This is a genomic window from Mesorhizobium sp. M0292, assembly GCF_040321695.1.
Lineage (GTDB): Bacteria > Pseudomonadota > Alphaproteobacteria > Rhizobiales > Rhizobiaceae > Mesorhizobium.
Window position 1 is genome coordinate 1 of record NZ_JAMYSB010000022.1, and the last position, 54,808, is coordinate 54,808.

56 protein-coding genes and 1 riboswitch (1 of these 57 cut by a window edge) are annotated in these 54,808 nt (G+C 64.5%); of the genes, 30 read left to right on the forward strand and 26 right to left on the reverse strand.

Annotated elements, in window-relative coordinates; genetic code table 11:
* Positions 1–160 precede the first annotated feature (160 nt).
* The 3 genes from NKI96_RS25670 to NKI96_RS25680 all read left to right on the forward strand — a co-directional run bounded on the left by NKI96_RS25670 (position 161) and on the right by NKI96_RS25680 (position 1,437).
* Entirely contained in the window at positions 161–397 is a 237-nt protein-coding gene (locus tag NKI96_RS25670; RefSeq protein ID WP_023689015.1) for a hypothetical protein, read from the forward strand.
* A gap of 152 nt (positions 398–549) precedes the next feature.
* Complete coding sequence (locus NKI96_RS25675; protein WP_023684822.1) at positions 550–957, forward strand: heme-copper oxidase family protein; 408 nt, start codon at positions 550–552, stop codon at positions 955–957.
* A 258-nt stretch (positions 958–1,215) separates the two neighbouring features.
* On the forward strand, positions 1,216–1,437 hold the full coding sequence (locus NKI96_RS25680) for a hypothetical protein (protein ID WP_023670355.1): 222 nt from the start codon (positions 1,216–1,218) through the stop codon (positions 1,435–1,437).
* 401 nt (positions 1,438–1,838) lie between these two features.
* On the opposite strand, the gene NKI96_RS25685 is transcribed toward NKI96_RS25680, so the two are convergent.
* Positions 1,839–2,168 (reverse strand): hypothetical protein, encoded by a 330-nt coding sequence (locus NKI96_RS25685; RefSeq protein ID WP_352806843.1) that lies wholly within the window; start codon positions 2,166–2,168, stop codon positions 1,839–1,841.
* A 160-nt stretch (positions 2,169–2,328) separates the two neighbouring features.
* Between NKI96_RS25685 and NKI96_RS25690 the strand changes: the two genes are divergently transcribed.
* The 4 genes from NKI96_RS25690 (at position 2,329) to NKI96_RS25705 (ending at position 3,948) form a co-directional block, all read left to right on the forward strand.
* A complete protein-coding gene (locus NKI96_RS25690; RefSeq protein ID WP_352806845.1) occupies positions 2,329–2,631 on the forward strand; it encodes a hypothetical protein in 303 nt (100 codons plus the stop codon).
* Positions 2,632–2,972: 341 nt separating this feature from the next.
* Complete coding sequence (locus NKI96_RS25695) at positions 2,973–3,302, forward strand: DUF1236 domain-containing protein (protein ID WP_023670359.1); 330 nt, start codon at positions 2,973–2,975, stop codon at positions 3,300–3,302.
* A 98-nt stretch (positions 3,303–3,400) separates the two neighbouring features.
* Positions 3,401–3,616 carry a hypothetical protein gene (locus NKI96_RS25700; RefSeq protein ID WP_023670360.1) on the forward strand — a complete coding sequence of 72 codons (216 nt, stop codon included), beginning with the start codon at positions 3,401–3,403 and terminating at the stop codon, positions 3,614–3,616.
* A gap of 92 nt (positions 3,617–3,708) precedes the next feature.
* Entirely contained in the window at positions 3,709–3,948 is a 240-nt protein-coding gene (locus NKI96_RS25705; protein ID WP_352806847.1) for a DUF2934 domain-containing protein, read from the forward strand.
* A 165-nt stretch (positions 3,949–4,113) separates the two neighbouring features.
* Here the strand turns inward: NKI96_RS25705 and NKI96_RS25710 are convergent, their stop codons facing one another.
* Complete coding sequence (locus NKI96_RS25710) at positions 4,114–4,356, reverse strand: hypothetical protein (RefSeq protein WP_023821267.1); 243 nt, start codon at positions 4,354–4,356, stop codon at positions 4,114–4,116.
* A 358-nt stretch (positions 4,357–4,714) separates the two neighbouring features.
* Positions 4,715–4,827: riboswitch (TPP riboswitch) on the forward strand.
* Here NKI96_RS25710 and NKI96_RS25715 point away from each other — a divergent pair.
* From NKI96_RS25715 to NKI96_RS25730, 4 genes are all read left to right on the forward strand, one after another.
* Complete coding sequence (locus tag NKI96_RS25715; RefSeq protein WP_023670364.1) at positions 4,818–5,426, forward strand: YkoF family thiamine/hydroxymethylpyrimidine-binding protein; 609 nt, start codon at positions 4,818–4,820, stop codon at positions 5,424–5,426. It overlaps the preceding riboswitch by 10 nt.
* 255 nt (positions 5,427–5,681) lie before the next feature.
* Positions 5,682–6,524, forward strand: a complete 843-nt coding sequence (locus tag NKI96_RS25720) for an ABC transporter permease (protein ID WP_023689011.1) — start codon at positions 5,682–5,684, stop codon at positions 6,522–6,524.
* Entirely contained in the window at positions 6,521–7,303 is a 783-nt protein-coding gene (locus NKI96_RS25725; RefSeq protein ID WP_352710042.1) for an ABC transporter ATP-binding protein, read from the forward strand. Before NKI96_RS25720 ends, NKI96_RS25725 begins: the two co-directional genes overlap by 4 nt.
* Positions 7,300–8,307 (forward strand): ABC transporter substrate-binding protein, encoded by a 1,008-nt coding sequence (locus NKI96_RS25730; protein ID WP_352710043.1) that lies wholly within the window; start codon positions 7,300–7,302, stop codon positions 8,305–8,307. The genes NKI96_RS25725 and NKI96_RS25730 overlap by 4 nt, the downstream gene beginning before the upstream one ends.
* Before the next feature lie 172 nt (positions 8,308–8,479).
* On the opposite strand, the gene NKI96_RS25735 is transcribed toward NKI96_RS25730, so the two are convergent.
* Entirely contained in the window at positions 8,480–9,142 is a 663-nt protein-coding gene (locus tag NKI96_RS25735) for a LexA family transcriptional regulator (RefSeq protein WP_023727016.1), read from the reverse strand.
* Positions 9,143–9,222: 80 nt separating this feature from the next.
* On the opposite strand from NKI96_RS25735, the gene NKI96_RS25740 reads away from it, so the two are divergent.
* From NKI96_RS25740 to NKI96_RS25750, 3 genes are all read left to right on the forward strand, one after another.
* The gene (locus NKI96_RS25740) at positions 9,223–9,597 is read left to right on the forward strand and encodes a hypothetical protein (RefSeq protein WP_023831085.1); all 375 of its coding nucleotides are present in this window, start codon (positions 9,223–9,225) and stop codon (positions 9,595–9,597) included.
* Between the two features lie 85 nt (positions 9,598–9,682).
* Positions 9,683–10,372: a GcrA cell cycle regulator gene (locus tag NKI96_RS25745; RefSeq protein ID WP_352806851.1), complete on the forward strand. Its 690-nt coding sequence runs from the start codon at positions 9,683–9,685 to the stop codon at positions 10,370–10,372.
* A 327-nt stretch (positions 10,373–10,699) separates the two neighbouring features.
* Positions 10,700–11,296 (forward strand): DUF6456 domain-containing protein, encoded by a 597-nt coding sequence (locus NKI96_RS25750; protein ID WP_352806853.1) that lies wholly within the window; start codon positions 10,700–10,702, stop codon positions 11,294–11,296.
* A gap of 67 nt (positions 11,297–11,363) precedes the next feature.
* Here NKI96_RS25750 and NKI96_RS25755 read toward each other — a convergent pair whose 3' ends face one another.
* Complete coding sequence (locus NKI96_RS25755) at positions 11,364–11,672, reverse strand: hypothetical protein (RefSeq protein WP_023672486.1); 309 nt, start codon at positions 11,670–11,672, stop codon at positions 11,364–11,366.
* A 203-nt stretch (positions 11,673–11,875) separates the two neighbouring features.
* Between NKI96_RS25755 and NKI96_RS25760 the strand changes: the two genes are divergently transcribed.
* A complete protein-coding gene (locus tag NKI96_RS25760; protein WP_023814870.1) occupies positions 11,876–12,760 on the forward strand; it encodes an NmrA family NAD(P)-binding protein in 885 nt (294 codons plus the stop codon).
* Positions 12,761–12,817: 57 nt separating this feature from the next.
* On the opposite strand, the gene NKI96_RS25765 is transcribed toward NKI96_RS25760, so the two are convergent.
* Together NKI96_RS25765 and NKI96_RS25770 are read right to left on the reverse strand one after the other, a co-directional pair.
* Positions 12,818–13,585, reverse strand: coding sequence for a COG3904 family protein (locus tag NKI96_RS25765; protein WP_155923295.1), 768 nt, complete (start codon positions 13,583–13,585; stop codon positions 12,818–12,820).
* 147 nt (positions 13,586–13,732) lie between these two features.
* Positions 13,733–15,007 carry a DUF763 domain-containing protein gene (locus NKI96_RS25770; RefSeq protein WP_023689001.1) on the reverse strand — a complete coding sequence of 425 codons (1,275 nt, stop codon included), beginning with the start codon at positions 15,005–15,007 and terminating at the stop codon, positions 13,733–13,735.
* A gap of 243 nt (positions 15,008–15,250) precedes the next feature.
* On the opposite strand from NKI96_RS25770, the gene NKI96_RS25775 reads away from it, so the two are divergent.
* Entirely contained in the window at positions 15,251–16,243 is a 993-nt protein-coding gene (locus tag NKI96_RS25775) for an HNH endonuclease (protein ID WP_023727021.1), read from the forward strand.
* Between the two features lie 50 nt (positions 16,244–16,293).
* On the opposite strand, the gene NKI96_RS25780 is transcribed toward NKI96_RS25775, so the two are convergent.
* On the reverse strand, positions 16,294–18,249 hold the full coding sequence (locus tag NKI96_RS25780; protein ID WP_352806856.1) for an acyltransferase family protein: 1,956 nt from the start codon (positions 18,247–18,249) through the stop codon (positions 16,294–16,296).
* Positions 18,250–18,657: 408 nt separating this feature from the next.
* On the opposite strand from NKI96_RS25780, the gene NKI96_RS25785 reads away from it, so the two are divergent.
* The gene (locus NKI96_RS25785; RefSeq protein WP_023821253.1) at positions 18,658–19,011 is read left to right on the forward strand and encodes a cupin domain-containing protein; all 354 of its coding nucleotides are present in this window, start codon (positions 18,658–18,660) and stop codon (positions 19,009–19,011) included.
* A 740-nt stretch (positions 19,012–19,751) separates the two neighbouring features.
* Here NKI96_RS25785 and NKI96_RS25790 read toward each other — a convergent pair.
* The 4 genes from NKI96_RS25790 to NKI96_RS25805 all read right to left on the reverse strand — a co-directional run bounded on the left by NKI96_RS25790 (position 19,752) and on the right by NKI96_RS25805 (position 23,560).
* Positions 19,752–20,579: a metal ABC transporter permease gene (locus NKI96_RS25790; RefSeq protein ID WP_023685454.1), complete on the reverse strand. Its 828-nt coding sequence runs from the start codon at positions 20,577–20,579 to the stop codon at positions 19,752–19,754.
* Positions 20,563–21,357 carry a metal ABC transporter ATP-binding protein gene (locus NKI96_RS25795; protein WP_023754637.1) on the reverse strand — a complete coding sequence of 265 codons (795 nt, stop codon included), beginning with the start codon at positions 21,355–21,357 and terminating at the stop codon, positions 20,563–20,565. The genes NKI96_RS25790 and NKI96_RS25795 overlap by 17 nt, the downstream gene beginning before the upstream one ends.
* Before the next feature lie 26 nt (positions 21,358–21,383).
* Positions 21,384–22,265 carry a metal ABC transporter solute-binding protein, Zn/Mn family gene (locus NKI96_RS25800; protein ID WP_023754636.1) on the reverse strand — a complete coding sequence of 294 codons (882 nt, stop codon included), beginning with the start codon at positions 22,263–22,265 and terminating at the stop codon, positions 21,384–21,386.
* Between the two features lie 233 nt (positions 22,266–22,498).
* Entirely contained in the window at positions 22,499–23,560 is a 1,062-nt protein-coding gene (locus tag NKI96_RS25805; RefSeq protein WP_352463173.1) for a maleylacetate reductase, read from the reverse strand.
* Positions 23,561–23,869: 309 nt separating this feature from the next.
* Between NKI96_RS25805 and NKI96_RS25810 the strand changes: the two genes are divergently transcribed.
* From NKI96_RS25810 to NKI96_RS25835, 6 genes are all read left to right on the forward strand, one after another.
* A complete protein-coding gene (locus tag NKI96_RS25810) occupies positions 23,870–24,754 on the forward strand; it encodes an AraC family transcriptional regulator (RefSeq protein WP_023672497.1) in 885 nt (294 codons plus the stop codon).
* Positions 24,755–24,983: 229 nt separating this feature from the next.
* Complete coding sequence (locus NKI96_RS25815) at positions 24,984–26,048, forward strand: ABC transporter substrate-binding protein (RefSeq protein ID WP_352762961.1); 1,065 nt, start codon at positions 24,984–24,986, stop codon at positions 26,046–26,048.
* A 151-nt stretch (positions 26,049–26,199) separates the two neighbouring features.
* The gene (locus NKI96_RS25820) at positions 26,200–27,024 is read left to right on the forward strand and encodes an ATP-binding cassette domain-containing protein (protein ID WP_352806860.1); all 825 of its coding nucleotides are present in this window, start codon (positions 26,200–26,202) and stop codon (positions 27,022–27,024) included.
* Positions 27,021–28,280: a sugar ABC transporter permease gene (locus NKI96_RS25825; RefSeq protein ID WP_023672500.1), complete on the forward strand. Its 1,260-nt coding sequence runs from the start codon at positions 27,021–27,023 to the stop codon at positions 28,278–28,280. Before NKI96_RS25820 ends, NKI96_RS25825 begins: the two co-directional genes overlap by 4 nt.
* Positions 28,281–28,308: 28 nt before the next feature.
* Entirely contained in the window at positions 28,309–29,037 is a 729-nt protein-coding gene (locus tag NKI96_RS25830; protein ID WP_023685460.1) for an SDR family oxidoreductase, read from the forward strand.
* 126 nt (positions 29,038–29,163) lie between these two features.
* Positions 29,164–30,771, forward strand: coding sequence for an FGGY-family carbohydrate kinase (locus NKI96_RS25835; RefSeq protein WP_023705149.1), 1,608 nt, complete (start codon positions 29,164–29,166; stop codon positions 30,769–30,771).
* 10 nt (positions 30,772–30,781) lie between these two features.
* Here the strand turns inward: NKI96_RS25835 and NKI96_RS25840 are convergent, their stop codons facing one another.
* From NKI96_RS25840 to NKI96_RS25865, 6 genes are read right to left on the reverse strand one after another with little or no spacing between them, the layout of a single operon-like run.
* Positions 30,782–31,711, reverse strand: coding sequence for a phosphatidate cytidylyltransferase (locus NKI96_RS25840; RefSeq protein WP_031201228.1), 930 nt, complete (start codon positions 31,709–31,711; stop codon positions 30,782–30,784).
* Between the two features lie 39 nt (positions 31,712–31,750).
* The gene (locus NKI96_RS25845; RefSeq protein WP_352806862.1) at positions 31,751–32,419 is read right to left on the reverse strand and encodes a lysophospholipid acyltransferase family protein; all 669 of its coding nucleotides are present in this window, start codon (positions 32,417–32,419) and stop codon (positions 31,751–31,753) included.
* Positions 32,420–32,422: 3 nt separating this feature from the next.
* On the reverse strand, positions 32,423–32,857 hold the full coding sequence (locus tag NKI96_RS25850) for a hypothetical protein (protein ID WP_352806864.1): 435 nt from the start codon (positions 32,855–32,857) through the stop codon (positions 32,423–32,425).
* Between the two features lie 10 nt (positions 32,858–32,867).
* Positions 32,868–34,208: a phosphatase PAP2/dual specificity phosphatase family protein gene (locus NKI96_RS25855; RefSeq protein ID WP_352806866.1), complete on the reverse strand. Its 1,341-nt coding sequence runs from the start codon at positions 34,206–34,208 to the stop codon at positions 32,868–32,870.
* 4 nt (positions 34,209–34,212) lie between these two features.
* The gene (locus tag NKI96_RS25860) at positions 34,213–35,994 is read right to left on the reverse strand and encodes a bifunctional alpha/beta hydrolase/class I SAM-dependent methyltransferase (protein WP_502900304.1); all 1,782 of its coding nucleotides are present in this window, start codon (positions 35,992–35,994) and stop codon (positions 34,213–34,215) included.
* Between the two features lie 41 nt (positions 35,995–36,035).
* A complete protein-coding gene (locus NKI96_RS25865) occupies positions 36,036–36,638 on the reverse strand; it encodes a CDP-alcohol phosphatidyltransferase family protein (RefSeq protein ID WP_352806869.1) in 603 nt (200 codons plus the stop codon).
* A gap of 237 nt (positions 36,639–36,875) precedes the next feature.
* Here NKI96_RS25865 and NKI96_RS25870 point away from each other — a divergent pair, with 237 nt between their 5' ends.
* Genes NKI96_RS25870 through NKI96_RS25880 form a run of 3 tightly spaced genes read left to right on the forward strand, consistent with a single transcriptional unit; the run spans position 36,876 to position 39,636 of the window.
* Entirely contained in the window at positions 36,876–37,877 is a 1,002-nt protein-coding gene (locus NKI96_RS25870; RefSeq protein WP_352806872.1) for a TIM barrel protein, read from the forward strand.
* Positions 37,874–38,749 carry a MurR/RpiR family transcriptional regulator gene (locus tag NKI96_RS25875; RefSeq protein ID WP_023735446.1) on the forward strand — a complete coding sequence of 292 codons (876 nt, stop codon included), beginning with the start codon at positions 37,874–37,876 and terminating at the stop codon, positions 38,747–38,749. The genes NKI96_RS25870 and NKI96_RS25875 overlap by 4 nt, the downstream gene beginning before the upstream one ends.
* Positions 38,746–39,636 (forward strand): ribokinase, encoded by an 891-nt coding sequence (locus NKI96_RS25880; protein WP_352806875.1) that lies wholly within the window; start codon positions 38,746–38,748, stop codon positions 39,634–39,636. Before NKI96_RS25875 ends, NKI96_RS25880 begins: the two co-directional genes overlap by 4 nt.
* Before the next feature lie 140 nt (positions 39,637–39,776).
* Here NKI96_RS25880 and NKI96_RS25885 read toward each other — a convergent pair whose 3' ends face one another.
* Together NKI96_RS25885 and NKI96_RS25890 are read right to left on the reverse strand one after the other, a co-directional pair.
* Positions 39,777–40,277: a hypothetical protein gene (locus NKI96_RS25885; protein ID WP_352806878.1), complete on the reverse strand. Its 501-nt coding sequence runs from the start codon at positions 40,275–40,277 to the stop codon at positions 39,777–39,779.
* A 95-nt stretch (positions 40,278–40,372) separates the two neighbouring features.
* On the reverse strand, positions 40,373–41,320 hold the full coding sequence (locus NKI96_RS25890) for a LysR family transcriptional regulator (RefSeq protein ID WP_352806881.1): 948 nt from the start codon (positions 41,318–41,320) through the stop codon (positions 40,373–40,375).
* A gap of 106 nt (positions 41,321–41,426) precedes the next feature.
* On the opposite strand from NKI96_RS25890, the gene NKI96_RS25895 reads away from it, so the two are divergent.
* Entirely contained in the window at positions 41,427–42,437 is a 1,011-nt protein-coding gene (locus tag NKI96_RS25895; protein ID WP_352806883.1) for a zinc-dependent alcohol dehydrogenase family protein, read from the forward strand.
* 184 nt (positions 42,438–42,621) lie between these two features.
* On the opposite strand, the gene NKI96_RS25900 is transcribed toward NKI96_RS25895, so the two are convergent.
* From NKI96_RS25900 to NKI96_RS25910, 3 genes are read right to left on the reverse strand one after another with little or no spacing between them, the layout of a single operon-like run.
* Positions 42,622–44,922, reverse strand: coding sequence for a xanthine dehydrogenase family protein molybdopterin-binding subunit (locus tag NKI96_RS25900; RefSeq protein WP_352806886.1), 2,301 nt, complete (start codon positions 44,920–44,922; stop codon positions 42,622–42,624).
* Positions 44,919–45,902, reverse strand: a complete 984-nt coding sequence (locus NKI96_RS25905) for an FAD binding domain-containing protein (RefSeq protein WP_023807768.1) — start codon at positions 45,900–45,902, stop codon at positions 44,919–44,921. The genes NKI96_RS25900 and NKI96_RS25905 overlap by 4 nt, the downstream gene beginning before the upstream one ends.
* Positions 45,899–46,393, reverse strand: a complete 495-nt coding sequence (locus tag NKI96_RS25910) for a (2Fe-2S)-binding protein (protein ID WP_023693820.1) — start codon at positions 46,391–46,393, stop codon at positions 45,899–45,901. Before NKI96_RS25910 ends, NKI96_RS25905 begins: the two co-directional genes overlap by 4 nt.
* A 457-nt stretch (positions 46,394–46,850) precedes the next feature.
* Here NKI96_RS25910 and NKI96_RS25915 point away from each other — a divergent pair, with 457 nt between their 5' ends.
* Positions 46,851–47,468 carry a TetR/AcrR family transcriptional regulator gene (locus tag NKI96_RS25915; protein ID WP_032895903.1) on the forward strand — a complete coding sequence of 206 codons (618 nt, stop codon included), beginning with the start codon at positions 46,851–46,853 and terminating at the stop codon, positions 47,466–47,468.
* 9 nt (positions 47,469–47,477) lie between these two features.
* Here the strand turns inward: NKI96_RS25915 and NKI96_RS25920 are convergent, their stop codons facing one another.
* The gene (locus NKI96_RS25920; protein ID WP_031210664.1) at positions 47,478–49,574 is read right to left on the reverse strand and encodes an alpha/beta fold hydrolase; all 2,097 of its coding nucleotides are present in this window, start codon (positions 49,572–49,574) and stop codon (positions 47,478–47,480) included.
* A gap of 112 nt (positions 49,575–49,686) precedes the next feature.
* Between NKI96_RS25920 and NKI96_RS25925 the strand changes: the two genes are divergently transcribed.
* The gene (locus NKI96_RS25925; RefSeq protein ID WP_023693817.1) at positions 49,687–50,034 is read left to right on the forward strand and encodes a hypothetical protein; all 348 of its coding nucleotides are present in this window, start codon (positions 49,687–49,689) and stop codon (positions 50,032–50,034) included.
* A gap of 33 nt (positions 50,035–50,067) precedes the next feature.
* Here NKI96_RS25925 and NKI96_RS25930 read toward each other — a convergent pair whose 3' ends face one another.
* From NKI96_RS25930 to NKI96_RS25940, 3 genes are all read right to left on the reverse strand, one after another.
* Complete coding sequence (locus NKI96_RS25930; protein ID WP_023693816.1) at positions 50,068–50,361, reverse strand: hypothetical protein; 294 nt, start codon at positions 50,359–50,361, stop codon at positions 50,068–50,070.
* A gap of 12 nt (positions 50,362–50,373) precedes the next feature.
* On the reverse strand, positions 50,374–52,923 hold the full coding sequence (locus NKI96_RS25935; protein ID WP_023693815.1) for a caspase family protein: 2,550 nt from the start codon (positions 52,921–52,923) through the stop codon (positions 50,374–50,376).
* 244 nt (positions 52,924–53,167) lie between these two features.
* Positions 53,168–54,403, reverse strand: a complete 1,236-nt coding sequence (locus NKI96_RS25940; protein WP_352806891.1) for an ROK family protein — start codon at positions 54,401–54,403, stop codon at positions 53,168–53,170.
* Positions 54,404–54,569: 166 nt separating this feature from the next.
* Here NKI96_RS25940 and NKI96_RS25945 point away from each other — a divergent pair, with 166 nt between their 5' ends.
* On the forward strand, positions 54,570–54,808 hold the beginning of the coding sequence (locus NKI96_RS25945) for an SGNH/GDSL hydrolase family protein (protein WP_352806894.1). The gene runs 418 nt beyond the window's last position; only the first 239 of its 657 coding nucleotides appear in the window; it begins with the start codon at positions 54,570–54,572; its stop codon lies off the right edge, out of view.

Consider the following 54,808-nt stretch of genomic DNA (forward strand, 5'->3'; position numbering starts at 1 on the left):
AAACCATCGCCGGTCCTCCGGCGGACAAGAAAACTGTCACCCATGCTATCGGTCCATTCTGTTACCTATCTATCCGGTTCGGACAATCGGACCTGCGGAACATTGTCTCTCGCCTCAGCGTTCATATCCGCGACGGGACGCTGTTTTTGTGGAGGCCGGTATGGGCCAGTTCGAGATGATCGACCTCGTCAGCGTCGTTGACGCCTGCACGAGCGATCGCGTTGCCGGGCACTGCGTGTCAATGGCCAGGGCGGTGGAGGAGTTGCGAGTGCTGACCGGTGATTTCGTATCGCCGGACGAGACGGTGGCCAACGCGCTGTCGGCAGTGGCGCTGGGGCGCGGCTGCGCGGTGGTGTTCGACGAGCGAGCGGGCGCCGACATCTTGCTGACGCCGTAGCGGGGCGGCGCCGGGTTGTGGCAGCCAGAAAAGTCGAACAGCGTGCAAAAAGCTGTGCAGGCATGGCCCATAAGCGGGCGTGGAAAATTTCTGCGCGTGGGTGTATTCTCCAGGACGCAAGCGGTCGCAGACCGCATAGGGGGAGAAATGACATGCCGAGGGTTTCAGAACTCTTTTTCAAAACTGCCATCTTGTTCCTGATGTTGGGGATTGCGGCCGGCCTGCAGATGGCGATCTCGGGTGACCACGCCGCTTTTCCGGCGCACGCGCATATCAATCTGCTCGGTTGGGTGACGAGCGCCATCTTCGGCGGCTACTACGCGCTCAATCCGCAAAAGGCGGCGCGTCGTATCGCCATGATCCACTACGGGCTCTACACACTCGGCCTGGTGATCATGCTGCCGGCGCTGTATGTGATGCTGCAGGGAAACCCGGCGCTTGAACCGATCGTCGCCGGCGGCTCGCTCATCGTCGCCGCTGCCGTTCTGGTTTTTGCTTTCGTGGTGTTTTCGCCCGAAACGGCGCGCTCGGTGTCCGGCGTGGTGCCGGCTTCTCGCTGACTGTGCGCGCAGCGATCAAGTCCGACCCGCGTTCGCGACCCGCGACGCGGGTTGGCCAGCCCGATGGACAGCCGCTGGTTTGCGGTGTCTACCGCCGCGTGGGCGACCATAACTGAGCCCCACACGTATTATTTCGTGACTATTTGGCGCCGGAACCTTCCCAGATATCGCGCGTTGCGGCGACTGTATTCGCGCTGCCTTATATATAGGCAGCCTTGAGTACGTCCACAGCATGGGTTGGGGGAGGAGCAGGACACCATGTCGAACAGAGAAATCGGAACGTCGGCCTCACTGGGCCGACGCATCGCCGATCTGAAAGCCAGGATGCGAGACGCCAGCGTTACTGAACACGAGATGCAGACCTTCCAGAAGGTCGCAGCCATCATGGGAGGTGTCGAAGGCTCCCTACGCCTCGACGCCGACGACCTGATCGCGGCGTCCTTCGTCACCGAGGCGCTCGGCGATCCCGGGTCGAATTGAAGCCATGCGCCCGTCGGCACTAAGTGCCGGCGGTCGATGGGCCGTTACGCCGGTCGTCTGCGATACTGGAGCGTGTGCGCACCGCCTGCGGCGGACAATCTCTTGCGCACTTTGAAGATTTCAGGCGAGCGGCCTCAACGGCGCTTGGAACATTGGACTTCGCGTTCGTGCTCTCGGCTGCCTCGCGGCTGTCGAAGGTGTGTCGCCGTCCACGTCCAGTCCTTGACCACAAGGGCTAAATTTAACCAAACCGCCAAGGCGCCTTAAACGAAGGATCCGACCAGCCGGATCCTTCGAAATATCAATCGCGATGCTCCGGCATCGCCTTCAGCTCATCCTTGGTCCAACTGGTGACGGCGTGGACGTCCCGGGAAACTCTCGAAAGTCCGCGGTCGCTGCCCTTACACCTCGTCGAACGGGCCGCCGCGCCTTGCCAGGTGGTGACCAATGGCGGCTTCCTCGGCGTCGTCGGGCAAGGCATCGTCACTGTCCTGGTAGGGGTTGTCGTCATCCTCCTCGGGCAGTTCGCCTTCCTTCTCGACTCCGGTGGTGTCCGGCAGGCTTTCCTCATCTGCTCCGTTGGGCAGGACCGTTGCGCCACGCAGCGCATCCCAATCCAGCCGGCGCGGCGTCGGCGCTTCCACGTCGTCATTGGCGATCCTGTCGCGGGCATCGTTTTTGCTCGGTGGCGCCTCGACCTCGTCATTGGGTTTTCTGTTTCGTTCTTCCATGATTGCCTCCTCTGGGCGGCTTAGCGTCGAGAAGGTGGAACTCACTTCCGGCTGTCAGGTTCCGGCAACCACTCCATCTCCGTGGAACCAATTGCCGCCAGTCTGCTTTGCCAAGGACTAGTCTGCTTTGCCAAGGAGATGAATCCAGAGGAGCTGGACCATGAAGACTTTCCCCCTCATCCCATGCGTGCTGCTCTTGGCGCTGGCCGACCCGGCGGCCGCGCAGGACAATAGCGACCAGCACGGCCCTGCCGCGCCTTGCCAGGCGCAGCCTCAGGACGATGGTCAGAAGCCGCCGGTCGCCAATGGCGGCGGCGAATCGACCAGCACGCTCGGTCCCTGCGGCGGCGTGCTGCAGCCGCCGCCCAGTGGTGACCAGGGTATGACGCAGCCGCCGCCGGATCAGGGCAAGACGCCGGTGATCAAGCCTGGCGAGGTGCCTGCGCAGCCGCCGAAGCAATGACCTTTGCTTGAAACTTCACGGCGTGGCACGAAGGCGGTCGGTTCCGATCTTGGCCGGGCGACGCGGTCACCGGATCAATGCCGGCGCCGGCCGCAATCGCCACCGGAATTGGAGCCGTGCATCATCCATGTCGAAGGTCTCCTGAGGGATTGTGCTTCAATGCGAATCTTGCGGGTGCGGGTTCTGCTGGCATGACCGGGAAGCCCATCAATTTAGTCTCCGCTTGCGGAACAAGACCGTACCGGCTGCGTTTGCCTCCAGGAGCCCGCCACCTCGATCTGCGCTGTTTTCGCCTCATGCGGGAACACGGCGGAGCTCGCCAACAACGACAGGAGACGAAGATGAAAACCATCCTTATTCCCGCCGTCGCCGGGCTCGCCATGATCGCTGGTATCGGCATTGCCGCCGCCGACGAGGTGATCGTCACGCAGCCGGCACAGCAGCAGGTGATCATCACCCCGGAACAGCGCACGGTCGTGCACCAGTACGTAAAGAAACATCCGCTTGCCTCGGTCAATCTGCTCGGCGTCGAATTGAATGTCGGCACTGCCTTGCCTGACACTGTCGAGCTGCAGGAGGTTCCCGACGTTCAGTACAGATACGCCGTCGTCGACAACCATACCGTGTTGGTCGACCCCAGCACGCGCAGGATTGTCGAGGTGGTCGAGTAACGCTCGACAACCTAACCATTCATCGGTGATACGGCCCTGTCGTTCTTCCCAAAAGGGCGGCAGGGCCGAATGACGAACATGATGAAAGGAGAATTGCCATGTTGCCGCATGTCGAGACCCCGAACTCCGCCAATGTTGCGGCGTGTTGCGACAAGTTGCTGGCCGAGCGCAACACGGCGCTGTTATCGATGAAGGAAGCGATCGCGCTCCTGCGGGAGCGCACCGGCACCGATCGTTCGGATGCCGACCTCGCGGGGCTGATCGTCAAGAAAGCGGCGCTGCTCGGCGTTGCGGTGATTTCCGACCCGCGCTGAGATGTCTCGTCACTCAAGACGCCGGCCGAATTTTCGGCTAATGTTTTCGTGGAATCTGGACCAACCGACCGGACCCAACCACGGAGGCTTAAGTGACGGACGACAAACAGGACCGCATTCGCCAGCGCGCGCACGAGATCTGGGAAAAGGCCGGCCGGCCTGAAGGCGCGCATCAGGAACACTGGGAGCAGGCCACGGCTGAAGTCGATGGCGCGGTCGCCAAGCCCAAAAAGGCGGTGAAGAAAGCTGACGCCAAGCCCGCCAAGGCAGCCGCCAAGCCAAAGGCAGCGAAGCCTGCCGCCGCAAAGTCCGGCAAAGCCAAATCGAAATAAGGCCAGAAATAAGGCCAGTCGAAATAAAGCAAGGCCGGAATTCGCTGGCCGGGCCATCCTTGGCGCCCGCCGTTCAGGCGCGCCCGAGCCTCTCAACCTGACGAATTGCGCCTGCGACGGGCAGCGCAATTCCTTGTGTTTGGCGACAGCCGCCCCTCATGCCTCTCAGGCATAACTCGACAGCGCAAAGCGAATCCCGGCAGCTGTCATGGCCAGTTCGCATTCGGTGATCTGGCGCAGGTGGCGCAGATAGCGCGTCACGGTCTGTGGCAGCCAGCCGGCGCAGGCCTCGACATAGGCGCGGCTGTGAACAAGGGTGCCGGTCGACAGCCTCTCGTCCTTCTCGGCAACGACTTTCAGATATTGGCGGATGAAGCGGATGTCGTCGGCGATGTCCTGGCTGGCCATTCGCCAGGCCCCGGCGAGGCGTTCACACTGATCGAATGACAAGGGCAACAAAGGGGGGCGGCAATAAAGGCGGCGGCAACAAAGGCGGCGGCAACGACGGGGGTGACAGCAAAGGCTGAGAGAGATCGGCGAAGGCAACATGGTTCGCTGTGTTCAAGGACATTCCTCTCTGCGAAAAGAGATATCGTACTTTATGTACGAATGAGCGTCAAGCCAATTTCGTACGGTTGGGACGATAACGCAACGAACTGACGAGTCGTCTGTTAACGCCCGGGCGCCCGGCACGTCTGGCCCAAAACACTTTCCCGCAGTGCCTCAACAAACGGCTTCCCCAATGCCGCGAACGGTGCTTTAACCCGCCCATCCACAGGGGTGCTCCGTATCGTCGGGGCTGAGATGAGGGCGGCAAGCCTTCGGACCCTAAAGCTGATCTGGATAATACCAGCGGAGCGAGGCGGGCGATGTTTTCAGGCGCACAGATTTCCCTTTATCCCATGACCGACGATTTCGTCGGCGTCATCCTCGGCGCGCTCGGCGCGCTCGATCCCTGGCGCGACCGGCTGCGGATCGAAACCGATGACATCTCGACCCTTATGGTCGGGCCGCCCGAGGTGCTGTTTCCCGCCATGCGCGACCTGTTCGTCGCGGCGGCCAAAAGCGGCAAGCACTGCGTGCTTTCGGCGGCGGTCTCGCGCGGCTGTCCGGGCGAGCCCGACGATCCGATCTGCCGCTCCGACGAGACCGGCGGCCCCGCCATTCCGCTGGACGAGCGCAAGATCGCCGCGATCCGCGCTGTCCAGGCCACGCCGTCGACCGGCCAGCCGGTGGCGGCGCAGTTCTCGCTCTACGTTATGGGCACGGGCGACCATATGGACGAGATCTACGGCTGCATCGATTTCCTGAAACAGTCCGGCGTCTTTGAGCGCTCAAAGAACTTCTGCACCAAATTGCGTGGCGATGCCGGTGCGGTGTTTGCCACGCTCAACGAGGCCTTCTGCCGCTTCGGCCCCGGCGCCGGCCACGTCACCCTCGACATCACGATCTCGGCGAACAGCCCGAGCGCCGTCTGAGCCGCGGCTCAAGCGTCGTTCCTTGAGGATATTGCCGTGGCTGGTTTATCTGACCCATTGCGTGGAGGAGATGCCTCTGACCCCTCAGCACAGAGAGGAGGGGAGCCATTGGCGATTGGCGAAGACCGCGATGCCCACGAATCTCCCCCCTCGAGCAGGAGATGGCCGGCAGGCCAGAGGGGGTCCCAGCGCGTGGAGCGCCGACGTCCTTTTCGCATCGGCAAGGCGTGGGCGCTCTATGCGAGACGACCCCCTCTGTCGCCTTCGGCGACATCTCCCCCTCGAGGGGGGAGATTAGCCGCAGCCATCGCCAAGACCATCCCCGCCGCCTGCGCCTCCGCCCTGCTCCTCGCGGCGTGGGAGCTCTACGCCCGCTATGGTGGCGCTGCGCCCACCATGCTGCCGGCGCCGTCGCGCGTGCTGCAGCAGGCCTGGGAGCATCGCGCTGCCCTTGCCGACAACACGCTGCCCACCATCCGCGCCACATCAGCAGGCTTCGCCTGCTCGTTGGTCGCTGCCTTCGTGCTTTCGGCGCTGGTCGATTTCTTGGCCCCGCTGCGCCGCGCGCTGTTTCCGCTGCTGATCGTCAGCCAGACCTTGCCGCTGGTCGCGATCGCGCCGCTCATCGTACTGTGGTTCGGCTTCGGGCTGATGCCAAAAATCCTGCTTGTGGCGCTCGTTACCTTCTTCCCGATGATGGTGGCGCTGGTCGAGGGTTTTGCCGCGACCAGCAAGGCGATTTCGCAGATGCTCGCCACCATGGGGGCAGGGCGCTGGCGCATCTTCTGGCTGGCGCGCCTGCCTTCGGCGCTGCCCTATTTCTTCGCCGGGCTGCGCATCTCCATCACCTACGCCGTCGTCGGCGCGATCTTCGCCGAATATGCGGGGGCGGCGAAGGGGCTGGGCATCTACATGCTCAATGCCAAGAACAACTTTCGGCCCGATCTGGTGCTCGCCGCGGTCGCCGTCAGCGCCGCGCTCACGCTTGTCTTGTTCGCCATTGCGGTGCTCGTCCAGCGCTTCGCCATGCCTTGGGAGAATGCAGGGAGCGAAAGCCGCGACGGCAAGGTTGAAGCTGCAGAAGAGAACCGTCAATGACGCGGCTCGAACTCCGGGACATCAGGAAGAACTTCGGCGCGCTTGAGGTGCTCGCCGGCATTTCGCTTCATGTCGCGGCCGGCGAGTTCGTCTCCATCCTCGGCCCTTCCGGCGCCGGCAAGTCGACGCTGTTCCAGTTGCTGACCGGCGCGCTGAAAGGCGAGGGCGACATGCGCTTCGACGGCGCGCCATTGCAGGGCAGCCCCTTCGCCTTCATGCCGCAGCGCGACGCGCTGATGCCGTGGCGGCGCGTCATCGACAATGTGACGCTGGGGCTGGAAGTGCAGGGTCTTGGCCGCAAGGCGGCGCGCGAACGCGTCGCGCCGCTGTTTGCCGAGTTCGGCCTTGCCGGCTTTGAGCGCGCCTGGCCGGCGAAACTTTCCGGCGGCATGCGCCAGCGCGCGGCGCTTTTGCGCACCGTGGTGCAGCAGCGCGACATGCTGCTGCTCGACGAGCCCTTTGGCGCGCTGGATGCACTGACCCGCGCGGGTATGCAGCGCTGGCTGGAAGGCATGTGGCAGCGCCACCGCTGGACCGCGCTGCTGATCACCCATGACGTGCGCGAAGCCGTCTACCTCTCCGATCGAATCTATCTGATGTCGGCGCGGCCGGCCCGCATCATCGGCGAGATTGCCGTGCCGCTGCCGCGCCCGCGCACCACCGGCAGCGATGCCGCGCGCCAGGCCGCCGCGCTCGAAGCCGACATCCTCGACACGCTGCTCAATCCCGGGACTGACCGGCCCTCGTTCCCGCAGACCGCTCAAAGGAGTTTTTCATGACCGAATTCACACGCCGGCAGGCTTTGCTGCTGACGCTGGCTGCCGGACTGCCGCTTGCCTCGCGCGCTCATGCGGCTGCGCAAAAAATCACCGTCGCGCTCGACTGGACGGTCAACACCAACCATGTCGGCCTGTTCGTTGCCCGCGACAAAGGGTTCTACCACGAGGCTGGGCTCGATGTTGAGATCCTGCCCTATGGCGATACCGGCGCCGGCACGCTGGTCGCCAACCGCATCGCCGATTTCGGCATTGCCGGCGTCGGCCTGTTCACCCAGCGGGCTGCCGGCGCCGATCTCAAGGCGGTCTACGCCGTGGTCCAGCAGGAGACCGGCCGGTTGGTCTTCAACGCGGATCGCGGCGAGATCAAGAGTCCCAGGAATCTCGACGGTCTGACCTATGGCGGCTTCGGCAGCGCCTGGGAAAACACGCTGATCTCGACCATCATCCGCCACGATGGCGGCAAGGGCGTTTTCGAGACGGTGACATTAGGCACCTCGGCCTATGAGGCGCTGGCCAACGGCTCGGTCGACTTCACGCTGGAGGTCTCGACCTGGGAAGGCGTCGCTGCCGAGCTGAAAGGCGTCAGGCAGCGCGGCTTCCGCTACGCCGACTACGGCGTGCCCGACGAGCACACTACCTTGATCGCCTCCAGCAATGCCTATCTCCAGGCAAACCCGAAGGCCGCATCGGCCTTCGTCGAGGCAACGCGGCGCGGCTACCAATTTGCCTGCGATCACCCGCAGGAAGCCGGCGATCTGCTGATGGCTTCCAACAAGGATGCGCTGACCGACCCGGCGCTGATCCACGCTTCGCTGAAGATGCTCGTCGACGGGCATTTCTTGCGCAGCCAGGACGGCGTCATCGGCACCATCGACAGGGCCAAGATCGAGGCGATCGGTACCTACCTCTTCAGGGCCGGCATATTGCTCGATGGCGATGGCAAGGCTCTGAAGGAGAAGCCGGATTTCGGGGGGTATTTTACGAACGAGTTTTTGGGAGCGTAATCTCCCCCCTCGAGGGGGAGATGTCGCCGAAGGCGACAGAGGGGGTCGGTACGTCCTGACGCGACTTCCTATCGCGGACAGAGGACGTCAGCGCCTTACGCGCGGCGACCCCCTCTGGCCTGCCGGCCATCTCCCCCTCGAGGCGGGAGATTGCGCCTCACCGCCTTCTCCCTCACATATCGATCATCGAGCGCTTCACCCGGCCGATGATGGTGATGGCGCCTTCGAGCGCCGGCGGCGGGATGTCCATGTAGGAGGCCGGCTGGAAGGGCGGGTTCTCGTTGGGGCGATAGCGCTTGTAGGTGGCCTGGCCGCTTTCGTCCGAAATGACATAGCAGCCATTGGTCACCAGCCGCTTGTCCCTGAGGTTGACGAAGATGATCGAATCCGGTGGCGAGATCTTGTTCATCGACGGGCCGTCGACGCGCAGCGCAATCCATTGGCCCTGCTCCAGATCGGTGGTGGGGATGGTCGGATAGTCGCTGAGATTGACCACCGTATCCTGGCTGCCGAGTTCGCCGGCGCTGATCCACGAGACGATGGGCACATCGACGGTGGCCAGCGACGGCATCGGGATCTGCCGGCCCGACTCGTCAAAGCCGAAATGGCCCCCCGCAAGGCTGCCGCCGTCACCGTTGAACAAGAGCCAGCCGGGATCGACGCCGAACAGGCGGCCGTATTTCTCCGCCGCCTTGCGCGACAGCGGCCGGTTACCGTTCTCGTGACTGATCAGCGTGTTCTTGTTGATGTCGCGCAATGCCCGCGCAGCGTCGCTCGGCGAGGCATAGCCCGCCTCCGCCCGCGCCTGCTGCAATCTGTGCCTCGGTTCCTGCATCGTACAAATTGCCTGAAATTTATCGTCCAATATGTACGATTTCGCTTGCGTACGTTTCGTACATATCGTACGCTTAGCGCATGATCGAACAAATCGCAAGCGTTTCCGCAGACATCCTCAGCTTTCTCCCATCGTCCGGGCTGTCCTCCTCCCCGGTCCGGACGCAAACCGGGGCTTCTGCCCCGGATCCGGTCGAACCGTCGTCCCCCCGATCGACCGGAACGGCCGGAGCCGCTCCTCTCCCGGCTCCGGCCACCTCTTCAGCCCATGGCGCCGCCGGTGCGCCAAGGGCTGTTTCCGGCGGGCAGGGCCTTTCCTGCATCCGCACGGAAGACGGCACCGTCATCCTGTTCGACCGGCTGACGGGCAGGGCAGTTTCCGCCATCACCAAAGCTGCCGCCGAAGCCGCCTTGCGGCATCTCGCCGGCTCGCTGCCGGCCGTCAGTATCGGCTGACCGCACCGACCATCCGCTCTGATTTTTCCCGTGGGCCCTCGGGGCCGGCGCTCGGTCTTTGCGCGCGCAATCAATGGATACCGACATGACTGCCTATTCCGACACCGAATTGCAGGAGATCGCCGTCTGGCTGAGGGATGGCCTGTCGGCCACAGGGATCGCCGTCCGCTTCACGGCGCTGCGCGGCAGCCCGGTCTCGCGCAATGCCATCATCGGCATCGTCCACCGCAACAGCGCGTTGAAGACCATCGGCTTCGCCAACCCTAGAGGCGGCAGGTCCGGCGGCCGACCGAGGAAGAATGCGACGGGGAAGACTGCAGCCAACGAGAACACGGCCGGGATTCTGCCGGTTCAGCCGAGCAAGCCGGTAAGGTGGCCTGCAGTTTCGAAGCAGGCCGCACCGGCCACACCGGTCGCCAGGCAAGCCAGACACACGCCGGCCAGGCCTTTGTTGCCAGCCCGTCCGGCGCGCTCCACCCCGGCCGAAGGACGGCTGGTGGTGGACGGCGAAATCTACCGCTTCAATGTGCCGGCGCCGCGCCCTGCCTCGCTCCGGCGCCAGCCGCATGTCGCCGCCATGCGCTTCATCGACTGCCTGTTCGACCGCTGCCGCGCGCCGCTCGACCTGACGCTGGAGGAAGACCCCGACAACGATGCTCCCGGCAGTCGGCCGGGGCTCGAGATGCTGTGCTGCGGCCTGCGCACAAGGGCGCTGAAAAGCTACTGCGAATACCACCAGGCGCGCTTCCACCGACCGGTGAGCGAGGTGGTGTGAGCGGCTGGGCTCCGTTCCTCGCCTCCGGACGACCCCACCAATGATGGAAAGCCGGCGGGACAGCGCCCCCCTCTGTCCTGCCGGACGTTCGTCGCTCGGAAAGCCAAGCAATTGGCTTTCCGTCCGCTTCGCGGACCACTCCTCAACCCCCACGAGGGGGGCGATCGGATATCGCCGCCGATTTCCCCAATTGCCAACGTTGCAGAGGCGCAGCCGCCGAAACTGCCAATCTCCCCCCTCGTGGGGGAGATGCCCGGCAGGGCAGAGGGGGGCGCGAAGGAACGCCAACCTTCCGGCTCAACAACCCAATCCCACAAGGATCCCCCGATGAGCAAAAACACCGCGCAGAAACGGCAGCCACCAAAACTCCCCACAGGCGAAGCCGAGCAGGTGCGCATCCGCCGCGAGATCGGCCATGATTTCGCGCTGAAGGACGATCGCTTCGGCCGCAAGCGGTTGAGCGTCGGCACCGAAGAGGCGCGGCGCGTCTACGAGGTCTCCAATGACGGCTACACCGCGACCGGCGGCATCGTGCGGGTGCGCAATGTCGATCCGCTGGTCGGCATCACCTCACTGACCCGCCAGCAGCGTGAGGCCGGCCAGCGGTTTCGCGACGATTTCGAGCGCGCCTCGCGTGACGGGCTGCGGCCGATGCCGTGGGAAGAGCGCATTGACGGCGGCCGCATCAATGGCGGCATCCCCGACCGCGTGCTCAACGCCGGCCGCGCCCACACCCATGCCATCGCCGCCATGGCCCACTGGGAAGTGGCGGAGGTGGTTCGCAAAATCTGCCTCGAAGGCCAGTCGGTGAAGGCGCTCGCCGAACGCACCGGCGAGGGACGAGATGTGGTGGTGAAGCTGTTGAAGGTCGGGCTCGACCTTTTGGCCGTTGATTACGGGATGATGATGCGGAAGCCGCGATAAGGCCGGCAGCCGCGTAGTGAAGCGGCCGGCCGGCAGATGCCGGCCGAACCGGTTTCACCCTATCGGATCACCGTTCGCAAACGCGAATTTCCTCGACGATCCTGTGATGATGGCGCCAATGCTTGACCAACTCTATGCGGCAATGGCGATGGTGCCTGTGATACCTGTGGTACCTGAAGCCGTTATCGTAGGCATTATACTGGTAGTAAGGGCGAGGAGCGTAGCGATCGTAATAGTCGCCATAGCTGTCATTGTAGTCATCGTCATAGTAGCCGTTGCCGATGCCGATCACGACGCGCCCGCCGGCATTCGCCGGAGCGATCATCGCCGCCGCCGCAGTGATAGCGATAGCCGAAGCAAGCAGGAGCTTTCTCATAGCTGCCTCCTATTCAAGGTTGCGCTAATATAACTCGCTGGACACGACCTCGTTCCATAATTTTGCAAGATGCGAACGACCCCTGCGCCGTGCATTGCGAGGAAAGTCAGCGTCACCTCCTGTCAGCATCGTCCCCCGATTTTTGAACCCTTCGCCGCCCCAGCCATTAATCCGGCATGAATCAGCAAGGGAAGGACGAGACCATGCATGTCATTCTTGGAGGTACCGGCCATGTCGGCTCGGCGGCGGCAATGGCGCTGTTGCGGCAGGGCGAGGATGTCACGGTGGTGACGCGCGACGAGTCGAAGGCCGCATGGTTGGTTGAACAGGGCGCGGAGGCCGCGGTTGCCGATGTGCTCGATGTCGAGGCGCTGCGTGAAGTCTTGCGGCGCGGCAAGCGGGCGTTTCTGCTCAACCCGCCGGCCGATCCATCGACCGACACCGACGCCGAGGAGCGCAAGACGGTTGGCGCCATTGCGACGGCACTGGAGGGGTCCGGCCTCGAAAAAGTGGTAGCGGAATCGACCTATGGCGCGCAGGCCGGCGAGGGTGTCGGCGATCTCACCGTCCTTTACGGCCTCGAGCAGAAGCTGAAGGCCCAGGCCATTCCGGCAAGCATCAACCGCGCCGCCTATTACATGAGCAACTGGGATCAGGCCCTGGAGACGGCGCGGCGCGACGGCGTCATCACCTCCTTCTTCCCGGCGGATTTCGAGCTGCCGATGGTGGCGCCGCAGGATCTCGGCGAGGCTGCGGCGAGACGTCTGCTGGAGCCGGCGGACAAGACCGGCACGCACTATATCGAGGGTCCTCGGCGCTACTCCGCCGCCGATGTCGCCGCAGCCTTCAGTGCGGCGTTGCGCAAAAACGTGCGCGTGGTCACGGTGCCGCGGGAGCGCTGGACAGAAACCTACGAAAAACTAGGCTTCTCCAAAGCGGCGGCCGAGTCCTATGCCCGCATGACCGGGGCCACGCTGGACAAGCCGATGCAGCCGGAAAACCCGGAGCGCGGCACGACCAGCCTGGAAAGCTATATTGCTGCGCTCATCGAGGGCCGGCCGGAAGACCTGTTGAAGGGCGCAGCGTAAAGTGAAGGGTTGCTGTTGAGAAACAGGCGCTTCGACGACCTACGTGGCCCGCTATTCCTATTGCCTGACCGTTCGGCAGTTGCCCGCCGGCGGCGTGGTCTTGCAGATATCGATGGAGGTGCGCGTGTCGCCGTGACCGGTTTCGGTTATCAGATTCAGGTCCAAAAGTTCGTATGTCACGAGGTATCGTATGCTGTCGTCGGGTATTTTTTGCATGGCCGATACGATCCACGAACCTGCTTTCATCTCGGTGAAATAGCTGTCGACCTTGCGTTCATACCATTTGGGTATCGGAACGAGGACGATGGTCTTCTTGCCGTGGATTTTCTTGGCGGCCGGCAGCATGATCCGGTGAATGCCGACAAAGGCGCGGCTGTCTGCCAGGCGCCGTACGCCGCCCGCAAGAACCATCGTACAAGCTGACGAACAGACTGCGCCGACGGGGTTGGCGACGCCGAAGCGGAGGTCGCCCGGCCCGCAGGCTTTTGTGTCTGGCGCGCATTCGGAGAACTCCGTCTTGCCAACCATCGTGTCGAGCCCGCTGGCGCGGATCATATGGCCAAGCGCCATCGCCGCATCGGTCTCGCCGCCCGGGGAATTCAACGCCAAAGGCAATTTGCGGGGGCCGAGTTTTTTCAGCAAAGCCTTCAGCAAAGCTGGCGTGCCGGCCACGATGTGACCTTCCGCCGAAATCCATTCCGGGCATGTCGGCTCGCATCCTGGCGTGCTGTTGCGTACAACGACGAAGTGCATCGGCGGTGTATATGCCAGTATGGCAGGCTCAGGCGTCGTTTGGGCGATCGCGCCGCCAATCGCCAGCAGCACGAAAACCAACGTCCATGCGAATGTCTTCATGCCGAGCCTCGCCTGGCAGAGCATCACTTGAGAAATGGGTCTTTGCAAGCATTATCAAAACAAGCCGAGCACGTGTTTCTATGGGCCGCGCACTATCTCTGCATGATGGACAGGCAGCTACTGGCGGCCCCTGTCTGAACCGTCGTCGCTTTCCGCCGCCCCCTCCCACCCGAACACACTGCGCCCTCCAAGCAGATGCGACTGGTCGAACTCGCCGGCGACGATCTCCTTAAGGCTTGGCCCGGTGACGTAGCGCTCCAGCCGCCGCGCTTCGCCATCCAGCCGCTGCAGCGCGCCGAGCTCTTCCTCGCGGCCGAGCTTGGCCTTGCCGACGGCCGATTTCAGCACCGCGATCGTCTCGTCATAGACTTTCAGCGGCACCGGGAAGGGGTGGCGGTCCTTGCCGCCATGGGCGAGCGAGAAGCGCGCCGGATCGGAGAAGCGGCAGGGCGCGCCATGCACCACTTCCGCCACCATGGCCAGCGCCCGCACCGTGCGCGCGCCGACGCCGGGCACCAGCAGCAGCTCGGGAAAGTCGGCCGGCCCGCTTTCGATGGCGGCGGAAATGTTGCCGTGCAGCCGGTGCATGACGATGTCGCTCTCGCGCACGTCGTGATGCGCCGGCATCACCAGATTGGGCAGCATCGGCTGCGCCGCCGGTTTCGCAGGCGCTGCTTTCGGCGGCGGCTCCAGCACGGCAAGCTCGTCGAGGATCCGTTCCGGGCTCATGGTCTTCAACAGGTCGATCTGGCCGCTACGTGACGGCGCGGCGCGATGGTCGGTCAGGTTGACGATCTCGCCCTGCCGCTCGCCCTCGATCGCCGCATGCGGCTGGTCGACGAAGCTTGTCAGCCCTTCCGACAGCCAGTGATAGCGCCGCGCCTGGCGGCTGTCGCCGTTCATGCCTTGCTGCACCACCACCCAGCGGCTGTCGTCGGTGACGATGAAGCCGTGCAGATAGAGGTCGAAGCCGTCCTGCACGGCCGCACTGTCCACTTTGGCGACCAGGCGGCTGGCGGTGGCGAGTGCCGCGCCATCGATGCCGACGCGTTCGCCGATCGCGGTCAGCTCCTGCGGCGTCTTGCGCGAATGCGCGCCGCGCCCGCCGCAGACATGGATGCCGAGCTCGCGCGACATCGGGTTCAGCCCGCGCTTCAGCGCGCCGACGACCGAGGTGGTGATGCCCGAGGAGTGCCAGTCCATGCCCATGACGGCGCCGAAAGACTGGAACCAGAACGGATGCGCCAGCCGCCGCAACAGCTCGTCGCGGCCATAGTGATGGATGATCGCCTCGCACAGCACAGCGCCCAGCCGCGTCATGCGATCGCCCAGCCATTTCGGAACCCGCCCGCCATGCAGCGGCAAATCCGCACTGCCGCTTCGCTGCGTCAAGTGAATGCTCCGTGGATGCCGCGCACCGGCGGTGCGCCTGTGATGTAGATGGCATTTGGGGGGCGATTTGCAAGCGGGGTGGGGGCGGCGACTATCGTCGCCCTACGCTCTTCTTGGTGTCTCGCCGAAAGATGCAGTTACGCCGCCTGTCGCACCTGGCAATAAGGTCGGCTCCCTGCTTGAAGGCGAGACAGGTCTCGAATAGAGCTTATCCAGCCGACGGCAACTATTAAAACCAAAACGATGTCGCAATTCTGGTGGGTAAATCACAGTCAGACCGCCCGCCAAGAGATCGACGGGCAATATCTCTGGTCGCCCAAAACTCAGAAGAATGGGGCACGCAGCGAGTTCTACAAAAATATGCGTCGGGCGACACCTGGTGACCTCGTGTTGTCTTTTTTCGGTCAAGCCGTGCGCTATATTGGTCGGGTAGCGGAGTTTGCATTCACAGCACCGAAACCACCGGAGTTCAAGAACACTGGAGCCAATTGGAACGAGGAAGGTTGGCTTCTCCCGGTGTATTGGGCGCCGCTCCTGCCGACGGTGCGCCCGTCGGACATAATTGGCGAATTGGGTCCGCTTCTGCCTCCCCGATACTCGCCCATCGACCCAAACTCCGGATCAGGCCGTCAAAACGCCTATCTCGCGAGCGTATCGCAAGAGGTGTTTCACACCATTGTCGCGGGTACAGCTTTCGACCGCGAAGCTCTGAGGCGTGGTGGCGCAAACAGTCTCACTTTCGAAGTCGTCAATGAAATTTTAGAGGACGTCGTTGAGCGCCGTATCCGAGATGACCTCCAACTCGAGGACACTGTAAAGACGAGCGTCATTCAAGCTCGTCGCGGCCAAGGTAAATTTCGTTCCAATGTCGAAGCCATGGAGCGCTCGTGCCGACTCACAGGGGTCACCAATCCCTCGTTGCTGATTGCAAGCCACATCAAGCCTTGGCGCCTATGCGCTTCCGCGCAGGAGCGCTTGGACGGCATGAACGGGCTGCTCCTCACGCCTGATGCCGACCACCTCTTTGACCGTGGCTTCATCAGTTTTGAAGATAGCGGGCAGGTCCTCATATCCCAGCGCGTCGACAAGACTGATTTGCGGCGGCTCGGTTTCGAGCAATTGGTGATGCAGAGTTTCGGCTTTGCCGAAGCCCCCGCCGTCTGGCGCACTAGCACCTTCACCCCGCCGCAGCAGGCTTACCTCGCTCACCATCGAGAGGATGTGTTTGTGGCATAGCTCCCATCAACTGAGCGGTCAGCCGTCAGGTCCCCCTACCTCGCCGCCCCCTAAAACACCGCCTTCTCCAAGACCGGCTCCAGTGATTCAGCAAATGGCGTCGCCAGGTGGTGCCGGTCGCGGAAGGCGAGTTGGCCGTTGATGAAAACGTGGCAGGTTTGGGCGTCGCAGAACTGGCTGGTCAGGTCGACATAGGTGGCGCCGGGCACGCTGCGCACGACGTCGCGCTCGGCCGCGGCGATGTCGTCGTTCGCCGCCGCGTCCCTCGGCGTGTCGCAGACTTCAGGCACCTGCCCGCGCCACAGCGCCCGCGCCACGCATTTGTCGGCATAGCTTCCATTGTAGGGAACGTCCCGGATTACCGCGACCTTGATCCCGGCCCGGCTGAATGCCGCCAGCGTCCAGCGCAGGCCGGCCTTCCACTCCTCGTTCCAATCGGCGTGCTTCAGTTCCTCGGGTGATTCCTTCATCACATTGCCGATCGAGAATTCCGAGATCACCACCATGTGCGGGTGCAACGCGATAATGTCCTTGACCGATTGCTCCCGCCACTGGTCGCATTCGGTGTAGTCGCGCTTCAGCCGCCAGTTCCAGGTCGTCACCCGCGAGGCACGGCAGGACGATTTGAGATAGGTGACGAGGCGATAATTGTTCTTGGCCGCCGCCTCGATCAGCGGCGTCGACCAGTGGTCGGCATGCGAATCGCCGAACAGCGCAATCGAGCGTCCGGCGTCCTTGTTGCCGAACACGCAGGCCTTCGGCGTCACCGTCTCAAAGGAGAGAATACAGCCGGCCGCGCGCGCCGTGGACGGCTGCGCGGCGCTGGCGGCAATGCTGCGCTGCTCAGGGTCCAGATCGTGGACGGCAAGCCTGGCATTGGCGTAGGCGGCTGCGACGCCGGTGCCGGTCAGGAGGACGGCCGGCACCAGCGCCCGCGCCGCACTGGCCATCAGCCAGCCATTGCGGCGGATCGGGTTTTCGATGACATGATAGGTGAACCCCGACAGCGCCAGCGTCAGCGCCAAGCAGCCGAGCCGCTGCAGCGGCGAAAGTTCCGGCGTCAGCATCGTGGCATAGACGATCACCGGCCAGTGCCAGAGATAGAGCGAGTAGGAGAGCTTGCCGATCCATTGCAGGGGCGGCAGCGCCAGTGCCTCGATCGGGCTTTTCTTAGCGCTCTCCTGCTGCGCGTGCGCCGCTCCTGCCAGCAGCAACAGCACGGTGCCGGCCACCGGCACTAGGGCGAGGAAACCCGGGAAGGGCGTTTCGTCGCTGAAGGAAAGATAGGCGCTGGCAATCAGCGCCAGGCCGAGCCACGCCAGCGGCGTGGCGAGCCGCGGGCGGTTTTGCCAGACTTGCTGCGGCACCATGCTGGCCAGCCCGCCGGCGGCGAACTCCCAGGCGCGTAGCGGCGAGAAATAGAAGGCCCAGGGCTGCGAGACCGTGGTGAGCCACGCGCAGACGGCGAATGAGACGAGGCCGGCAATGCCGATCACCAGGATCGCGCCGCGCTTGCCGGGGCGCAGCCATGCCGCCAGCACAAGCAGCGCCGGCCAGGCGACATAGAACTGCTCCTCCACCGACAGCGACCAGAAATGGACAAACGGGTTGCTGGCCGCATCGGCGGCGAAATAATCGAACGACCAGCGGATCAGCCACAGATTGATCATGTAGGCCGAGGCGAACATGGCGCCTTTGGAATAGAGCGATTGTTCCTCCGGCGACAGGATGAAGGCGCCGGCCACCAGTGTGGCGAGGATGACGAACAGCGACGCCGGCAACAGCCGCCGAGCGCGCCTGGCATAGAAGCGCCACAGGTTGAGCCGCCCGGTCTCGGTGATTTCGGCAAGCAGGTGTTTTGTGATCAGATAGCCCGAGATGACGAAGAAGATGTCGACGCCGGTGAAGCCGCCGGGCAGGCCGGTGAAGCCGAAATGAAAGGCGATCACGCCTGCCACCGCCAAGGCACGCAGTCCTTCGATATCGGGCCGGAACGATGCTGACACGATTTGCCACCTCGTGCTGGTGCATGACCCCGCCTCGGCGAGTAACGATCGCGCCGGGATCATACGTGCGGCAGCTTTGCGCCCAACGGGACACGTCGCTGCAACCGTTGACAGTCGGACCAAGACTCCGCCCTATGGGTCGATATCGCAATGCAACAAATCTAACGCAGTGCAACATTGGAGGAGGCGACGCCGCTGATCTCCCCCCTTGAGGGGGAGATGGCCGGCAGGCCAGAGGGGGTCGGTTCGACCGGACTCGGCCCAATCCTGCAAGTGAAGGCAGGCGCTCCACGCGCGGCCACCGCCTCCTTCGCCAAATCTCCGACATCCGGGGTCGGCCCTTGCGTTGCCCCCGTCACACGCATCGGCTATCCAACCGGCAGCCATGCAATTCAAACGGAGCCCTTCATGACCAACACCACCATTCTCAAATTCGGCGCCGTCGAGCATGCCGAGGGCGGCGACTTGCCGGGCTGGATCGTTGTCGCGGGCCGGCCGACCATGCAGACCGCCGTGCAGCACACCACCGCCGACGGCAAGGTGCTGTCGGGCACCTGGCGGGCCTCGCCCGGCACTTATCACGCCACCTACACCGACTATGAGTTCGTGCACATGATCGCCGGCCGCATCATCATCACGCCCGATGGCGGCACGCCGGTCGAGGTCGGTCCGGGCGATGCGTTCGTGGTCGAAGCCGATTTCAAGGGCACCTGGCAGATCATCGAGCCGGTAACCAAGCACTTCGTCGTCAAGCTTGCTTGATCGACGTCGCCAGGGTCGCCTGATCGGCTCGTCGTCAGGCTTGCTTGATCGCGTCGTCGGCAGTTCCTGATCGGTGCCGATACACATCGACCGGCGCGGTTCATCGCCAGCGTCCCCCTCGCCCAGCAGGGGGAGGGGGACGTAGCGAAGCGAATATCGGTTAAGAGGGCGTCACCTCGTTCGCTTCGAACCGATGCGGATCGAAAAGCTGAGACGATGGCGTTCTGCGGAGCCTGGTCGAGATAACGCAGGCCAGGACTGCTGCCGGGTCGCCGGCGCGTCAGCCAAGAGCGAGCGGCGCACTTCGAGAGTGCATGCCGCCCGTCCGGCGCCGGGCCGTCAATGCTGTTGTTACGAAACCCCCCAGCCCCGTCTCAACCGCCACGGCCATGGCGTGACCCATGGCTTGCTATACGCATGCAGCACCGCGGTCTGTCAACGCCGCCCGCAATGGCCGCGGGGGGTCGCCTTTGCACCTCCCGGCCAGCTTCCAACCGGCCGCGCGGACGCCATTCGCCGCTACAAAATGCGCTTGAAATGGCGGCTTTCCGGGTGTTCCGGCCGCTCCGGAGCGGCCCTTTGGCGCGACAGAGGTCGCGATCTAGGCGATTGGATGAATTTGTCTTTCGCGGCTGAAACGTTTCAGGAGCCGGTTTGTAAACCTGACTTTTTTTGGGTGTATTTCCCTCACGTCAGTTTTGCACTCCAGCCGGCTCGATCGACCCGCCGGAGGGCAAGCCTCAGGGGCCGGCGTCGGCGCTCTGAGTCTCTCGGACCGACGGGCGCCGGACCATGCCGCTGACGACATAGGCCGCCGCGCCCAGCGCCGTGATCCAGAAGCTCGTCGGCCAGTCGGTCAGGAAGGCGAGCGTCAGGCTGATCCAGGCGATGATCACGGCAAGCGCGATGGACGTCAGCACGCCGGCTCCGACGCCGCTGGTAAGCCTGAGCGCGGTGGCTGCAGGCGCCACCATCAGCGCGAAGACGAGCAGCACGCCGACGATCTGCACCGCCTCGGACGTGGCGACGGCGACCAGCACCATGAACAGGGTCGAGACAAGAGTGAGCGGCACGCCGCGCGCTTCGGCGAGTTCCGGCTGCAGGCTGGCGAACAGCAGCGGCCGCGCGATCAGCAAAAGCGCGACAAGGATCGCCACCGCCAGCACCGCAAGCACGATAACGGTGCGCAGGCTGATGCCCAGCACATTGCCGAACAGCACGTTGGTCGCCTGCGAGGCGAAGGCGGTGTAGAAATGCAGAAACAGCAAGCCCAAGCCGAGCGACAGCGTCAAAACGATGCCGATGGCGACGTCGCGATGCGCGCGTTCGCCGAGCAGGCCGATGCCGATGCCGGCGGCGACGGTAAACACGGTGAGGCCGAGAAACGGCGACAGCCCGATCAGGCCGGCGCCGGTGGCGCCGGGAAAGCCGACATGGGAGAGCGCATGACCGGCGAAGGTCTGGCCCCGGAGCACGAGGAAATAGCCGACCGCGCCCGAAACGATGCCGACGATGGTGCAGGCATAGAAGGCGTTGCGCATGAATTCATAGTCAAAGATCGTGGACATGCGCCCCGCTCTCCAGTTCGACATCGTCGGCCATGACGAAGATGCGGCCGGCAACCCGCACCACATTGATATGCGTGCCATAGAGTTTCGACAGCACCGGACCGCTGATGACCTCGTCGACGGAACCGATCGCCGCCTTGCGGTTGCCGAGATAGAGCACGCGGTCGACGGCGCGCAGCAGCGGGTTGATCTCGTGCGAGCAGAACAGCACGGCAATGCCGAGCCGCTCGCCGATCTGATGCACCAGGTCGATGATCGCGCGCTGATGGCCTGCATCGAGGCTGATCAGCGGCTCGTCGAGCAGCAGCAGTTGCGGATTGCCGATCAAGGATTGCGCGATCAGGATGCGCTGGCGCTCGCCTCCGGAAAGCTCGCCCAGCGGCCGCCGCGCAAGGTCGCCGGCGCCCACCTCTTCAAGAGCCTTCCACGCCGCCTCCTTCTCGGCAGCCGATGCGACGGGCCAGCCCCAGCGATGCCCGCCGGCGGCACTCAGCACGAAGTCGAGGCCGCTGACGCCGACATCGCCAAGCGCGCGCCGCGCCTGCGGCATATAGCCGATGTCGGCGTTGCCGCGCGTCGGCGATTTGCCAAGCACCGAAATGGCGCCGCCGGCCGGTTTGATCAGGCCGAGAATGGCGCGCAGCATCGTCGTCTTGCCGGCGCCATTGGCGCCGAGCAGGCCGACAAAGGCGCCTTGCGGTAGAGAAAAGGAGACGTCGGATAAAACCCGGCGTCCCCCATAGGTCAGCGTGACCCTGTCGAATTCGATTGCGTTCATTTAGTCACATTCATTCGCAGTCACGTTCATTGTGTGCGGGCGGCGAGCGCCTTCTGGACCGCGTCGATCTGGCCGCGGAACCAGGTCTGGATCGTCTGGCCCGCCGGTTCCGTCTCGGTGACGCCGATGACAGTGACCTTATTCTGCCTGGCGATGTCGAGCAGCCTTGTCGTTGCCTCGTCGGTCACCTGCGAATTGTAGAACAAGATCTTGGCCGAGCCGTCCTTCAGGCTGTTTTCGAACGCCGCCACCTGCGTGGCGCTCGGCTCCGCATCGTTCATCAAAGCCACCTGGAAATCGTAGTTCAGCATTTTCAGGCCGAGCGCTTCCGCCATGTAGCCGAAGACCGGCTCGGTAGCCGTCACCTCGGTGCCGCCATAGGTGTTCTTGACGTCGGCGATTTCCTTGTCAATGGCCTCGAGCGAGGTCTGGAATGCCTTGAGATTGGCCTCGTAATGCGCTGCATTGGCCGGATCGCGTTTGGCAAGATCGGCGCTCAGCGCCTTGGCGATGGCCGGCAGCGTCGCCGGGTCGTACCACAGATGCGGGTTGTCGCCCGACTTCTTGCCGATCAGGTCGGCGGCGACGATGGTCGTGCGATCCTTGGCTGTCGAGGCCGACAGCAGCTTGTCCATCCACGGATCGTAGTCGGCGCCGTTGTAGATGACGATCTTGGCGTCGGCGATGGTGCGCGCCGTCGACGGGCTGGTCTCGAACAGATGCGGATCGTCATCGGGATTGGCCAGGATGCTGGTGACGGCGACGTTGCTGCCGCCGATCTGGCGGGCAAGGTCGCCATAGAAATTCTCGGCCGCCACGATGGTCAGCTTGTCTTCGGCGCGGGCAGCCGTGCCGGTCAAAAGCGGCACCGCGACGAGCAGCGCGGCGAGAAAGGGAATGCGACGCATCCGTGGTCTCCTTGCAGTCTGAAAGGTATGTCGCCGGAGAGGCGGGCTGTGTAACTGTATAACAGTAACAATATAACGTTTGCTTCGAAAATACGGTTGATGTCAATGGGCTTTTCGAGCCGCGCAGTTTTTCACGCGCACAAAAGCGTGAGCGGCCTGCGCCGATCAGGCGGAGCCACTCATGGCGGTCTTCCTGATGAATTCGCGGCGGGTAAGTTCCTTGCTTGTTGCAGTCAGTTTTGCGGACGCCTTCCCTCCCACGCGTCCTGCAACAGGGCGCGGATTGCGGCGCGGTCGAAAGGCCGCGGATTCCAGTATGGGTTCCTGGTCGCAATCTCAGCGGCGCGGTCGAGATCGGCCTGCATGAGGCCGAGTTCTTTCAATGTAAGGGGCGCGCCGACCGCCTTGGCGAAATCCTGGAGACCGCTACCGGCGCTGCTGCCAAACAAGTCGGCGACCGGCTTCAACAAGTCGGGCACCGCGGCGGCGTTGAAGCCGATCGTGTGCGGCAACATCACCGCATGCGTCTCGGCATGCGGCATGTCGAAAGAGCCGCCGAGCGTGTGACAGATCTTGTGATGCAGCGCCATGCCGACGGCGCCGAGCACCGTACCGCACAGCCAGGCGCCGTAAAGCGCATCGCCGCGTGCATCGATGTTTCCAGGCTCCTTGGTCAACACCGGCAGCGCAGTCTTCATGGCGCGCAATCCTTCTTTCGCCATCAGGGTGGAAATCGGATTGCGATCCTGCGCGTAAAGCGCTTCGGCCGAGTGCGCCATGGCGTTGAGTCCTGACGCGACGCTCATCGCTATCGGCAGGCCGACGGTCAGCTCTGGATCGTAGATCACCACTTCCGGCAGGATCCTTGCGTCACGCATTGTGGTTTTTTCGCCGTTCTCGGTCTGACCGAGGATCGGCGTCACCTCCGAGCCGGCATAGGTGGTCGGGATGACGATCTGCGGCAGGTCGGTGCGCCAGGCGATCGCCTTGCCGAGACCGGTGGTCGAGCCGCCGCCAAGCGCGACAACGCAGTCAGCGTTGACCTCGGTCGCCTTGGCCATTGCCGTTTGGGTTACCTCGACCGGCGTGTGCATGGCGGCGCCCGAAAAGGTGCCGGCCGCCAGCGCGCCGAGGGATTCGGCAAGCGCCTCGCCGTCGGCAGCCCGATGCGGCGTCGACAGCACCAGCGCGCGATTGCAGCCGAGTTTTTCGATCCAGGTGCCCACCTCGGACGACGCGCCATTGCCGAAGACAATATGCGCAGGGCTGCCGGAGTAGGTGAACGTCCTTGTCATGCCGATCCGCTCCCTTTGCATATTATCACTGTGACGGAGCCGAAATCGAGCGGCCAGCTCTCGCTGCCGACGACATCGTTTGCGTCGTCACCGTCTCGCAAGCGGGCCCTGATCTCTCCCGCGTACTCGCAAACGTATCGCCTTGACCACAAAAACGTCAAAAAAGTATCAGTGAGGTGGACACACCGTGGTGGCGGCTGCATGAATTGCCGCCTAAGCTTCGATCACTGCAGAGAGCGGCAAACGCGGCCTGCGGGAGATGGCACTGCAACTGGTCGCATGACCGGACCGGCGCCGGGAGGAACTGACATGAATCCGGACTTGGAAGTCGTCCAGATCAGACGCGGCGAGTCGTTCAAGGCCTGGGCCCACGGCTACCCCTTCCACACGGTGCGGTGGCACTTCCATCCCGAATACGAAATCCATCATGTCGTCGCCACCACGGGCCATTATTTCGTCGGTGACTTCATCGGCGAGTTCGAGCCCGGCAATCTCGTGCTCACTGGCCCGAACCTGCCGCACAATTGGGTCAGCGACGTGCCGGCAGGCGCCAGCGTGCCGCTGCGCGGCCGCGTCGTGCAATTCTCGCAAGAGTTCATCGCAGACGCCACCGCCGCGTTGCCGGAACTTGCCGGTTGTGAAAACATTCTCGAGCTCAGCCGCCGCGGCGCGCTGTTCTCCACCGCTACCGCCAAGCTCGCCGCACCTGTGCTGGCCGAACTGGTCGAGGCGCAAGGCGTTCGCCGCATCGCGCTGTTCATGGAGCTGATCGATATTCTGAGCCGCGCCGCCGATGTACGGACGCTGACCAGCGCCAGCTATCTGCCGGATCCCTCAGGCTTCATGTCGGCCGGCGTCAACAAGGCGCTTGCCTATATCAACGCCAACCTGACCGAGCCGTTCAGCGAAAGCGATCTGGCGGCGATTGCCGGGCGCAGCCCGAGCGCGTTTTCGCGCAGCTTCCGCCGTCATACCGGCATGGCGCTGGTGCAGTACGTCAACCGGCTGCGCATCAACCTTGCCTGCCAGTTGCTGATGAGCGAGGCCGACATGCCGATCACCGAGATCTGCTACGCCGCCGGCTACAACAACATCTCGAATTTCAACCGCCAGTTCCTGACCCAGAAAGGCATGTCGCCTTCGCGCTTCAGGGCCCTGCTGGCGGAAAACATCAGCGCGGAGATTGCCGCCTAACAGGGAGGACCGGGAGGAGCCTAGACGTTTACTGAGGTAAGAACGCGGGGTGCGTTGGAGGCGCCCCGTGCTGGAGATCGCTTGTCCCGAAATCCAGAGATATCAAGAGGATGCGCAGCACGGATCAAGTGCTCCGTTGTTCCTCGCAACAGCCCGACTGCAGTCAAGGCCCGGCGCCATGTGGTGTCCAGGGCTTCATGAAACCATTCCTTGAAACGGAGCTATCAAAATGACCAGATTTGCCTGGAAATCGACGGGAGCCATCGCGCTCACTGTTTCCCTTCTTGGCGGCACCGCTGCCTTTGCCGCCCCGGTTACCGACGCCACGGTCGCCTTCTTGATGCCCGACCAGGCCTCGACGCGCTACGAGCAGCACGACTATCCCGGCTTCGTCGCCGAGATGAAAAAACTCTGCCCCGGCTGCAAGGTGATCTACCAGAACGCCGATGCCGACGCCTCGCGCCAGCAGCAGCAGTTCAACTCGGTGATCTCGCAAGGCGCCAAGGCGATCGTGCTCGACCCTGTCGACTCGACTGCCGCCGCCTCGCTGGTCAAGCTGGCGCAGAGCCAGGGCGTCAAGGTCATCGCCTATGATCGCCCGATCCCGACTGCACCTGCCGACTTCTACGTCTCGTTCAACAATGAAGGCATCGGCAAGGCCATTGCCGACTCGCTCGTCGAACACCTCAAGGCGCTGAAGGTCGACCCCGCCAGCGGCGGCCTGCTGCAGATCAACGGATCGCCGACCGACGCGGCCGCCGGGCTGATCAAGAAGGGCATCCATTCCAGCCTCGACAACAGCGGCTACAAGATCCTTGCCGAATACGACACGCCGGAATGGGCGCCGCCAAAGGCGCAGCAATGGGCAAGCGGCCAGATCACCCGCTTCTCCACGCAGATCGTCGGCGTCGTTGCGGCCAATGACGGCACCGGTGGTGGCGCCATCGCCGCCTTCAAGGCCGCCGGTGTCGATCCGGTGCCGCCGGTGACCGGCAACGACGCGACGATCGCCGCACTGCAGCTGATCATCGCCGGCGATCAGTACAACACCATCTCCAAGCCGAGCGAGATCGTTGCGGCGGCTGCCGCCAACGTCGCCGTCCAGCTTCTGTCGGGCGAGACGCCGAAGGCCGAAATGACCCTCTACGACACCCCATCGCAGCTGTTCACGCCGGCGGTGGTGACGCAGGAAAACCTCAAGGCCGAGATCATCGACAAGAAGATCAACACCGCCGAAGAGCTCTGCGTCGACCGCTATGCCGAAGGCTGCAAGAAGCTCGGCATCACAAAGTGACAATGCAGGTCGCCCAAAATCGCGCAGCGGTTTTGGGATAAGACATGCATAAAAGGATGACCTAGAATCCTGATCCTGCTTTCCGGCCGCCCTTGCGGCGGCCGGAAGTTCGCAGTCACTCTTGACCGCCCATCCGGAAAGGTTTGCCACCATGTCTGACATCTCTGACGGACCGGTTTCGGCAGGCGAGCTGGTGCTCAGCCTGCGCGGCATCTCGAAGAATTTCGGCGCCGTTTCGGCGCTCACCGATATCGATCTCGATGTCCATGCCGGCGAGGTGGTGGCGCTGGTCGGCGACAATGGCGCCGGCAAGTCGACGCTGGTCAAGATTCTGGCCGGCGTCCACCAGCCGAGCTCGGGCACCATCAATTTCCGCGGCAGGCAAGTGACGATGCCCGACCCGAGCGCCGCGCTGACGCTCGGCATCGCCACCGTCTTCCAGGATCTCGCACTGTGCGAAAACCTCGACGTCGTCGCCAACATCTTTCTCGGCAAGGAGATCAACCCGCTGCGGCTGGACGAGGTGGCGATGGAAATTCGCGCCTGGACGCTGCTCAACGAATTGTCGGCGCGTATTCCAAGCGTCCGCGAGGCGGTCGCCTCGCTGTCCGGCGGCCAGCGCCAGACCGTGGCGATCGCCCGCTCGCTGCTGCTCGACCCCAAGGTCATCCTGCTCGACGAGCCGACCGCCGCTCTTGGCGTCGCCCAGACGGCGGAAGTGCTGAACCTCATCGACCGGGTGCGCGAGCGTGGGCTCGGCGTGCTGATGATCAGTCACAATATGGAGGACGTGCGCGCCGTCGCCGACCGCATCGTGGTGCTCAGGCTCGGCCGCAACAACGGCGTCTTCGAACCCGACGCCTCGAACCAGGAACTGGTCAGCGCCATCACCGGCGCCACCAACAATGCAGTGTCGCGCCGCGCCGAACGGCGCAAGGCCGCCGAACAAGCGCACAACCAGGAGCAGCGGCCATGAGCGCGGAGCCCAAGCAGGACACCTCCTCGTCGACGGCGCTCGACCGCAGCGACGTGCGCGTCAAGCACCAGGCCGGCGTTGGTGGCGCCATCAGCGCCTTCTTCGACCGCGTCCGCTCCGGCGACCTCGGCTCGTTGCCGGTCATCGTCGGCCTGGTCATCATCTGGAGCGTGTTCACCGCCCTCAATCCGGTGTTCGTCTCGTCGAGCAACCTCGTTAATCTGTTGTTCGACTGCTCGACCGTCGGCGTCATCGCGCTCGGCATCGTCTGCGTGCTGATGGTCGGCGAGATCGACCTGTCGGTCGGCTCGATCAGCGGCTTTGCCTCGGCCATGGTGGGCACGCTGTGGGTCAACCAGGGCTGGCCGGTGGCGCTCGCCATCCTCGCCGCGATTGCCGTCGGCGGTTTCATCGGCGCGCTCTATGCCTTGCTGTTCAACCGGCTCGGCATGCCAAGCTTCGTCTCGACGCTCGCCGGCCTGCTCGCCGTGCTCGGCCTGCAGCTGTATATTCTGGGCTCCACCGGCTCGATCAATCTGCCCTATGGCTCGAACCTGGTGAATTTCGGCCAGTTGCTGGTCATGCCGGACTGGCTGTCCTATGCACTGGCGGCATTGCCCGGCATCGTCATGCTGATCAGCGGCCTGCGCACCGTCAGCCGCCGCCGGGCCGTCAATTTGTCGGCGCCGTCTGTCGGCGGCCTCATCGTGCGCGTCGCCGCCCTAACCATCCTGCTCGAACTGATCGTCGGCTATCTCAACCAGGCGCGCGGCATACCGTGGATGTTCGGCCTGTTCGTCGGCCTGGTGGTGGCGATGAACTATGCGCTGACCCGCACCCAATGGGGCCGCTCGATGACCGCCGTCGGCGGCAACCGCGAAGCGGCGCGCCGCGCCGGCATCAAGGTGCGCTCGATCTACCTCAGCGCCTTCGTCATGTGCTCGATGTTTGCCGCCCTCGGCGGCGTGCTGTCGGCGGCGCGACTGGCCTCGGCCAGCCAGCAGGCCGGCACCGGCGACGTCAACCTCAACGCCATTGCGGCGGCGGTCATAGGCGGCACCAGCCTGTTTGGCGGCCGTGGCAGCGCCTATTCCGCGCTGCTCGGCATCATCGTCATCCAGTCGATCGCCAGCGGGCTGACCTTGCTCGATCTGTCATCGTCGCTTCGCTACATGATCACCGGCGCCGTTCTGGCAATTGCGGTCATCGTCGACTCCCTGGCACGCCGCTCGCGGGTTTCCCATGGCCGCGCCTGAACGCAACCGCAATCGATACGAGGATAGAATGGCTCAGGATTTGAGTGGAAAGGTCGCGGCGATCACCGGCGCCGCGTCGGGCATAGGCCTGGAATGCGCGAGAGCGCTGATTGCCGCCGGCGTTCGCGTTGTGCTCGTCGACCGCGCCGAAGACGCGCTGAAAAGCGTCTGCACCGAACTCGGTCCCGACGCGATCCCGCTGGTGATCGATCTGATGAAGCCGGCCAGCGTCGCGACGATGATGCCGCAAATCCTGGACAAGGCCGGCCCGCTCGATATCTTCCACGCCAATGCCGGCGCCTATGTCGGCGGCCCGGTGCTCGAAGGCGACCCCGATGTGTGGGACCGCATGCTGAACCTCAACATCAATGCGGTCTTTCGTTCCATCCACGCCGTGCTGCCGCATATGGTCGAACGCAAGACCGGCGACATCATCGTCACGTCTTCGATCGCCGGACTGGTGCCCGTGGTCTGGGAGCCGATCTACACAGCGTCGAAACACGCCGTGCAGGCCTTCGTCCATACGGTGCGCCGCCAGGTCGCCCCGCACGGCCTGCGCGTCGGCGCGGTGCAGCCGGGGCCGGTGGTGACAGCGCTGATCAGCGACTGGCCGAAGGACAAGCTTGAGGATGAACTGGCCAAGGGCGGCCTGATTCAACCGGTCGAGGTCGCCGAAGCCGTGCTGTTCATGCTGACGCGGCCGAGAAATGTCACTATCCGGGATCTGGTTATCCTGCCGCAGAGCAATGATTTGTGAGGCGTTAGGCGGTAGGAAATGGGGAGAGGCTCTTGCAACTGACGGTTCACTGCTGACCATCTCGCCTACTGCCTACTGCCTACTGCCTACTGCCTACTGCCTACTGCCTAACTTCTGAGGTTCCCCATGTCCCACTTCCTCGGCATCGACGTCGGCACTGGCAGTGCCAGGGCGGGGGTGTTCGACAGCAAGGGCGCCATGCTTGCCTCGGCGAAGCGCGACATCGCTCTGTTCATCGAGCCCGGCGAAATCGCCGAACAGTCGAGCGAGGACATCTGGCGTGCGGTTTGCGCCAGCGTGCGCGAGGCGGTGACCAAGTCGGGGCTCGCTGGGCGCGACATTGCCGGCATCGGCTTCGACGCCACCTGTTCGCTGGTCGTGGTCGGCAAGGACGGCGCGCCGTTGCCGGTCGGCCATTCCGGCGATGCCCAGCGCAACATCATCGTCTGGATGGACCATCGTGCGCTCGATCAGGCGCAGCGCATCAATGCCGGCAAGCACGCCGTGCTCGATTATGTCGGCGGCACCATATCGCCGGAGATGGAAACGCCGAAGCTGTTGTGGCTGTGCGAAAACCTGCCCGCCACCTTCGATGCCGCCGAGCATTTCTTCGACCTCACCGACTATCTGACCTGGCGCTCGACCGGCAGCCTGGGGCGTTCGATCTGCACGCTGACCTGCAAATGGACCTATCTCGGCCACGAGCGGCGCTGGGACGAAGCCTATTTCCGCGCCATCGGCCTCGGCGCGCTCGCCGATGAAGGCTTTGCCCGCATCGGCACCGAGATCGTCGAGGGCGGCACCGCGCTTGCCCAAGGCCTGACTGAGGCCGCCGCGGCCGATCTCGGCCTGTTGCCGGGAACGCCGGTTGCGGCCGGCCTGATCGATGCCCATGCCGGGGGAGTCGGCACGGTTGGCGGGCAGGGCTCGGTCGGCACCTTGCAGTCGCGCATGGCCTATGTGTTCGGCACGTCGGCCTGCACCATGGCCAGCACCAGCGAGCCGGCCTTCGTGCCCGGCGTCTGGGGTCCGTATTTTTCCTCGATGGTGCCGGGGCTTTGGCTCAATGAAGGCGGGCAATCGGCGGCGGGTGCTGCAATCGACCACCTCGTCGCTTTCCATCCGGCCACGGCTGAGGCATCCGCAAAAGCCAAGGCGGAAGGTCTCGGCCTGACCGCTTGGCTTGGTCAGCAGGCGGCGAAACAGTCCGCCGACCTGTCCGCAGTAGCGCACCTAGCCGATGGACTGCATGTCGTGCCGGAATTCCTCGGCAACCGCTCGCCCTTCGCCGATCCCGAGTCCAAGGCCCTGATCGCCGGGCTTGGCATGGACACGTCCCTCGACAGTCTGGTCGCGCTCTATGTCGCCGGCCTGCTGGGCATCGGCTACGGCGTTCGCCAGATCCTGGCGGCGATGGCCAAAAAAGGCATTGCCATCGACACTATCGTCGTCAGCGGCGGTGCGGCGCAAAGCGAGCTGGTACGTCAGCTTTTGGCCGACACCACAGGCCTGACCGTCGCCGGTTCGACCTCGCCCGAACCGGTGCTGCTCGGCTCAGCCATATTGGCTGCGGTGGCGGCGCAAAAATTTCCCGATGTGATCGCGGCGATGACCGGCATGTCGCGCATCGGCGACATCTATCGCCCGGCCGGTGGCGACCTCGTGCCCTGGCACGACAAGCGCTTCGCCGCCTTCGAATTGCTGCAGCAGGCAGGCCGCGCCATCCGCGATTGAACGGCTTAGCTCACGTCCAGAAATAGCGGACGATGTGGAAGAACACCGGTGCGGCGAAGACCAGGCTGTCGGCGCGGTCCATCATGCCGCCGTGACCCTCGATCAGGTGACCCCAGTCCTTGACGCCCTGGTCGCGCTTGATCGCCGACGCCACCAGCCCGCCGAGGAACCCCATCAGGCAGGCGATGAAGGCGACGCCTGCCGCCGCGAGCGGCGAGAACGGCGTCAGGAACGACAGCAGCGCGCCGAGCAGGCTCGATGACACCAGCCCGCCGATCAGCCCTTCCCAAGTCTTTGATGGCGAAACGGACGGCGACAAAAAATGCCGGCCGAACAGCTTGCCGAAAATGTATTGCAGCACGTCGCTGCCTTGCACGGTGATGATCAGGAAGGCGATGAGCAGGAGGTTGCGGCCCTCGAAACCGGGCACGTTGAGCGTCAGCAGCGCCGGCACATGGCTGACGCAGTAGACCGAGATCATGACCGCCCATTGCTGCGCGGACACGCGCTCGAGGAAGCGCTCGGTGTCGCCGTTGAGCGCGGTGATCGCCGGCATCAAGAGGAAGCAGTAGACGGGGATGAAGATGGTGAACAGCCCGTACCAGGCGGTCCACACCAGCCAGTACTGGAAGGGAATGATGATGCCGAACATGCCGAGCAGCACCCAGTGGTCGCTGCGCCGGCTGTGCGTCAGCGTCACGAACTCGCGCAGCGCGGCAAACGAGATCAGCGCAAACAGGATGGTCATGCCGGTGCGGCCGAAGAAGAAGGCGACGGTGATCGCCAGCACCATCACCCACCAGGCGTTGATGCGCTGGTTCAAGTTGACGAGCGTCGAGGGCAGCGGCTTCGGCGCCCGCCATGAGAGGATACCGGCAACGATGCTCGCCATGGTGAGCACGCAGATCAGGCCGGCCAGCAGGATGACGGTTTCATGCATTGGCGGCAGTGTCATACGAAGTCTCTTTGCCTGGTCATGCTAGTGGTCCCGATCGGGACGCGGGTTGAGCGACAGCAGCGTCTGGCGCGCGCGCTCGAGGAAGGTGCGGCGTTCTTCGCCGGGCGCGATCGCCACCGGCGGACCAAAGACGACGCGGCACAAAAGCGGCACCGGTAGGAACTGGCCCTTGGGCAGCACGCGCGACATGCTCTCGATCCAGCACGGGATGAGTTCGACATCCGGCCGCGCCATCGACAGATTGTAGAGGCCGGAGCGGAACGGCAGCAGATCCGCCTCCGTCGTGTTGCGAGTGCCTTCGGGAAACAGGATCAGCGAGTGGCCGTCGTCGAGCACCGACAGCATGATCGAGATTGGGTGTTGCGTTTCGTCGGTCCACTGCCGGTGGATGAGCACGGACGACAGCATGTCCTGCGCGATGAAGCGGCGCAGCCGCGACTTGCCCCAATATTCGGCCGCCGCGATCGCATGGGTGCGGGCGCGCACCTTCTCGCTCAGACAAGCCGACAGCAGGATGAAATCACCATGGCTGGCATGGTTGGCGAAGTAGATGCGCTGCCGCTCCGACGGCTGGCTGCCGTTCCAGATTGGTCTGACGCCGGTTACCACCCAGGCCGCCGCCGACAGGCCGACCGACGTCACCGTCTGCAGCAAGGTGAAGGTGTTGGCGCGCAGGTGAAGTTTTGTCATGGCTCAAACAAATGCTGCGAAAAGGGATGCCGCAGCAAACATGGCGAGCGCCATGCGCTGCCTTGTCAGCAGGCGGCGCGTGCCTGCCATGCGATGGTCGAGCGAGCGGCCGCCGGCAGTGGTGGATTTCAGGCGCATGCGCGCCAGCACATCGTCGACCGCGGCACCCCCGGCGGCCTCGCTGGCGTGGCTTGCCATCAGCCGGAACAGCAGCGCATCGAACAAAAGCAAGACCGAAAGAGCCAGCGTGGCCACGGCGCTCGCCGCCGTGACCAGCCAGGCCGCCGCGGACAGCGCTGTCGTCTGCGGCCCGGCCACCAGGCCGATGACCGGCGCTGCCATCACAGCCGCCACCACGAGCAGGATCGGCCACACCGCCTGCACCATCAGTCCGGCGGCGAATATTTCGGCGTTCTCGGGAAAATTCTCGCCACTCATGCCGGCCAACTCATGTCCGTTCTTCCAGCCCGATCTGAAGATGCACGGGCCGGCTCAATGCGGCGAGTTTCCTGCGCGCCTGCGCGGCAGTGTGCGAGCGTCCGGTCACAACCAGCCAGTCGGCGACGACGGCTGCACTGCGCTGGAAGCCGAGCGCGCAGCAGACCAGGACGGTGCCGCGCCGGCGCGCCAGCTCGATCGCCGCCACCGCTCGCTCCAGCCTGTCGTGAGGCGGCGCCACGAGGTCGAGCATCGCGTAGCTGATCCAGCGGCAGGTCACGCCGCGCGGCCGTTCCATCTCGCCGGCAAGGTCGATCACTGTGCCGAAGCGGTTGGCCTCGTCGGCACTCGGAAACCGGCCGAGGAAAACACCGTCGGTGATCTCCGCTTGCGGCGCCAGTTGGCGGGTCCATACCCACACATTGATCCGGGCGCCAAGCCGGTAGGGCAGGAGCAGGATACGGTTGGCCAGTGAGACGCTACCATCGGCTGCCTTCTGGAACACTTTGGCGCCGGCCCCAGCATAGCCGAAGGCGACGATGGCCAGCGCCAATGCCGGCCACAACAGGATGAGAAAATCGGCGGAGACCAACGCGCCCTCGGCAGCGCCGGCCAGGGCAAGGGCCGCCCCCAGCCCGTAATAACCCGCCAGCCGCCGCGCCCTTGGGTCGGCGGTCAACCGAAAACCCCAGAATGGCAGCTCGCCCTTGGACGGAAACAGCCACAGCGCAAACAGGCCGAGCAGGGCGCCGGTCGGAATGTCGATGAAATGATGCTGCCAGGTCGTCAGCACCGAGGCGCCGATGAGAAAACACCAGACGTGCCAGACCGGGCGGAGAATGCCGCCGAGACGGTGACGTGCCAGAACGTGACGCCAATGGTCCCAGATGATCACCAGGAGTGCGATGTGCAGGGATGGCGCCTGGTTGAACGGCTTGTCGAAACCACCGAGCACTGCAAACAGGAAACCCGGCAGGCCGGTGGTTTCCGGCCGCACGAATGTCGCCGTCAGCGGGAACGCGATGAAGCAGGCGACGGCAATGATCTGCGCCGAGAGATAACGGCCGGCGAGCCGGTTGACACCGCGCCTGGTCGTGTTGAGCAGCAGCGATAGGCCGTAGAACAGATTGATCGACCAATAGGGCACGATCGTCCAGGCGACGAAAGGGATGGCGTGTTCCCAGGCAAACATGATGCTGCCGACATGGTCGCGCCGCGACGCCAGCCAGTTGGCAAAGCCATAGGTCGAATAGAAGAACGGCGCCAGCAGCGCCAGCCAAAGGGCGGCCCTCAGCACGATGCCCAAATAGGGTTCCCGCGCCGGGGCAGGGTCAGTGACAGGCAGGGCCATGGTCTCAGACGCGCCGTGCGACCGAGACGGTGAAGATGCCCCATTGGTCGATGCGCTGGTCGATCTTTTCGAAACCGGCAGCCGTCACCAACTGGTCCATCTCGCCCTGCGTGCGCCGCCGCATCACCCAGGCCTGGCCGCCGCGATGCGAGGTCAGGCTGCGCGCGATCATCTCCAGCTGCGGATGCCATGGCTGGTTGGTGTAGACGAGCAGGCTGCCGGACTGCATGGCGCTGGCCAGCCCGCCGAGCGAGCGGGAAATCATCGTGTTGTCGGCGAACAATTCGTAAAGCCCGGAGACGATGGCGAGGTCCGGCGCCGGCTTTTGCCCGGCCAGCATGTCGGCATCGAAGGCGTCGGCCTGGTGGAAGCTGACGCTGGTCGGCAGACGCCGCTCGGCGATCAGCTTCGAACCCAACCCGACATTGAGCTCGGAATAATCCTGCAGCCGCACGCTTGCTGGTGGTTCAGTGCATTTGGCGATGGCATCGAGCACATAGCGGCCGTGACCGGCGGCGATGTCGAGCATGTGGACGGGACGGCCGGCTGCCTTCAGGCTGGCGGCGGCGTTGCCGATCAGCTCTTCCAGATGCAGCTTGCGCTGGCGGATGCCGCGCCAGCCGATGGCGTCGAGGAAGGTGCGGTCGATCATGCGGCCGATGAAGCCGATGCCGCGCGCGTCGTTCTCGTAGACATAGTCGAGCGTCGAGCCGGAATCGAAGCCGGTGGCGATGCCAATCTTCATGCCCGAAGACAGCCAGGCGCCGATGCCGATCGAGGCGCGGCTTATCGCCCAGTAGATACCCTTTGGCGACAGCAGCGCCAGCGGCGAGGCCAGCCTCTCGGCCTCGTCGCGGGTGTAGCCGGCGCGGTCGGCCTGAAGCAAGTCGATGGTTTTCTCCGGCGTGGCAAATTGCTTTTCGAGGAATGGCCGGATCAGGTCCAGCGCCTGCTTGCGATCGCGCTCGCCCAGCGTGTCGTGGAAGAAGCCGGGCAGCACATGCCGCTCCTTGGCGCTGCTGCCGAGATTGACGAAGAACTCGTGCTGCGGTCCATGCCGCACCACCCAATCGCTGCCGGAGATCAAGAGCTGCGTCGGCACGGTGATGGCGCGCGCGTCCGAGACGATGCGGGCAGCGTGGTCGTAAAGCTCGACCAGGATGTTGGAGGCGATCGGTCGCGTGATCAGCGGATCGGCGTCGAAGGAAGCGATGCGCTCGGCATCATGCGTCAGGAACTTCGCCTTGACGTAGGAATTGACGAAGAAGCGGCCCTTGAGCTTCTGCCACAGCGCAATGCCCTCTTTGGCGAAGGGCACGTAGAGCTTGACCGAAAAGGCCGGTGAAGCCACCACCAGCGCGCGGATGTCGGGCGCATAGTCATGCACCCAGGCAGCAGCCAGCACGGCGCCGAACGACTGCGCGATCAGCGCGATGTCGCGCTGGCCAAAACCATCCCGGCCGATCTCGCGCACCAGGCAGTCGATATCACGCACGAGGGCGGCAAAGGACGGCGCATAGCCGCGCTCGCCGGCCGATCGGCCATTGCCGCGGGCGTCCCAGGCGTAGAAGGCATGGTCGGGCATGGCGAGCTCGTCGACCAGATGCGCCATGCGGCCGCCATGCTCGTGGCCGCGATGGAACAGCAGGATCGCACCCTTTGGCGCCGACCCGGCGGCCGGCCAGTAGCGGTAGAAGATCTCGGTGCCGTCATGGCTCTTGAACGTGCGCTCCTGCGCGATGCGCTCGAGGCTTGCCGGTGCTAGGGCGGCGATGGTCTGGTGGATCATGGTTTCCCTCTGGCGGTCGGGTGCCTGACGCTTTGGCATCAGGTGCCGCCCGCTCTAAGGCCGCTGCGTATCCGGTTGATGGCGGTTATCCCCGACAGTGTAGCCATGATCGGAAACACAAATGGCGCGATCCCCGCCACCCACAGGCCGCAAGCGAGGAGAAAGCCGATGACGCCGAGCGCCAGGGCCCGGTCGCTCTTGCCGAACGGCCCGGCATAGTTGCGCCCGCTGCCTGCGGCAACGCCAAGCACGCCGGCGAACTCGACCAGCATGGCGGTAATAGCGAAGGCGACGACACCCCAGGCCGGGAACAAGGTGGCAAAGGCCAGGATCAGCGCTAGGTCCGAGACGACGTCGCAGAGTTCGTTGAGATACATGCCGAGTTTTGATGCTTGTCCATGTTCCCTGGCCAGCATCCCGTCAACGGCGTTGAGCGCCATGCGCACAAACAGCACCACCGGCATCAACAGGAACACCAGGGGACGGAAGGCAAAGGCAGTGACCACCAGGCCTGTGGCGATGGACAGTGCTGCGGCGAGAAGCGTGATCTGGTTGGCGGTGACGCCGGCATCGGCCAGCCGGTCGGCCAACGGCCGCAGCCTGGCCTGAAAGGCCGGTTTCAGTTGATAAAGCGTTGGCATGTGCGATCCCCCAACCGCGGCTCATGACAGTGTCGGCCAGATTGGTCAATCGGCAGGCAGGGCGCAAGGGCTCGCACCAGCATCCGCACCGTTGCGGGACTCGAAACTCCCGGCATGGATGCAGAGGCGCAGCCGAAGATCTCCGCCAAGCAGGATGTTGCGCGCTACAAACCGCCTCGGAAATGAGAACTTTACAAATATTCGTATTTATGTGAAGTAAACACTGAAAGGTTCATCATGACAAACAGTCGCTTCGCCACCCGCCTGAATTCCTTCGCCTCGCGGCCGCAAGCCGAATGGCCTGATCTCACCGGCAAGCCGTCCATGCTGCAGATGGCAGCCCGCGCGGCCAAGGTCGACGGGCTGACCGACCTTGATCTTAATTTCCCCGACCATGTCGGTGAAAAGCCGGCTGAGATCGCGCAAAAGCTTGACGATTTCGGGCTTTCCATCAATGGCTTTGCCATGCGTTACTACTCCAATCCGGCCTTCAAGCTCGGCGCCTTCACCAATCCGGACCCGGCGGTGCGCCGCGAAGCCATCGACTTGACTAAGGCCGGTATCGATGCGGTGCGCGCGGCCGGCGCCAGTCTGATGACGCTGTGGCTGGGCCAGGATGGCTTCGACTATGCATTTCAAACTGACTATGCGACGCTCTGGCAGCACGAAATCGAGGGGATTCGTGAAGTTGCCGCGCATGATCCCGGCTGCCAGATCAGCCTGGAGTACAAGCCTAACGAACCGCGCTCCTACTCGCTGATGCCGGATGCCGCGACCACCTTGCTGGCGATCCGCGATGTCGGCCTACCCAATCTCGGCGTCACGCTCGATTTTGCCCATGTGCTCTATGCCGACGAACAGCCGGCCTTCGCCGCGGCGCTGATCGCTCGCCACAGCAAGCTGCTCGGCGTCCATCTCAACGATGGCTATGCCAAGCGCGACGACGGCCTGATGGTCGGCGCGGTGCACACGCTGCAGACCATCGAACTGCTGCGCCAGATCCGTCGCGACGGCTACGCCGGCGCCATCTACTTCGACACTTTCCCCGACATGACCGGGCTCGATCCGGTGCGCGAATGCGAAGTCAACATCGCCACCGTCAAGCGCCTGCTGCGCGTTGTCGACCGGCTGGAGAAGGATAACCGCCTGTCCGCCGCGATGGCCAGCCAGGACGCCGTGACGTCGCAGGCTATCGTCCAGGAAGCCATGCTCGGGCCGGAGACGAGGGGACGTGGATGACGTTGAGCAATCTCGATCTGAAAGCCGTGGGGCCGCGCATCCGCATGATGATGCCGCATCTCACCCCGCTTGAGGCCAAGGTGGTGGAAACCGTCTTCGGCCGGCGCGGTTTCGACGAGACCATTCCGCTCAAGCAGATCGCCGAGGAGGCCGGCGTGTCGGAGGCGATGGTGGTCAAGATCGCCAAGAAACTCGGCTTCTCCGGCTACCGCGACTTCCGCACCGCCGTCTATGAATACAGCCGCCTCCCGACCGCCGAGATGCACCAGGAACTGTCGGTCGACGACAGCTCGGCCGAGATCGTGCAGAAAGTGTTCCGCACCTCGATCCAGGCGCTGGAGGAGACGCTCGCGATCCTCGACATGGACGATTTCGACCGTGCCGCCGATCTGCTCTACCGCGCCAGGAACCGCGATTTCTATGGCGTCGGCGGCTCCGCCCAGATCGCCCGCGATGTCTCGCACAAATTCCTGCGCATCGGCATCCGCGCATCGGTCTATGACGACTCGCACATGATGCTGATGTCGGCCTCGCTGCTTGGGGCCGACGACATAGCCGTCGGCTTCTCGCATTCCGGCAACACGTCGGCCGTCATCGACGCCATCCATCTTGCCCGCAAGAACGGCGCCCGCACGCTGGCCATCACCAATTACGACAACTCGCCGCTGGCCCAGATTGCCGACATCGTGCTGTGCTCGACCGCGCAAGGATCGCCGCTGATGGGCGAGAACGCGGCGGCGCGCATCGCGCAGCTCAACATTCTCGACGCGCTGTTCGTGGCGGTGGCACAGCGCGACTATCAGGCGGCGGAGCGCAATCTCGGCCGCACCATGTCGGCGGTCACCTCGAAGCGAAAAGACCGGGGCACATGACGGTTCCGCTGGTCACCGTCTTCGGCAGCCTGCATTACGACATCATGGTCGACGCGCCCGACCGTCCGCGCAAGGGGGAGACGGTGACCGGCCGTGCCTGGCAGCCGAAATGCGGCGGCAAGGGCGGCAACCAGGCGGTCTCGGCGGCACGCGCCGGCGTGCGCGCGGCGATGATCGGCGCCGTCGGCGACGACGATTTCGGCACGGCGCTGCTGGCCAATCTAGATCGCGCCGGCGTCGATCGCCGCTTCGTGCGCGTGGCGGCAGGCGCAGGCTCCGGCATGAGCGTGGCGATCTTAGACAGCGATGGCGACTATGGTGCGGTGATCGTCTCCGGCAGCAATCTCACGCTGGACGATGATGACGTCGTGGCAGCAAGGGAGGTGGTGGTACAGACGGCAGTGCTGTTGCTGCAAAACGAAGTGCCCGAGGCCGCAAACATCGCTGCCGCGCGCGCGGTGAAGGCATCCGGCGGCCGCGTCGTGCTCAACGCCGCACCGGCGCGAACACTGTCGGCCGAATTGACCGCGCTGATAGACATCGTCATCGTCAACGCCATCGAAGCGGAATTTTTGGCCGGCGTTCCGGTCGTCGATACGCTCGTCGGCGCAACCGAAGCCGCGCGGCGGCTGATCGATACCTACCCCTCGGCGATCGTCACCGCCGGCGGCGAAGGTGTCGCTTATTGCGACCGGATCGGCGCGGCCTTCGCGCTGGCGGCCATTCCGGTAAAAGTCGTCAGCACCCATGGCGCCGGCGACGAATTCGTCGGCGCCTTCGCGGCAGGCCTCGCGCGTGGCCATCCGGTGGAAGCGGCGATTGCCACCGCCAATGCCGCCGCCGCCTCGCTGGTGGCGACACCGGAGGGAGAGCGCAGCTCGCGTTGAAAACTCAGGCCGCATGTTGCGCCTCCAAAACCCGTGCCCCCGTCGATGAGCGAAACGGCAAACCGGGCGCGGCGAGAACCTGCTTGGCTTTGCCCTGACGGAGGCGCGGGACCAAGCTGCGTGGTCGAAAGTAGGGAGCTTCAGTCCGCGTCGCCGGCCGAACCTTTGCCGCACTGCGCCAGCACCTTGCCGATGGCCGCGCTCGAGCCGGTCAGTGGAAAGCTGTTCCCGCCATATTTGTCGGCCGTAACCGTGACGTCGCCCTTGCCGCGCAACAGGCCGAGCAGTGGATCGTCTTTGCTCAGCTCAGCCGTGAAGTAATTATACATGGCTTCGAGGTCGAGCTTTTTGGTCACGCTCTTGTCACCACCCTTGAAGGTGAAGGAAGCGCTGATGCCGGGCTCCAGCTGCTGGCCGGCCGCACCCAGATCGTAGCTCAGCACCGGCTTGTCGAAACAGACGAGCATCAGATGCGCATCGGCCTTCGGTCCGCCGCACACCGAAGCCGTCAGCACGCTGCCGCCTTCGTCTTCTTCCATCTTGGCGCTCCAACTGCAGGACGCGGCAAAAGCCGGCTGCGCGGCTTGCAGCGCGGCAAGAACGGAACCTGCCATGATGAACTTCGCCAATGCACTTTGCATGATCCCCTCCCAAGCTTCCTTCAACGAGATCATACAGGACAAAAGGCCTGGTGACAGCGGCATATGCCGTCTTAGCCCCCGGCGCGCCCCATTGATCAAGCCTTTGAGACCGGCCTCGACGTCCAGGGCGGCTCCGGCGCGAAGCGCTTGCCGATCCATTCGGCGAAGGCGCGTGTCTTGGCGGCTTGTCCCCTGGCCGAGGGCATGACGACATAGACAGCGCCTTCGTCGGCCAGCGTCCAGTCCTCCAGCAACGGCACCAGCCGTCCGTCGGCGAGTTCGCGCCCGACCAGCCAATCGGTGCTCATCATCAGGCCGAGGCCTTGCACCGCGGCTTCGACCAGCACTTCGGCATCGTCGCAAACCATCGGCCCCGAGACTTCGACGTTAACGCGGCGGCCCGAACTGTCGGTCATCTCCCAGGTGGGAAAGGTCTGGAAGCCGGAGAAGCCGAGGCAGGCGTGTTCGGTCAGCGCTTCCGGCGCTTCCGGCGCGCCCCTGCGGGCGAGGTAGGAGGGAGCAGCGCACAGCAACCGCCTCCGTGTCGCGATCTTGCGCGCCACCAGGCGCGAGTCCTCCAGCGCGCCGAGACGGACGGCGACATCGAAGTTCTCTGCAACGAGATCGACGAACCGGTTGGAGAACTCGGCCTCGATGCGGACATCCGGGAACGTCGCTAGAAAGTGCGGCAACAGCGGCCCGATCCACATACGCCCAAAGGTTCCCGGCAGCGCCAGCCGCAGCAAGCCGCGCGGCGTCCCGCTGGCATGCGCGGAAGCAGCAGCCTGGGCTTCGTCTACCGAGGCCAGGATGGCGCGGACGCGTACCAGGAACTCCGCTCCCGCCTCCGTCAACGATACGCTTCGGGTGGTCCGGTGCAGCAGCCGCACGCCGAGCCGCTGCTCCAGCGATTGCAGGCGGCGTGACAGAACCGTCGAGTCGCGCCCGACGCGCAACGCTGCCTTGGTGAAGGAGCGCGCTTCGGTGATGGCCGCAAAGGCGGCCATTTCGGCAAGGCTGGCGGGGTCGTGTGATTGCTGCATAAAGCACAGGACTCAAATGTAAAAATTCCGGATTATCTGCTTGTAGCGCAGCAGATAGCTTCACTCAATCCTGACGATTGACCCCTTAAACAGGAATGCGTGAGCCATGAAAGCCATCGAACTGACCGCCGCCAAACTGGACGCCTTTCGCGCCACCACCATTGCCACGCCTGAACCGCAGCGCGGCGAAGTGCTGATCCGCCAGCGCGCCGCGAGCCTGAATTTCGTCGATGTGGCGGTGGCCAGCGGCAATTATCGCGTGCCCGGCTTTCCGCTCATTCCCGTCGCCGACGGCGCCGGCGAGATCGTCGCGCTGGGGGAGGGCGTTACGGATTTCGCCGTCGGCGATCGCGTCGTTGCCCATGCCAAGCCGCGCTGGATCGGCGGTCCGCCCCGGCCTAACGAGATGACACAGATGCGCGGAATTTCGCTGCCGGGGTCGCTCGCTGAATATGTCGCGCTGCCGGCCAACTCGCTCGTGCCGGTACCGGCTCGTCTCTCCTTCGAGGCGGCGTCGACGCTGCCGATCGCCGGGACCACCGCCTGGAACGCCGTCCGCGCCGCCGATGTCGGGCCGGGCTCGGTCGTCGTGCTGCTCGGCACCGGCGGCGTCTCCATCTTCACCCTGCAGCTGGCGAAAGCCGCCGGCGCCACCGTCATCATCACTTCTTCGTCGGACGAGAAGCTGGGGCGGGCGAAGGCACTCGGCGCCGATCATCTCATCAACTACCGCGCGACACCCGACTGGGACGGCAAGGTGCTGGAACTGACCGGCGGCCTCGGCGCCGACCTCGTCGTCGAGACCGCCGGCACCGCCACCTTCGCCCGCGCCGTCAACGCCACCGCGCCTGGCGGCACGCTGTTCACCATCGGTTTCGTCACCGGCGCCGAGGCCACGGTCGACCTGCTGCCGATCATCATCAAGGCGCTGAAGGTGGTCGGCAATAACACCGGGTCGGTATCTGACCTTCGCGCCGCCGTCCGCGCCATCGCCGCCGCCCGCATCGACCCGGTCGTCGACAAGGTGTTCAGCCAGGAGCAGGCGGCCGAAGCCTACGCGCACATGGCGGCAGGCGGGCAGCATTTCGGCAAGCTTGCGTTCAAGCTCGACTGGTAGCCGAGGCGCGCGAGCAGCCAATCTCCCCCCTTGAGGGGGAGATGCCCGGCAGGGCAGAGGGGGTCGGTCCGACCGGGCTCGACCTACTGCGGCGGAAGGAGGTTGGCGCTCTACGAGAGGCGACCCCCTCTGTCGCCTTCGGCGACATCTCCCCCTCAAGGGGGGAGATTACGCACGCCGCTTCCTAGATCAACTTCTCCAGCGTGATCGGCAAATCCCGCACTCTTTTTCCCGTCGCATGGAACACCGCATTGGCGATCGCTGGCGCTACGCCGACGATGGCCAGTTCGCCGACACCCTTGCCGCCGAGCACCGAAGAGTGCAGGTCGGGAATGCCGACCGAGATGACCTCGATATCGGGGATGTCGGCATTGGTCGGCACCAGATAGTCGCCGAGATTGTTGTTGACGATGCGGCCATGCCTGCGGTCGACGATGCCTTCTTCGAGCAGCGCCTGGCCGATGCCCATGATGATGCCGCCCTTCCACTGGCTTTCGGCGAGTTTCGGGTTGTAGAGCCGGCCCGAATCCAGCGCCGACACCACGCGCGATACGCGCACCGTGCCGAAATCCTCGTCGACGCGCACCTCGATGAAATGCGCGCACCAGGAGTGGCGCGAATAGTCGCCCTCGGTGTGCGGCAATGCCGCCGCGATGGTGGTGTAGTTCTTGTAGCGATCGGCGGCCGTCGAGTTCGCCGGCATGGTGTCGCCTGTGGCCTCGATGCGGTCGCGGCCGACGCTGGCCAGCAGGTCGGCGATCGAGACATCGGGACCATCGCCGCGCGGCGACCTGATGCGGCCGTTGGCGACGACCAGCGTGTTCGCCTGCAGCGCGTGGAAGGGCGAGCGCGAATCGCTGATCGCCAGACCGACCAGCTGGTCGAGCGCCGATGTCGCCGCCTTGTAGACCGCGCCCGTCATCACGCCGGCCAGCCGCGACCCGCCGGCGACGCCGGCGCGGGGATACCGGGAATCACCGAGCTTCACCACGACATGGTCGGCCGCCACGCCTACCGTTTCGGCCGCCGTCTGCGCCAGGATCGTGTAGGTGCCCTGGCCCATGTCGATCGAGGAGCTTTCGACCTCGACCGAGCCGTTGGCAAGGATACGCACGATGGCCTCGCCATAAGCGCGCCGCACCGGGTAGGTGCCGGCGGCGACGCCCCAGCCGATCAGCTGGTTGCCGTCGCGCATTGAACGCGGTTTGGACGTGCGCTGGGCCCAGCCGAAGCGTTCGGCGCCAGCCGCGAAAGCCTCGCGCAACTGCCGCGTCGACCAGGCCTTTTTTGCGTGCGGATCCTGCTCGGCGTAGTTCCTCAGCCGGATCTCCAGCGGATCGATGCCGACCTCGTAGGCGAGCTCGTCAATGGCGCTTTCGATGCCGAAGGCGCTAGGGTTTTCGCCCGGCGCGCGCATGGCGCCGGGCACCACCGAATTCACCCGCACGACATTCTGCTTCGAGGAGAAGTTGGGCGTCGCATACATGATCGAGGTGACCACGCCCAACGGCTCGACCCACATGCCGTCGATCGACGTTTCATTGACGCCGCGATGCACGATCGACTGGATTTTTCCGTCACGGTCGGCGCCGATCGTCACCGTCTGGCGGGTCGCGGCGCGGCCGCCATAGCCGGTAAAAGTCTGCGGCCGAGTCATGACCACCCTCACGGGCCGTCCCAGCATCTTGGCTGCGGCAGCCGCTACCGCGCCGTGGCCGAGCGCCAGCGCCTTGGAGCCGAAGCCGCCACCGATATAGGGCGAGACCAGCCGTACATTTTCGAACGGCACGCCGAACCATTCGGCATAGGTGCGGGCCATACCGTCGAGCCACTGGCTCGGTTCCCACACGGTCAGCCGGTCGCCCTCCCAGCGGGCGATGAGGCCATGCGGCTCCATCGGCGCCTGGTATTCGCGCGGCGTGTTATAGGCGCCGCAGACGCGCACCGGGGCAGCGGCGAAAGCGGCCTGCGCATCGCCCCATTCCTTGGTCATGGCGGCGATCGGAATGCCGTCGCCCGCCTTGGCGTCGCTGAGGTCGACGATGGCCGGCGTCTCGTCATAGCTGACCTTGACCATCGCCGCTGCCGCAACGGCCTGCTCGAAGGTCTCCGCGATGACCGCGGCGACATGCTGGCCCGAAAAGGTGATATCGCGCGCCAGCGGGCAGTAGGGCTTGTCCGGCGGCGGTGTGCCGAACCAGTCCGATGCAGTCTTCAGCGGCATGATGGTGTCCGGCGTCAGCACCTTGAGCACACCAGGTGCCGCCTCCGCGGCTGACGTGTCGATCGAGCGCACCTTGCCTGACGCGATCGTGCTTTCGACCAGGACGCCCGAGGTTAGCCCATCGAGTTGCTGCTCGACGGCGTATTTTGCCGCACCGGTAATCTTGGCCGGGCCGTCGACGCGCGACAGCCGCCCGCCAACCTGATCGGCAGTGCCGTCCGAAGCGTCGCCGTGCCGTGTTCTTGGGTCGTGAATGGTCATGCCATGGCTCCCGTCTTGAGGATGGCGCGGGCAACGACGCGCGGCGCCAGTTCGATCTTGTAGTGGTTGGCGCCGTGGTCGATCGCCCCTTCCATGGCGAGCAAGCTGGCTGCCCGCACCCTGTCTTCGCTGAGCACCTTGCCCTTCAGCGCCGCTTCCACGGCGTGCGCCCGCCACGGCTTCGTCGCGACGCCGCCGAGCGCGACGCGCAGGTCGCGGATGGTGCGGCCATCGGTTTCGAAGTCGATGCCGACCGCGGCACTTGCGGCGGCGAACTCATAGGACTGCCGGTCGCGAACCTTGAGATAGGTCGAACGCCGGGCCGTGCCGGAAGCCGGTATGCTGATGGCCGTGATCATCTCGCCCGGTTGGATGGCATGTTCCCTGTCGGGCGTGGCGCCGGGCAGGAGAAAGAAGTCGTCGACGGCAACCTGGCGTTCGCCAAGATGAACCACGGCGTCGAAGGCAACCAGCGCGGTGGCGAGATCGCCGGGATACATGGCGATGCAGGCGTCGCTGGTGCCGAGCACGGCATGGCCGCGGGTGACGCCACCGATTGCCGAGCAGCCGCTGCCGGCCGAGCGCTTGTTGCAGGCGGAAAAATTCGCGGGATCGCGGAAGTAGGGGCAGCGCGTGCGCTGCATCAGATTGCCGCCGATGGTCGCCATGTTGCGCAGTTGCGCGGAAGCCGCCTGCCACAGCGCTTCGGAGACCGCGGGAAAGCGGCTCTTGATCTCGGCATGGTCGGCGACGTGGCTCATCTTGGCCAGCGCGCCGATCATGGCACTGTCAGCGTCGACCTTGATGGCGTCGAGTCCTTTGAGATGGGTGATGTCGACCAGGCTGTCGGGTTCGGCCACGCCGCATTTGGCGAGATCGACCAGCGTCGTGCCACCGGCAAGCAGCATGGCCCCAGGCAGGGCGGCCGCCTGTCGTGCCGCATCGATGCTATCGGCGCGAACGTAGGAAAAATCCCTCATGACGCGACCTCCAGTGCCGCCTGGCGCACGGCGGCAACGATGTGCGGATAGGCGCCGCAGCGGCACAGATTGCCGGCCATGTATTCGCGGATCTCGTCATCCGAGCCGGCATGGCCCTCGCGGATGCAGCCGACCGCCGACATGATCTGTCCCGGCGTGCAGTAACCGCACTGGAAAGCATCCTGGTCGAGGAAAGCAGTCTGAACCGCGTTAAGCGTGCCGTCGTCGCCGGCCAATCCTTCGATGGTGGTGATCTCGCGGCCTTCGACCTGTGCTGCAAGCGTCAGGCAGGCCAGCACGCGCTGTCCCTCGACATGCACCGTGCAGGCGCCGCACTGGCCCTGGTCGCAACCCTTCTTGGTGCCGGTCAGGTTAAGACGGTCGCGTAAGGCGTCGAGCAACGTGACGCGCGGCTCGACCTGCAGTTCGTGACTGTGTCCGTTGATGGTGAGACGGATTGGGATAGTGATGGATTTGGTTTGGTCGATCATGAGGCGTCTGGCTCCAGTTGCTTGACGCTAGGGATTGATGGGGCTCGAGTGGGAGAGGACACGGGAAGAGGCGACGGTGCGCCTAATCTCCCCCCTTGTGGGGGAGATGCCCGGCAGGGCAGAGGGGGGCGCGAAGGAATGCGACGTTCCCGATTTACATGCGTCGAAATAGACCTTTTCCAAGCGGGTGTTGGTCAGGCCTTGATAGGCTGGCGGGACAGCGCCCCCCTCTGTCCTGCCGGACATCTCCCCCACGAGGGGGGAGATTGGCAGCTCTGCCGCCCCGACTCTCCAGCGGGCAGGGATGCTTAAGTCTTCACAATCTCAACACGTGACATACCGGCTCCCCTGATTATATGATAAGGCTGCTCCACTAAAACGGAGGCGCCTCCGTTTATCTAGTTGGGGGCTTACCCCTTTGGGTTCAAGCCCCCATATATCGACAGTGGAGAAAAAATTGACCGAGCAGTCGCAAGCAATTGCCGACGAGAAGCGCGAAGCCGCAGCGCCAAGGCAACTGCGCGCCGATGCGCAGCGCAACCGCGACCGGCTGGTCGAGGTTGCGGCAGCGGCCTTTGCCGCGCACGGCGTCGATGCCTCGCTGGAGGAGATCGCGCGCCAGGCCGGCGTCGGCATCGGCACGCTCTACCGGCATTTCCCAACCCGCGAGCATCTGGTCGAAGTGGTCTACCGGCGTGAAGTCGAGGCGCTCTGCGCGGCTGCCGATGACCTCGCCAGCCACCATTCGGCCGACATGGCGCTGGAACAGTGGATGCAGCGCTTCGTCGACTACATCGCCACCAAGCGCGGCTTGGCGGCCAGCCTGCGCATCCTGTTCAACACCAATTCCGCCGTGTTCTCCGACATGTCGGGCCGGGTGTCGCTGGCCTTGCGGCAACTGGTCGAGGCGGCGGTGGCCGAAGGCTCGATCCGCAGCGACGTCGACGCCTCCGATGTGCTGCACGCACTCGGCGGCATCTACTCGGCCCCCGACACCAAGGACTGGCGCGACCGCTCGCGCCGGCTGGTCAAGCTGCTGATGGACGGGCTGCGGTTCGGGGCAGGGAAGAGGTGACCTAGCGGCTCAAGCCGAACCATCGACCGCATAGAACCGAAACGCGCCGGGCAGCCCGCTTGCCGCCATTTCGCCACGCTCCTCGAACCGCAGGCCGGAGCCGATCACGAGATCGCGCACCGTCCTTGATGCGATGATTTCGCCCGGCCGCGCATGGTCAAGCAGACGCGATGACAGTTCGATCGCCGCGCCTGAAAATTGATGGCCCCGCTGCTCGCACTCGCCGATATGCACCGCCGAGCGGACCTCGACACCGGATTGCCGCAAGCGATCGCGGATGGCGATCGCGCACTGGATCGACCGCGTTGGCCGCTGGAACACCGCGAGCACCTTGCCGTCCGATCGGCTGATCTCTCTGCCTTCGGCCGCGAGGAGTTCGCCACGGAGCGCTTCGGCGTGCCGCTCGGCCGGGTCGATGCCGAAAGGCGAGCCCGTCATATCGAGGGACAGCACCGACACAAGCAGCCGTTCGCCTGGGGCCGCCGGCAAGGCGCCGGTGACGAAAGCCTGGATCTCGTCGACGATCCGATCGGAATTCTCGCCCCAGATGACGTGGTCGCGGCCGGCGAACTCAATGTATCGGGCGCCCTCGATGTGCGTCGCCAGGTAACGTCCTTCTTCCCGCTTCACCCAGCCGTCGCCAGTCGTCTGCATGATCAGTGTCGGAACATGGACAGCAGGCAGAATGTCGCGAACATCGATTTCGGCTCCCCAGCGCCACAGGGCGATCGCGTCGGCGGGCGAGGCAGAATTCCTGAGATAGGCGGCGAACCATTCTGTCTCGAACGTGTCGCTCATCAGACTGGGCGCCGCGTTGCTCATATCCGCCGCCGCTCCCCATTCTTTCTCGACGATCGCCAGATCCTCTTCCACCTGCTCGCTTGTCTTCGCCCACGGATAGTCTTGTGACCACCTGCCGCGGGCGTAGGCCCCATTGAGCACGAGTGCCGCTGTGCGCTCGGGATAGGTCGCCGCGAACAGCATGCACATCGGGCCGCCCTCGGAGCTGCCGAAAAGCACCGTGCGCTTCGAGCCAACCGCATCCAGCACTGCCCGCACATCTTCCATCCGCTCTTCCAGGGTCGGCAGACCGACATTGCGGTCCGAGAGCCCGGTGCCGCGCTTGTCCATGCGGATTAGGCGCGAGAAAGTGCCGAGCCGCCGGTGCACATGCGAAAGCCGCGGCGAGCCCCAGGCGTGGTCGAGGTTGGAGACCCATCCCGGCACATGGATCAGGTCGACCGGACCGTCGCCGGTCACCTGATACGCGATGTTGATCCCGACCGATTTGACATAGTGGGTCGGGGGGGCTGCGAGTTCGTGGCTGAAGCCGGTAGCGTCATCCGCATCAGTCGTGGGTGGCCGTGCCGGCGCCATTGTGCGGCGTGTGCGCAGCGTCTCGAACAATTGCCGCGTCTCCGGCTCCGGCTGCAGCTTGAGATCGCGTAGAAGCGCGGTGCGGCAGTGCTCATATTGCTTCAGCGCGAGATTGGTCCTGCCTTGCGCCGCATAGGCGCGCATCAGGGCACGGTGGACATCCTCCCTCAACGGGTCCATGGCCAGCAGGCGCGCCGCCGCGCGCACGCATGCGGCAGGATCGTTCGTCGCTGCATAATGCGCGACGAGCCTGTCGAGCGCCGCGACGGCCAGTGCCCGCAGCCGCTCGCGTTCGATCCTCAGCCAGTCCTCGAATGGCTCCTCCTTCAGGCCGAAGCCGTCGAGCAGGTCGCCGCGGTAGACATTGAGCGCCAGTTCGAGGTCTTCGGGTGCCGGGCTGGCGACCAGCGCCTCGAACCGCGCGACGTCGAAATCAAGGCCGTCGAGATGCAGAGCGACGCTGTTGCCATCGGTGAGGAAGCGGCCGCCGCCGCACGTCTGCATGGCCTTCCTGACAGACGATACCGCTTGCCGCAGGCTCATTCGCGCCTGGGCCTCGCTGTTGATGCCCCAGAGCAGGGTCGCCAGCTTCTCGCGCGACTGCGAATGCCCCGACTGCAGCGCGAGATAGGCGACCATCGCACGCGCCTTGCGGCTGATGGCTGGAACCGTGGCCCCGACGCCAGCAAAGTCGAAACCACCCAGCAGGTGAAGATAAGGTCCGGTCATCGGATCCGCCACGGTCACAGCGCGACGACGATCCGCTCAAGCTCGGTCCATTTCAACACTTATTCCGCCGCCGAGGCGCTTTTCACGATTCCATCACGCAGGTTCCCACGCGTTGCTCACGGCGCTTGAGGAGATTGTCGCACTGGATCTCTTTTCGCAGGAGGATACCGTGCATCACCCTGGCCCGACCGAGTGGCCCATCTGGCATGACGACCCCGGGCGCGGCCGGCAGGAGCTTGGCGCACCATCGCGTCACGATATTGCGCTGGCCCGCTATCTCGAAACACAACAGGCCCATCGGGCATTGGCGGCTCGCCGGTTCGATCCGGTGGCGGTCGTCGGCCGCTTTTTCCGCGCAGCGTTGCGCGGGGCGGCCAATGCCGAGGCGTGGATGGACGACGTCGGCTTGACGTTGTCCAAAGCCCATGCGGAATTCAACAAGACCCTTTGGGGTCGCTGAGCGCGGCGGCGCCTGCTTTGGTTGACGATCGCGTCACCAACTGTTGCCGCCACTGCCGGTTCCTCCGCCAGCGCCTCCGCCTCCGCCAAGGGCAGGAATCACAGGCGGCTTTTGTGGAGTCTCCTCGGACGGCTTCACCACTTTGCGAGCGACCGCCTTCTTGTATCTGATCACCTTCGGCTGCGGCGCCGCGCGAACCACCTTGCGATGTTCCACCGGCGGCGCCGGCTCAAATATTGGCGACACCGACGTGCAGCCCATGAGCCCGGCCAGAACGCCGGACAGAATTGTCCCGATGAATATCTGCTTGAATGCCTTGCCCACCATGGCCTCCTTTGTTCAGAACAAATCCCGACGCGGATTGGCTTCTTCCCAGACCCCCCGGGCCGTATTGACCAGTTGCATGTCCAGCGAACCAGACGGGGGGATCTTCGACTTGAGTTCTTGACGCAGCGCGTCCAGAGCCGCCGTTTTCGGCTTCGAGCCGAACTGCGCCAGGCCTTTCTTGGCGTCCGGAAACTCCTTGCGCAGATCGAGCGCGACGGCGAATGCCAGGAAACGCACCGCGACAGCCTGATCGGCCGTGTCGCCTTTCGCCATTTCAAGCGCCGCGCGATCATAGGCGCTCGACGGATCGCCGCGCGCGGTCGCCAGTTCGAAGAGCCTTTGCGCTTCCGCAGGGTCTTGGCGCACGCCGATGCCATCCCTGTACATGCGGGCAAGGCTGCCCGGAGCGTAGGCCTGGCCAAGATCGGTGGCCTGCTGGAACAGCGCCTGCGCCGTCTTCGGATCCTTGTCGATGCCCTGGCCGGCGAGGTAATTGCGGCCGAGCAGGTTCATCGAATACATGTCCTGGCGCTGCACACCCGCCTGCAGAAAGGCAACGGCGCGGGCCGCATCGGCCGGCACGCCGTTACGGCCCTGAGTGAAGATCGATGCGAGCTCGTTCATGGCATAGGTGTGCCCCATCGCCGCCGCCTTGAGCAGCAGGTCCAGGCCCTGGCCGGTATCGGGCTTGATGCCGTAGCCGTTGAACAGAGCGCGGCCCCAGGCCATCATCCCGTAGGGATCGCCCTTGTCGGCAGCTGCCTTGTAGAGGGCGTTGGCTTGCGTGTGATCGACGCCGGTTCCAACGCCAATTGCGTAGAGATAGCCAAGCTCGAACACCGCGCGCACATGGCCTTTCTTGGCGGCGTCCTCGATGGCTGTCCTGGCCTCGCCGACCTTGCCGGCCGCAAGCAGTGCGCGGCCGAGTTCGTAGCGGAAGCGGGCGACATCGGGATAGGTTTTCACCGCGGCCTCGCAGACCGCCACCGCACCTGCGCCGATCTCGTTGGGCAGCAGGCCGGGCACCACCCCTTGCAGGTCGAGAGGCTCGCCGGCGGCGGTATCGCAAGCATCGACCGTCGGCGACAGCTTCATCGTCGCCGGCTTGGCGGAGCTGCTGTCGGCACGGATTTCGAAGCCGACCTCGACCGGCGCGCCGGCGCCGATCTGCGGCTCGTAACGAAGATGGTCGACTTCACCGGCCAGAAGGCTGGATTGCGGCGACAAGGTTCGATCAGGCAACGACAGCGTTCCCGTTGCCGGATACCCCGTGACCTTCAGGCTGACCGCCGGATCGTCGGTGGGGAAATCCAGATTGAGCGCGACCGGGCCGACGCCGACGGGAATATCAAGCTTGCGGTCCTCGATCGCTTCGGCAGCGCCGGTGATGTGGATGCCGCGATCCAGCACCTGCTGCTTCTGCTCGGCCTCGAGCGAAGCCATGATCTGCTGACCCGCCGCACCTTCGCCGCTCTTGACGCGGAACACGAGTATGCCCTGGCTCCCGCCGCCCCAATTGTCATGCGTGGCATAGGCCAGCATATCCACCTCGTCCTGCGTGGCGGCGCCTTTGGGGACATCCATTTGCAGGCGCGGCAGGTCCTTGCCGGCGATCGGTTCGCCCACCGCGACGTCTTTGCCGTCCAGCACCAGACGGCCCATTGCCGGCGGACGTTCGATGCTGACGCTGATAGCGCCGCCATCGACATCGACCGGCTCCGGCAGGCCGAGAGCGACAGGACCGACCCCTGAGAGCACTACCTTCTCCAGCACTGGCGGCAGCGAAGGCCGGTTGTTGCGGCGCACCAGCACCACGTCATCGATCAGCGAGGAATTTTCCCAGGGCACCTGCATGCCGTTGGTGGCCTGCACGACATCGCGGCGCACCGCCGACATGACCGTGCGGATCTCCTGGTTCGGCGCCAGCGCGCGCCGCGAAAAGGCCGATGAAAACGGGCTGAGGTCGCCGCTGCCGTCATAGGCGACCGCGCCTGGTTCGGTGGCGAAGGCAATCAGCGTGTTGAGCGAGCTTCGCACCTGCGCCAGCCCGGTATTGCCGGTGGTGACAAGCTGGTCGCGCAGCCAGTAATTGTTGCGCGGGAAGGGGTTGTTGCGGCAGGCATCGAGGATGATCACCTGGATCTTCGACTTCGAGCGCAGCTGCTCCAGCACGTCGTTGAGCTTGATGGCCTGGACCTCGATGTCGGCCGCCTTCTTCAACGAGGCGTCGACGGGTATCAGGAAATTCTCGCCGCCGATCTGAAAGCCGTGCCCGGAATAGTAGACGACGGCGAGATCGGCGCCGTCGGCGGCGGCCAGATAGTCCCGGAACTGGCCTTCGAACTGCTGCTTGGTGAGGTTCTCGGCGACGAAAACCTCGAAGCCGGCCAGCCGGAACGTGGCCGATACGTCCTGGGCATCCTTGGCCGGGTTCTTCAGCGCCGGGATGTCGCGATAATCGGAATTGCCGATGACGAGCGCGACCCTTCGATCGGCGCAGGCCTCGAAGCTTGTGAAGCCGGCAAGGATGAAGGCCGCGATGAATCCGCAAAGTCGGAGCATGACAAAACTCCTGGTCGCGGCCTGACGCCGACGAGAACACCGCTTGCGGCATCAAGGTCCGTTGAGAGTATGCAACCTGCCACAGCATAAAGTGAAAGGCCCGTCACCGCCAGACCATGGCAGGCGATTTCTTTCGGCGTCGACCGACCGCAGAGTGCAAGTAGCACGCGCTTCACGAGCAGGTATGTGACAAGTCTCACAGTTCGCTGTTTTGGGGGAATGCCTGGTGCCGGCGGCTGCGCGCCTATTCCTTGAAGAGCAATTCCTTGTCGTTCGAATATTTCACCAGCAGCGGAATGCTGGCGCCGCCGATGACGGGGCCGAGATGGCCAAACGTCCCCTCGATGACGGAGAACGGCTCGGGGCGATCGACAAGGATCCGTGCCAGCTTTCTGCGCATGGCCTTGGCGATCTCCTTGCGCACGCCATTGGGTATGGCGCCATCGATCACCACATTGTCGATGTCGAGCAAGGCAACGGCACTGCGGGCGGCATAGGCAAGCCCGTCCGAAACCTCATCGATCCACGCGGTGACCGGCTCTCCAAGGTCGCCCCAATCGTCGGGCGACGACCAGATGCGGCCGGCGTCCTTCTCCCCATTGTCCTGGTCGTTGAGCTTGCCGGCGAGCGAATGCAGCGAAGCGACGCGCAGCAGCGGCGTCATCCGGTCGCCCTTGCGCCCCGGCGCGGGCACCGGCATGTCGCCCAGTGCCCCGGCCAGCTTGTTGCGGCCGGGGAACAAGTGATGATCGAGCACCAGGCCGCCGCCGATGAAGTGCCCGACATAGGCATAGAGAAAGTCGGCGCGGGATCCGCCGGCGCCAAACATCAGTTCGGCCGCGGCCGACACCGTGGCGTCGTTGTAGAGGAACACCGGCCAGTCGAACGCCCGGTCCAGTTCTGCGCGAATGTCGATTTCCTTCCAGGCATCCAGCCTGCCTGCCGGCACCGCGCCCTCTTCGCTCAGGTTCCACTGATGGAATGGCGAGGCGATGCCAAGACCGGCGATGCGGTCTTTTTCTATCGATTTGTGCTTGCGGCACATGCGCGCGATGGCGCCCTTGGCGAATTTCATCACCTCGACGGGCGTCGGATAGTCGAACAGCGTGCGTTCGAACGCCATCACGTCGCCGACGAAATTGACCAGGGCGACATCGGCGCTGCGATGGTCGACCTTGAGGCCGAAGGCGTACGCGGCTTTCGGGTTCAACGCATAGGGAACCGAGGGTTGCCCCAGCCGTCCGCGCAAAGGCTCCAGGCGCAGCAGCAGCTTGTTGTCGGCGGCGCGGTTGACGATGGTGGTGATGGTTTGCGCGGCCAGCCCGGTCAGCCGCGTCAAATCGGTCTTGGCCAGCTGGCCGTGCCGGCGGATCAGCGAGACGATCAGGCGTTCGTTGTAGACGCGGCTCTCGGCCTGCGTGGTTCCGCCGCTGCGGCCCTCGGCGATCTTTTCGAGACTGAAGAAGCTGGTGCCGGTCACGCTTTCCCCTGCGCAAGGAGTTTGGCCGCAAGGCGAGCCGATCAAAGCGCTGACGTAGCAATGCGGGCCTGGCAAGGCAACACTTAAATCCACCCGATGGAAAAATGTAGTTGACGCCAGCCGGCCTGCTGTCGTTCAAAGTATGCAAGCCTGGAGGAGCAATGCCGTGACGCAGACCCGGACCATCATGTGCTTTGGCGATTCCAATACCTATGGCGCCATTCCCACCCTGGCCCGCGTCGGACGGCACCGCTTCACGCCCGACCGCCGCTGGCCGGGCATCATGCGCCGCCAGCTCGGCAACGGATGGGATGTGATCGAAGAAGGGCAGGGCGGGCGCACCACCGTGCACGACGATCCGATCGAAGGTCTCCACAAGAACGGGCTCAAATCGCTCCCGGTGTG

What these genes read in the sequence shown, in the direction of transcription:
- NKI96_RS25835 (WP_023705149.1), top strand. Translation starts at nt 29,164, where the DNA reads ATGTCCCACTTCCTCGGCATCGACGTCGGCACTGGCAGTGCCAGGGCG.
- NKI96_RS25745 (WP_352806851.1), top strand. Translation starts at nt 9,683, where the DNA reads ATGACTGCCTATTCCGACACCGAATTGCAGGAGATCGCCGTCTGGCTG.
- NKI96_RS25865 (WP_352806869.1), bottom strand. Translation starts at nt 36,638, where the DNA reads ATGCCAACGCTTTATCAACTGAAACCGGCCTTTCAGGCCAGGCTGCGG.
- NKI96_RS25855 (WP_352806866.1), bottom strand. Translation starts at nt 34,208, where the DNA reads ATGGCCCTGCCTGTCACTGACCCTGCCCCGGCGCGGGAACCCTATTTG.
- NKI96_RS25760 (WP_023814870.1), top strand. Translation starts at nt 11,876, where the DNA reads ATGCATGTCATTCTTGGAGGTACCGGCCATGTCGGCTCGGCGGCGGCA.
- NKI96_RS25890 (WP_352806881.1), bottom strand. Translation starts at nt 41,320, where the DNA reads ATGCAGCAATCACACGACCCCGCCAGCCTTGCCGAAATGGCCGCCTTT.
- NKI96_RS25840 (WP_031201228.1), bottom strand. Translation starts at nt 31,711, where the DNA reads ATGCATGAAACCGTCATCCTGCTGGCCGGCCTGATCTGCGTGCTCACC.
- NKI96_RS25735 (WP_023727016.1), bottom strand. Translation starts at nt 9,142, where the DNA reads ATGCAGGAACCGAGGCACAGATTGCAGCAGGCGCGGGCGGAGGCGGGC.
- NKI96_RS25820 (WP_352806860.1), top strand. Translation starts at nt 26,200, where the DNA reads ATGTCTGACATCTCTGACGGACCGGTTTCGGCAGGCGAGCTGGTGCTC.
- NKI96_RS25725 (WP_352710042.1), top strand. Translation starts at nt 6,521, where the DNA reads ATGACGCGGCTCGAACTCCGGGACATCAGGAAGAACTTCGGCGCGCTT.
- NKI96_RS25795 (WP_023754637.1), bottom strand. Translation starts at nt 21,357, where the DNA reads ATGAACGCAATCGAATTCGACAGGGTCACGCTGACCTATGGGGGACGC.
- NKI96_RS25880 (WP_352806875.1), top strand. Translation starts at nt 38,746, where the DNA reads ATGACGGTTCCGCTGGTCACCGTCTTCGGCAGCCTGCATTACGACATC.
- NKI96_RS25715 (WP_023670364.1), top strand. Translation starts at nt 4,818, where the DNA reads ATGTTTTCAGGCGCACAGATTTCCCTTTATCCCATGACCGACGATTTC.
- NKI96_RS25870 (WP_352806872.1), top strand. Translation starts at nt 36,876, where the DNA reads ATGACAAACAGTCGCTTCGCCACCCGCCTGAATTCCTTCGCCTCGCGG.
- NKI96_RS25785 (WP_023821253.1), top strand. Translation starts at nt 18,658, where the DNA reads ATGACCAACACCACCATTCTCAAATTCGGCGCCGTCGAGCATGCCGAG.
- NKI96_RS25900 (WP_352806886.1), bottom strand. Translation starts at nt 44,922, where the DNA reads ATGACCATTCACGACCCAAGAACACGGCACGGCGACGCTTCGGACGGC.
- NKI96_RS25875 (WP_023735446.1), top strand. Translation starts at nt 37,874, where the DNA reads ATGACGTTGAGCAATCTCGATCTGAAAGCCGTGGGGCCGCGCATCCGC.
- NKI96_RS25935 (WP_023693815.1), bottom strand. Translation starts at nt 52,923, where the DNA reads ATGCTCCGACTTTGCGGATTCATCGCGGCCTTCATCCTTGCCGGCTTC.
- NKI96_RS25670 (WP_023689015.1), top strand. Translation starts at nt 161, where the DNA reads ATGGGCCAGTTCGAGATGATCGACCTCGTCAGCGTCGTTGACGCCTGC.
- NKI96_RS25685 (WP_352806843.1), bottom strand. Translation starts at nt 2,168, where the DNA reads ATGGAAGAACGAAACAGAAAACCCAATGACGAGGTCGAGGCGCCACCG.
- NKI96_RS25885 (WP_352806878.1), bottom strand. Translation starts at nt 40,277, where the DNA reads ATGCAAAGTGCATTGGCGAAGTTCATCATGGCAGGTTCCGTTCTTGCC.
- NKI96_RS25845 (WP_352806862.1), bottom strand. Translation starts at nt 32,419, where the DNA reads ATGACAAAACTTCACCTGCGCGCCAACACCTTCACCTTGCTGCAGACG.
- NKI96_RS25740 (WP_023831085.1), top strand. Translation starts at nt 9,223, where the DNA reads ATGATCGAACAAATCGCAAGCGTTTCCGCAGACATCCTCAGCTTTCTC.
- NKI96_RS25675 (WP_023684822.1), top strand. Translation starts at nt 550, where the DNA reads ATGCCGAGGGTTTCAGAACTCTTTTTCAAAACTGCCATCTTGTTCCTG.
- NKI96_RS25800 (WP_023754636.1), bottom strand. Translation starts at nt 22,265, where the DNA reads ATGCGTCGCATTCCCTTTCTCGCCGCGCTGCTCGTCGCGGTGCCGCTT.
- NKI96_RS25930 (WP_023693816.1), bottom strand. Translation starts at nt 50,361, where the DNA reads ATGGTGGGCAAGGCATTCAAGCAGATATTCATCGGGACAATTCTGTCC.
- NKI96_RS25755 (WP_023672486.1), bottom strand. Translation starts at nt 11,672, where the DNA reads ATGAGAAAGCTCCTGCTTGCTTCGGCTATCGCTATCACTGCGGCGGCG.
- NKI96_RS25680 (WP_023670355.1), top strand. Translation starts at nt 1,216, where the DNA reads ATGTCGAACAGAGAAATCGGAACGTCGGCCTCACTGGGCCGACGCATC.
- NKI96_RS25850 (WP_352806864.1), bottom strand. Translation starts at nt 32,857, where the DNA reads ATGAGTGGCGAGAATTTTCCCGAGAACGCCGAAATATTCGCCGCCGGA.
- NKI96_RS25730 (WP_352710043.1), top strand. Translation starts at nt 7,300, where the DNA reads ATGACCGAATTCACACGCCGGCAGGCTTTGCTGCTGACGCTGGCTGCC.
- NKI96_RS25690 (WP_352806845.1), top strand. Translation starts at nt 2,329, where the DNA reads ATGAAGACTTTCCCCCTCATCCCATGCGTGCTGCTCTTGGCGCTGGCC.
- NKI96_RS25775 (WP_023727021.1), top strand. Translation starts at nt 15,251, where the DNA reads ATGTCGCAATTCTGGTGGGTAAATCACAGTCAGACCGCCCGCCAAGAG.
- NKI96_RS25695 (WP_023670359.1), top strand. Translation starts at nt 2,973, where the DNA reads ATGAAAACCATCCTTATTCCCGCCGTCGCCGGGCTCGCCATGATCGCT.
- NKI96_RS25905 (WP_023807768.1), bottom strand. Translation starts at nt 45,902, where the DNA reads ATGAGGGATTTTTCCTACGTTCGCGCCGATAGCATCGATGCGGCACGA.
- NKI96_RS25830 (WP_023685460.1), top strand. Translation starts at nt 28,309, where the DNA reads ATGGCTCAGGATTTGAGTGGAAAGGTCGCGGCGATCACCGGCGCCGCG.
- NKI96_RS25700 (WP_023670360.1), top strand. Translation starts at nt 3,401, where the DNA reads ATGTTGCCGCATGTCGAGACCCCGAACTCCGCCAATGTTGCGGCGTGT.
- NKI96_RS25805 (WP_352463173.1), bottom strand. Translation starts at nt 23,560, where the DNA reads ATGACAAGGACGTTCACCTACTCCGGCAGCCCTGCGCATATTGTCTTC.
- NKI96_RS25825 (WP_023672500.1), top strand. Translation starts at nt 27,021, where the DNA reads ATGAGCGCGGAGCCCAAGCAGGACACCTCCTCGTCGACGGCGCTCGAC.
- NKI96_RS25920 (WP_031210664.1), bottom strand. Translation starts at nt 49,574, where the DNA reads ATGACCGGACCTTATCTTCACCTGCTGGGTGGTTTCGACTTTGCTGGC.
- NKI96_RS25895 (WP_352806883.1), top strand. Translation starts at nt 41,427, where the DNA reads ATGAAAGCCATCGAACTGACCGCCGCCAAACTGGACGCCTTTCGCGCC.
- NKI96_RS25710 (WP_023821267.1), bottom strand. Translation starts at nt 4,356, where the DNA reads ATGGCCAGCCAGGACATCGCCGACGACATCCGCTTCATCCGCCAATAT.
- NKI96_RS25790 (WP_023685454.1), bottom strand. Translation starts at nt 20,579, where the DNA reads ATGTCCACGATCTTTGACTATGAATTCATGCGCAACGCCTTCTATGCC.
- NKI96_RS25910 (WP_023693820.1), bottom strand. Translation starts at nt 46,393, where the DNA reads ATGATCGACCAAACCAAATCCATCACTATCCCAATCCGTCTCACCATC.
- NKI96_RS25810 (WP_023672497.1), top strand. Translation starts at nt 23,870, where the DNA reads ATGAATCCGGACTTGGAAGTCGTCCAGATCAGACGCGGCGAGTCGTTC.
- NKI96_RS25750 (WP_352806853.1), top strand. Translation starts at nt 10,700, where the DNA reads ATGAGCAAAAACACCGCGCAGAAACGGCAGCCACCAAAACTCCCCACA.
- NKI96_RS25815 (WP_352762961.1), top strand. Translation starts at nt 24,984, where the DNA reads ATGACCAGATTTGCCTGGAAATCGACGGGAGCCATCGCGCTCACTGTT.